Annotated in this window: 42 protein-coding genes and 8 pseudogenes; 23 read left to right on the top strand and 27 right to left on the bottom strand. The window is 70.6% G+C overall.

Features of this window, described 5'->3' with window-relative positions; genetic code table 11:
- Both ABZ934_RS31310 and ABZ934_RS31305 read right to left on the bottom strand, forming a co-directional pair.
- On the bottom strand, positions 1–442 hold a 442-nt coding region (locus ABZ934_RS31310), incomplete at its 3' end, for a DIP1984 family protein (protein WP_361319575.1).
- Between the two features lie 346 nt (positions 443–788).
- Complete coding sequence (locus ABZ934_RS31305) at positions 789–1,235, bottom strand: hypothetical protein (protein WP_361319573.1); 447 nt, start codon at positions 1,233–1,235, stop codon at positions 789–791.
- Between the two features lie 191 nt (positions 1,236–1,426).
- Here ABZ934_RS31305 and ABZ934_RS31300 point away from each other — a divergent pair.
- Positions 1,427–1,588 (top strand): annotated as a pseudogene (locus ABZ934_RS31300) (hypothetical protein); the annotation flags it as partial.
- Positions 1,589–2,258: 670 nt separating this feature from the next.
- On the opposite strand, the gene ABZ934_RS31295 reads toward ABZ934_RS31300, so the two are convergent.
- On the bottom strand, positions 2,259–2,381 hold the full coding sequence (locus tag ABZ934_RS31295; RefSeq protein ID WP_361319571.1) for a hypothetical protein: 123 nt from the start codon (positions 2,379–2,381) through the stop codon (positions 2,259–2,261).
- Positions 2,382–2,431: 50 nt separating this feature from the next.
- Here ABZ934_RS31295 and ABZ934_RS31290 point away from each other — a divergent pair, with 50 nt between their 5' ends.
- Positions 2,432–4,282, top strand: coding sequence for an alpha/beta fold hydrolase (locus tag ABZ934_RS31290; protein WP_361319569.1), 1,851 nt, complete (start codon positions 2,432–2,434; stop codon positions 4,280–4,282).
- A 196-nt stretch (positions 4,283–4,478) separates the two neighbouring features.
- Here ABZ934_RS31290 and ABZ934_RS31285 read toward each other — a convergent pair whose 3' ends face one another.
- Complete coding sequence (locus ABZ934_RS31285) at positions 4,479–4,655, bottom strand: hypothetical protein (protein ID WP_361319567.1); 177 nt, start codon at positions 4,653–4,655, stop codon at positions 4,479–4,481.
- Positions 4,656–4,714: 59 nt separating this feature from the next.
- On the opposite strand from ABZ934_RS31285, the pseudogene ABZ934_RS31280 reads away from it, so the two are divergent.
- Together ABZ934_RS31280 and ABZ934_RS31275 are read left to right on the top strand one after the other, a co-directional pair.
- Positions 4,715–5,049, top strand: a pseudogene (locus tag ABZ934_RS31280) (hypothetical protein); the annotation flags it as partial.
- Between the two features lie 25 nt (positions 5,050–5,074).
- Positions 5,075–5,671: a hypothetical protein gene (locus ABZ934_RS31275; RefSeq protein ID WP_361319565.1), complete on the top strand. Its 597-nt coding sequence runs from the start codon at positions 5,075–5,077 to the stop codon at positions 5,669–5,671.
- Between the two features lie 119 nt (positions 5,672–5,790).
- Here the strand turns inward: ABZ934_RS31275 and ABZ934_RS31270 are convergent, their stop codons facing one another.
- Positions 5,791–6,342 (bottom strand): hypothetical protein, encoded by a 552-nt coding sequence (locus tag ABZ934_RS31270; RefSeq protein WP_361319563.1) that lies wholly within the window; start codon positions 6,340–6,342, stop codon positions 5,791–5,793.
- On the bottom strand, positions 6,339–7,142 hold the full coding sequence (locus ABZ934_RS31265) for a ferritin-like protein (RefSeq protein ID WP_361319561.1): 804 nt from the start codon (positions 7,140–7,142) through the stop codon (positions 6,339–6,341). The genes ABZ934_RS31270 and ABZ934_RS31265 overlap by 4 nt, the downstream gene beginning before the upstream one ends.
- 351 nt (positions 7,143–7,493) lie before the next feature.
- On the opposite strand from ABZ934_RS31265, the gene ABZ934_RS31260 reads away from it, so the two are divergent.
- Entirely contained in the window at positions 7,494–8,075 is a 582-nt protein-coding gene (locus ABZ934_RS31260; protein ID WP_361319559.1) for a hypothetical protein, read from the top strand.
- Positions 8,076–8,506: 431 nt separating this feature from the next.
- On the opposite strand, the pseudogene ABZ934_RS31255 reads toward ABZ934_RS31260, so the two are convergent.
- A pseudogene (locus ABZ934_RS31255) lies at positions 8,507–10,064 on the bottom strand (FAD-dependent monooxygenase).
- A gap of 247 nt (positions 10,065–10,311) precedes the next feature.
- Between ABZ934_RS31255 and ABZ934_RS31250 the strand changes: the two are divergent.
- Positions 10,312–10,458, top strand: a pseudogene (locus ABZ934_RS31250) (IS5/IS1182 family transposase); the annotation flags it as partial.
- A gap of 156 nt (positions 10,459–10,614) precedes the next feature.
- Here the strand turns inward: ABZ934_RS31250 and ABZ934_RS31245 are convergent.
- Both ABZ934_RS31245 and ABZ934_RS31240 read right to left on the bottom strand, forming a co-directional pair.
- Positions 10,615–11,094 (bottom strand): hypothetical protein, encoded by a 480-nt coding sequence (locus ABZ934_RS31245; RefSeq protein WP_361319557.1) that lies wholly within the window; start codon positions 11,092–11,094, stop codon positions 10,615–10,617.
- A 101-nt stretch (positions 11,095–11,195) separates the two neighbouring features.
- Positions 11,196–12,002 carry a nucleotidyltransferase domain-containing protein gene (locus ABZ934_RS31240; RefSeq protein WP_361319555.1) on the bottom strand — a complete coding sequence of 269 codons (807 nt, stop codon included), beginning with the start codon at positions 12,000–12,002 and terminating at the stop codon, positions 11,196–11,198.
- A gap of 908 nt (positions 12,003–12,910) precedes the next feature.
- Here ABZ934_RS31240 and ABZ934_RS31235 point away from each other — a divergent pair.
- Both ABZ934_RS31235 and ABZ934_RS31230 read left to right on the top strand, forming a co-directional pair.
- Positions 12,911–14,107 (top strand): hypothetical protein, encoded by a 1,197-nt coding sequence (locus ABZ934_RS31235; RefSeq protein WP_361319553.1) that lies wholly within the window; start codon positions 12,911–12,913, stop codon positions 14,105–14,107.
- Between the two features lie 100 nt (positions 14,108–14,207).
- Complete coding sequence (locus ABZ934_RS31230) at positions 14,208–14,714, top strand: hypothetical protein (RefSeq protein ID WP_361319551.1); 507 nt, start codon at positions 14,208–14,210, stop codon at positions 14,712–14,714.
- A gap of 357 nt (positions 14,715–15,071) precedes the next feature.
- Here the strand turns inward: ABZ934_RS31230 and ABZ934_RS31225 are convergent, their stop codons facing one another.
- Positions 15,072–15,491, bottom strand: coding sequence for a DUF1398 family protein (locus tag ABZ934_RS31225; protein ID WP_361319549.1), 420 nt, complete (start codon positions 15,489–15,491; stop codon positions 15,072–15,074).
- 117 nt (positions 15,492–15,608) lie between these two features.
- Between ABZ934_RS31225 and ABZ934_RS31220 the strand changes: the two genes are divergently transcribed.
- The gene (locus ABZ934_RS31220) at positions 15,609–16,067 is read left to right on the top strand and encodes a MarR family transcriptional regulator (protein ID WP_361319547.1); all 459 of its coding nucleotides are present in this window, start codon (positions 15,609–15,611) and stop codon (positions 16,065–16,067) included.
- Positions 16,064–16,801, top strand: coding sequence for a DNA alkylation repair protein (locus ABZ934_RS31215; RefSeq protein ID WP_361319545.1), 738 nt, complete (start codon positions 16,064–16,066; stop codon positions 16,799–16,801). The genes ABZ934_RS31220 and ABZ934_RS31215 overlap by 4 nt, the downstream gene beginning before the upstream one ends.
- Before the next feature lie 50 nt (positions 16,802–16,851).
- On the opposite strand, the pseudogene ABZ934_RS31210 reads toward ABZ934_RS31215, so the two are convergent.
- Both ABZ934_RS31210 and ABZ934_RS31205 read right to left on the bottom strand, forming a co-directional pair.
- Positions 16,852–17,149: pseudogene (locus tag ABZ934_RS31210) on the bottom strand (IS110 family transposase); the annotation flags it as partial.
- Positions 17,122–17,340 (bottom strand): hypothetical protein, encoded by a 219-nt coding sequence (locus ABZ934_RS31205; protein ID WP_361319543.1) that lies wholly within the window; start codon positions 17,338–17,340, stop codon positions 17,122–17,124. The pseudogene ABZ934_RS31210 and the gene ABZ934_RS31205, both read right to left, overlap by 28 nt.
- 756 nt (positions 17,341–18,096) lie before the next feature.
- Between ABZ934_RS31205 and ABZ934_RS31200 the strand changes: the two genes are divergently transcribed.
- The 5 genes and pseudogenes from ABZ934_RS31200 to ABZ934_RS31180 form a co-directional block, all read left to right on the top strand.
- Positions 18,097–18,411 carry a hypothetical protein gene (locus ABZ934_RS31200; protein ID WP_361319541.1) on the top strand — a complete coding sequence of 105 codons (315 nt, stop codon included), beginning with the start codon at positions 18,097–18,099 and terminating at the stop codon, positions 18,409–18,411.
- Positions 18,412–18,515: 104 nt separating this feature from the next.
- Positions 18,516–19,013, top strand: coding sequence for a DUF5709 domain-containing protein (locus ABZ934_RS31195; RefSeq protein WP_361319539.1), 498 nt, complete (start codon positions 18,516–18,518; stop codon positions 19,011–19,013).
- A 205-nt stretch (positions 19,014–19,218) separates the two neighbouring features.
- On the top strand, positions 19,219–19,416 hold the full coding sequence (locus tag ABZ934_RS31190) for a hypothetical protein (protein ID WP_361319537.1): 198 nt from the start codon (positions 19,219–19,221) through the stop codon (positions 19,414–19,416).
- Positions 19,417–19,699: 283 nt separating this feature from the next.
- The gene (locus ABZ934_RS31185) at positions 19,700–20,140 is read left to right on the top strand and encodes a DUF6098 family protein (RefSeq protein ID WP_361319535.1); all 441 of its coding nucleotides are present in this window, start codon (positions 19,700–19,702) and stop codon (positions 20,138–20,140) included.
- 114 nt (positions 20,141–20,254) lie between these two features.
- Positions 20,255–20,442 (top strand): annotated as a pseudogene (locus tag ABZ934_RS31180) (hypothetical protein); the annotation flags it as partial.
- A 31-nt stretch (positions 20,443–20,473) separates the two neighbouring features.
- On the opposite strand, the pseudogene ABZ934_RS31175 reads toward ABZ934_RS31180, so the two are convergent.
- A pseudogene (locus ABZ934_RS31175) lies at positions 20,474–21,127 on the bottom strand (sulfatase-like hydrolase/transferase); the annotation flags it as partial.
- 436 nt (positions 21,128–21,563) lie between these two features.
- On the opposite strand from ABZ934_RS31175, the pseudogene ABZ934_RS31170 reads away from it, so the two are divergent.
- Positions 21,564–21,810: pseudogene (locus ABZ934_RS31170) on the top strand (glycosyltransferase); the annotation flags it as partial.
- Between the two features lie 186 nt (positions 21,811–21,996).
- The gene (locus ABZ934_RS31165) at positions 21,997–22,428 is read left to right on the top strand and encodes a cupin domain-containing protein (protein ID WP_361319533.1); all 432 of its coding nucleotides are present in this window, start codon (positions 21,997–21,999) and stop codon (positions 22,426–22,428) included.
- A 47-nt stretch (positions 22,429–22,475) separates the two neighbouring features.
- Here ABZ934_RS31165 and ABZ934_RS31160 read toward each other — a convergent pair whose 3' ends face one another.
- The 4 genes from ABZ934_RS31160 to ABZ934_RS31145 form a co-directional block, all read right to left on the bottom strand.
- Positions 22,476–23,354: an isocitrate lyase/PEP mutase family protein gene (locus tag ABZ934_RS31160; RefSeq protein WP_361319531.1), complete on the bottom strand. Its 879-nt coding sequence runs from the start codon at positions 23,352–23,354 to the stop codon at positions 22,476–22,478.
- 308 nt (positions 23,355–23,662) lie between these two features.
- Positions 23,663–24,931, bottom strand: coding sequence for a DUF3533 domain-containing protein (locus tag ABZ934_RS31155; RefSeq protein WP_361319529.1), 1,269 nt, complete (start codon positions 24,929–24,931; stop codon positions 23,663–23,665).
- A 275-nt stretch (positions 24,932–25,206) separates the two neighbouring features.
- A complete protein-coding gene (locus ABZ934_RS31150) occupies positions 25,207–26,214 on the bottom strand; it encodes an ATP-binding SpoIIE family protein phosphatase (RefSeq protein ID WP_361319527.1) in 1,008 nt (335 codons plus the stop codon).
- 1,401 nt (positions 26,215–27,615) lie between these two features.
- Entirely contained in the window at positions 27,616–28,290 is a 675-nt protein-coding gene (locus tag ABZ934_RS31145; protein WP_361319525.1) for a DedA family protein, read from the bottom strand.
- Between the two features lie 159 nt (positions 28,291–28,449).
- On the opposite strand from ABZ934_RS31145, the gene ABZ934_RS31140 reads away from it, so the two are divergent.
- The 4 genes from ABZ934_RS31140 (at position 28,450) to efeU (ending at position 31,900) form a co-directional block, all read left to right on the top strand.
- Positions 28,450–28,821 carry a BlaI/MecI/CopY family transcriptional regulator gene (locus ABZ934_RS31140; protein ID WP_361319523.1) on the top strand — a complete coding sequence of 124 codons (372 nt, stop codon included), beginning with the start codon at positions 28,450–28,452 and terminating at the stop codon, positions 28,819–28,821.
- A complete protein-coding gene (locus ABZ934_RS31135; RefSeq protein WP_361319521.1) occupies positions 28,818–29,756 on the top strand; it encodes a M56 family metallopeptidase in 939 nt (312 codons plus the stop codon). Before ABZ934_RS31140 ends, ABZ934_RS31135 begins: the two co-directional genes overlap by 4 nt.
- A 128-nt stretch (positions 29,757–29,884) precedes the next feature.
- Positions 29,885–31,033, top strand: a complete 1,149-nt coding sequence (efeO, locus tag ABZ934_RS31130) for an iron uptake system protein EfeO (RefSeq protein WP_361319519.1) — start codon at positions 29,885–29,887, stop codon at positions 31,031–31,033.
- A gap of 21 nt (positions 31,034–31,054) precedes the next feature.
- Complete coding sequence (gene efeU / locus ABZ934_RS31125) at positions 31,055–31,900, top strand: iron uptake transporter permease EfeU (protein ID WP_361319517.1); 846 nt, start codon at positions 31,055–31,057, stop codon at positions 31,898–31,900.
- 475 nt (positions 31,901–32,375) lie between these two features.
- Here efeU and ABZ934_RS31120 read toward each other — a convergent pair whose 3' ends face one another.
- The 5 genes from ABZ934_RS31120 to ABZ934_RS31100 all read right to left on the bottom strand — a co-directional run bounded on the left by ABZ934_RS31120 (position 32,376) and on the right by ABZ934_RS31100 (position 34,832).
- Positions 32,376–32,957, bottom strand: coding sequence for a hypothetical protein (locus tag ABZ934_RS31120; protein WP_361319515.1), 582 nt, complete (start codon positions 32,955–32,957; stop codon positions 32,376–32,378).
- Positions 32,958–33,089: 132 nt separating this feature from the next.
- The gene (locus ABZ934_RS31115; RefSeq protein WP_361319513.1) at positions 33,090–33,497 is read right to left on the bottom strand and encodes an ATP-binding cassette domain-containing protein; all 408 of its coding nucleotides are present in this window, start codon (positions 33,495–33,497) and stop codon (positions 33,090–33,092) included.
- Positions 33,494–33,625, bottom strand: a complete 132-nt coding sequence (locus tag ABZ934_RS31110) for a hypothetical protein (RefSeq protein ID WP_361319511.1) — start codon at positions 33,623–33,625, stop codon at positions 33,494–33,496. The genes ABZ934_RS31115 and ABZ934_RS31110 overlap by 4 nt, the downstream gene beginning before the upstream one ends.
- 164 nt (positions 33,626–33,789) lie before the next feature.
- Entirely contained in the window at positions 33,790–34,527 is a 738-nt protein-coding gene (locus tag ABZ934_RS31105; RefSeq protein WP_361319577.1) for a response regulator transcription factor, read from the bottom strand.
- Between the two features lie 23 nt (positions 34,528–34,550).
- The gene (locus tag ABZ934_RS31100; RefSeq protein ID WP_361319509.1) at positions 34,551–34,832 is read right to left on the bottom strand and encodes an FtsX-like permease family protein; all 282 of its coding nucleotides are present in this window, start codon (positions 34,830–34,832) and stop codon (positions 34,551–34,553) included.
- 24 nt (positions 34,833–34,856) lie between these two features.
- Here ABZ934_RS31100 and ABZ934_RS31095 point away from each other — a divergent pair, with 24 nt between their 5' ends.
- Positions 34,857–36,143, top strand: coding sequence for a HAMP domain-containing sensor histidine kinase (locus ABZ934_RS31095; RefSeq protein WP_361319507.1), 1,287 nt, complete (start codon positions 34,857–34,859; stop codon positions 36,141–36,143).
- On the opposite strand, the gene ABZ934_RS31090 is transcribed toward ABZ934_RS31095, so the two are convergent.
- Positions 36,109–37,170: a sodium-dependent transporter gene (locus ABZ934_RS31090; RefSeq protein WP_361319505.1), complete on the bottom strand. Its 1,062-nt coding sequence runs from the start codon at positions 37,168–37,170 to the stop codon at positions 36,109–36,111. The genes ABZ934_RS31095 and ABZ934_RS31090 overlap by 35 nt on opposite strands.
- A 104-nt stretch (positions 37,171–37,274) precedes the next feature.
- Between ABZ934_RS31090 and ABZ934_RS31085 the strand changes: the two genes are divergently transcribed.
- Entirely contained in the window at positions 37,275–38,090 is an 816-nt protein-coding gene (locus ABZ934_RS31085) for a hypothetical protein (RefSeq protein ID WP_361319503.1), read from the top strand.
- Here ABZ934_RS31085 and ABZ934_RS31080 read toward each other — a convergent pair.
- From ABZ934_RS31080 to ABZ934_RS31065, 4 genes are all read right to left on the bottom strand, one after another.
- A complete protein-coding gene (locus tag ABZ934_RS31080; protein WP_361319501.1) occupies positions 38,071–39,432 on the bottom strand; it encodes a HAMP domain-containing sensor histidine kinase in 1,362 nt (453 codons plus the stop codon). The two genes, ABZ934_RS31085 and ABZ934_RS31080, sit on opposite strands and share 20 nt — an antisense overlap.
- Positions 39,429–40,091 carry a response regulator transcription factor gene (locus ABZ934_RS31075; protein ID WP_361319499.1) on the bottom strand — a complete coding sequence of 221 codons (663 nt, stop codon included), beginning with the start codon at positions 40,089–40,091 and terminating at the stop codon, positions 39,429–39,431. Before ABZ934_RS31075 ends, ABZ934_RS31080 begins: the two co-directional genes overlap by 4 nt.
- Entirely contained in the window at positions 40,088–40,768 is a 681-nt protein-coding gene (locus ABZ934_RS31070; protein WP_361319497.1) for a phosphatase PAP2 family protein, read from the bottom strand. The genes ABZ934_RS31075 and ABZ934_RS31070 overlap by 4 nt, the downstream gene beginning before the upstream one ends.
- The coding region (locus ABZ934_RS31065) for a phosphatase PAP2 family protein (RefSeq protein ID WP_361319495.1) at positions 40,765–41,048 on the bottom strand (284 nt) is incomplete at its 5' end. The genes ABZ934_RS31070 and ABZ934_RS31065, both read right to left, overlap by 4 nt.

The following is a 41,048-nucleotide window of genomic DNA, read 5'->3' as shown; positions in this document are numbered from 1 at the left end:
TGCGCTGGATGTGTACGTCGAGCTCGCGGATCTCGCGGGCGGTGTCGTCGGCGCGTGAGCGCAGCTCGGCGACGGGCAATGCGGGAAGCACCATGAGCTCGGAGCGCAGTTGGCGGCCGTAGCCGCGCTCCGAGCTGCCGGAAGCGGCGTCGGCGGCCGAGGTGAGCACGGAGTGGCGCAGGCGCAGGGTGTCGCGGCGGGCGAGGGCGTCGGTGAGGGTGCCGTGGGCGCCCGTGTCGGCGGCGGCGTTGGTGCGGTTGATGCGTCGGATCAGGGATTCCAGGGTGTTGAGGGTCTCGGTGACCTCGGCGAGCAGTCCGGCCGGGTCTTCCGCGGGGGTCTCGCCTTCCTGGTGGCGGGCGTTGGCGACGATGCGGACCCGTAGCTGTTCGACGCGGCGAGCCGCCTCGGCGCGTTCCGCCAGTGCTTCGCCGAGCTTCATCGTGGTGGGTTCCTTCCCTGGTGTGGTTCGTCGTGCGTCACCGCCGCGCTGATCACCCTACGTCAGGTTGCGGTCGGCCCGGCAAAGCCGGCTCGATCACCTTGCCGCTGTCCTGCGCCGCCGCCGTACCGAGGTGCTGACGCTCTTGGACGGCGCCGCCCCGCGAGGCGCGCGACTGCTGGTGGGACGGCGAGCCCCGGGACGGTCTCGGGGGGCGCACGCACTCCGCCGAGGTGCGCGGCGAGCGGCCATGGTTCTCGGGCACAGCAACCAGTCGCCCGCCGAACACCACTTCGCTGGCTGCACCGCAAGCGCTACCTGGGTGCCTGATGACTTGAAGGGGGTCTCAGATGCTCGACGGCAGAGCTTCGGCCAACGTCCGGCCCTCCGCTCGACACGGTGTGGGGAAAGCCAACTTGAGACCCCGGTCGTGGCCGGCCACAACCAACTCGGTGACGACGGTGAGCCCGAACATGCCTTTTCTCGGCACGCCGGCCGAAACATGCGGGCGGGGGAAGTCCATCAGCAACCGGCCCGGCTTGCCAGTGCTGGTCGAGGCGTCAAAGAACAGCAGACGTCGGTCAGTGAGGACGACGTACATCTGCCGCGGCCGGACCGTCGCCATCATGGTGCCGGCAGAGACCAGGCCGACTACCACTGCGGTTGCGACCTGTCGGCGCACTGAGACGCTGCCGACGTTTGCACAGGTTATGAGCTCGACCGTTTCGCCTTGGAAGAGCAGCGGGGACGCGGCTTCGAACGTTTGTCTCTTCCGGGCAGAGTTGAGCGGCACGGGGGCTCCTCGAAGGATGAGTGACAGGGGGATGAACGGTATGGCATGCAACGAGGGCCTCGTGCTCCGGGCCGTCCTCCGGCAGCTTCCCTTTCACGCCGGGCCGCACCGCGGCTCTGCGAGGTGCCGCGAATCGCCCGGCAGGAGTGGGCGCCGCGAGTCCGGCCTCACCGCCGACCATCGGGGGGCCTCTGAGCCCCGTGCCCTCCTCGGCGGCCGGTTGCGTTCAGATCAAGACCGGCTCGCTCTCCCGCTCCGACCGCATGGTGAAGTACAACCAACTGATTCGTATCGAGGAAGAGTTGGGCGACTCGGCACGGTTCGCCGGCCGCTCCGCACTGCGTCGGGCGTGAACGGCACGCGGAGGTAGAGACCGGGCGGGCTCCCCGATCACGACCGGGGGCGCCCGCCTGCCGGCCCACATCCGGCGTCGGCGAGGGCCGCCGTCATGGGTCGTCCCGCAATGCCGCTACCGTCGGTGGTCCGGTGCATGGTCAGGCAGAGCGCCCAGACGTCGGGGTAGGTGTCGGGTGAGGGTGCCCCCCGGCGTGGCCCCCCGCTGCCCAGTACGCCGCCGCCCTGGTGAAACCGTTGCCGACCGGGTTGCCGACCGGGTTGCCGTCGGAGTCGCTGGGGAAGCCTCCGTTGAGGTGCGTTCCGCCCGAGCCCGGCTTGGCGTAGCCGTTCGGGGTCACGTCGCCCGCGCTGGTGGCGGCGCCGCCGCCGCTGATCAGGATGGCCGTCTCGCCGCGGTCGTTCCCTTCTTCGTTGTGGTGGCCCGGCGTGTCGAGGTCCCGTCCGCTCTGTCGTCGGAGCAGGCCACCGTCACCGTGCGGCCGGTGCGGCCGGTGCGGCCGGTGCGGCCGGTGCCGCCGTCCGTCGGACCGGCCACCTCGCGGAAGTGGACCTTCATGGGCAGCCGGTGCGGCAGCCGGTGCCGCGACCACGCCCGCCGGCAGGCTGCCGTCGACACGCTGCTGACCGCCGGCGCCACGTGGACCAGCCGTAGGGCGCGCGTGGTGTTCAGAGAGCGCGCGGGTCGCGCTGCGTGGTGGCCGTGCTTCTGCACACCGTGTGCCGCGTGTGGTGGGTGTACGGGAAGACCGAAAGGATCTGGACCATGCCGGGGTCTCCGGCAGACGGCATATGCCGACGGTGTCTCAGGCGCGGTCGGTGATCGCGAGAGGACGGGCTTCGTGAGCCACCCGCACAACGATGGGGTCAACGCCGATGGGGTCAACGCCTTCACGGCAGCGCAGCTGAGCCGGATCGCCCAGCACGGTATCTACACCTCGCCCACCTCGCTGGACCCGGCCGCCGCCCACGTCGCCGAGGCGCTGGTCGCGACCCTCGACGGCACGGCCGAGCAGCCGGTGCTGCCCCCCGACCTCCAGAAGCTGACGGAGCAGGTGCGGCAGAAGGCGATCATCGGGTTTCCCCGCATCACTGCCGAGGACGGGGTCCGGCTGTCGGCGCACACCATCAAGCTCAAAGGCGACGAGCCCCGTCCCGTGGTGATCGTGCCCTCCGGCTGGACGCCTTTCGGCTGGGCCCTGTTCGAGTACACGTACCTCCAACTGGCGATCCGCGGCTACCACGTGCTCGCCTACACCCCGCGGGGCATCGGCCTCACGATGCGCGTGCCCGGCAAGGGCTACGTCGACGGCCCCTTCACCTCCGAAGGCACGATCGACGTGGCCGGACCTCACGACTGGACCGATGGCTCGACCGTCATCGACTACGCCGAGCAGCACTTCGAGCCCAGCCGGATCGCCTTCCTGGGCGAATCGTACGGTTCGGGTATCAGTCAGTTGGTCGCGGCGCACGATGAGAAGGGCCGCGTGGACGCGGTCGTGGCCCTGAGTACCTGGGGGGACCTGGCGGCGAGTCTCTACCAGCACGAGACCCGGCACCTGGCGGCGGTGACCGCCCTGATCAACTTCACCGGTGGTCCGGTCGAGCGGAAGTTCGACGAGGAGACCCAGCGGATCCTGACGGACTTCCAGGCCGGCCGGAACCTCGACACGGTAGTGAAATGGGGCAAGAGGCGAGCGCCCTCCTCGTACGCGGACAAGACCAACGCCCGCGCCGTCCCCACCTTCTTCTCCAACACCTGGCACGAGACCCTGTTCCCAGCCAACCAGGTCATCGAGCACTTCAACGCCCTGACCGTACCCAAGCACCTGAACCTGTGGATCGGTGACCACGCCGCGCCCGAAGGGGCCGGTCTGACCATCCCGTTCAGCGGGCCGAACCAGCCGGTCGAGGAAGCGTTCGCCTGGCTGGACCACCACGTGCTCGGGATCGACAACGCCGTACCCACCTGGTCTGCCGTCAGCAGCCAGATCATGTTCACGTACGAGACCAGGACCGATCCGCAGACCGGAAACATCGAGATCGTCACACCGGCTGCCCGCGAGTCCAGCCGTTCCTGGGAGGACGTCACCACTTCCACCGAGCGCTGGTACCTGACGGCTACCGCATCGGACGACCGTGACGGCGGTCTGGGCACCGCACCGGAAACGGGCTGGCAGAGGGAGTTCACCGCCGGGCAGCCGACCGAGGCCATCGCGGCGGACGCCGTCATCACGAGCGGCCAGGCCGAGTGGAACGGCAACCCGAAGGCATATGTCACGGAGAAGTTCGACCGACAAAACCTCGCCGTCTGGACGAGCGACCCGATCCCGACGGACGGCCGGGGAGGAGCGGCACGCCGGATCCGAGGCATCTGCGAACTCACCCTGACCGTGCGCAACACGGCCCCTTCCACCACGCTGGTGGCCTACCTCTTCGACCTCGGCCCCGACAGCATGGCCCGCATCATCACCCACGAGCCCCTCACCCTCACCGACCTGACCCCCGACCGTGACCACCGCGCCACCTGGAAGCTGCAGGCCGCCGGCTACGACCTGCCCCAGGACCACCGACTGATGCTGGTCGTCACCAGCAAGGACCCGCTCTACTCGGACGCGAGCGTCGACGGAAGCACCACGAGGATCAGCTCCCCCGACGGCAGTGCCGCATTCCTGACACTGCCCCTGGGCTGACCCGGTCCTCCGGACGGACCATGCGCCGGCGCCCGGGCCCGCCTGCCACCAGGCCGGGCCCGGACGCCGGAGTGTCCGTCCTGGCGTTCCGTGGGACCGTCCGGTGCTCGTCCTGGCAGCGCGGCTGCGTTCTCGGGGGCCGGCGCGGTGGCCACGGGACCCGACGCAGTGTCCGGCGGGGTCCGGGCCGACCGGATCAGGCGTCGTCGGGCACCGTATCGGCCGTGAGGTCCGCCGCGGCGATGCCGGCCTCAACGCCCGGCGGCGTAGCGACGTGTCCGCCGGGGCATCCCGTGGCGGCCGGCGCGTAGTGCTCGGCGGCGGTGCGGTGGTCGCCGACGGTCTCATGGACTTTGGCGGTCCGGGAGAACACGTAAGCGGCCGGAGGTCACCAAGTCAGCGCCCGACGGTGATCGGGACGGTGCGGGGCCGTCGGGCACCGAGGACACGATCGTCTTCGAGATGAACGTGGTGATGGCCAAGACCGTGGTCCGCCGGGCGATCGACCACCCGGTTGACGACCTGTTCGCCGGTCTGCCGTGCCAGAAGTGGAAACGCCGTTCCTGCAGGAACGGAGTCCACGGTCCGCCGGTCCACGACTGGTCTCGCGTCGAGGTCCGTCCCTGGCACTGCGAAGAGCGCCGGCACTGGATGATCGCCCGGCGAAGCGGCCGCAGGCCCGAGGAGATCTCGTACTACTCGCCTACTGCCTCGCAGAATCCCCCCTCGATGAACTGATCCAGGTCGCCGGCAGCCCGTTGGCTGTTCGAGCCGGTCTTCTAGAGTGGCGGGATGCCACTGCGCGAGGACCATCCCTGGAACGCGGCGGCTCGGCGCCTGCTCGACGACGTCTACGCCTTCGTTGCGACGGGCCCGCGAAGCGACGGGGACTGGGCCTCGGACGCCCTTGCCGTGATGCACCGTACGGTCCGCGATCCCCGAGGATGGGCCGCACTCGACTGGGACCGCGACAACGAGGTCCGGCAGACCCTGCCCGCCTATCCGTTCGATCCCCCGACCGCCTCCGAATTCGCCCGCCGCCTGCATCCCCTCACGCTCGAGCGAGCGGTGGGCCTGCTGGCAGTCATGACCGAGGAGTGGCAGTCGGAACCCGCCCCCGTACGCTCCCGCCCGCACCGCGAGGTGGTGCTGACCGACGCCCGCACCTTGCTCGCTCGCTACGGGCCGCACGCCCGCTTCTGGACCAATGCGGAAGCGGCGGCCGGCGACGCGGGGGCGGACTTTGTCACTGCGGGCTTGGCACGTACCCGCAGTCATGGCTTCGCCACCTCGGCGTACTACCGCGGAGTCGACATCGTGGAGGACGTGGGGCTGATCGTCGTATCGGACGACGAGGTCGGTCTGTTCTGGTCCTTCGGCGCGTGTTGACCGTGGCTCTGTCGGCAGCGGACCGCGGTGGGCGCCCACGTTCGTCGTCCCGAGTCCGGTTCGCGGGCCGGGGTCTGGGTCCCTTTTGACCAGTGCCGCGCTAGCAGTCGTAGGGGTGGTCACGCAGTCGAGGGTGGTCCGGCCTCAGGCGGCTCGGTTCGCGGTCCGGCGGTCCGGGGGAGGCGGAACGCCGGTCCGAGTACGGTCGAGGCGCCGGGCGCGCTGGGGATCTGGGACAGTTCCTCGGCGTGGCCCTCGAAGGCACGCATGCGGGCGACGGCTTCGCGGAGCTCGTCCGGGTGGCCGTCGAAGACGCGTTGGAGGGCTTGTAGGACCTCGTCGTAGGCGGCGTCACAGGCTTCGGACGCCTGACGCTGTCGGCTTCCGGGGGGAAGTTTCTCGGTGTCGGGGTTGTCGACGAGAGGCAGCACCCCGGCGGTATGGAGGGTGAGCGGGGGACCGGTGAGCTGCCAGCTTCCGCGGTCCCGGACGAGCCGGCGTCCTTCGGCGATCTCCAGGAAACGGTAGTAGTGCGCGAGCTCCTCGGGCCCGGCCCCAGCGGTGGACTGCGCCGCGGCGACCCCGTTCGGCAGTGGCAGGGGCAGGAGGCCGCTCAGGGAGAGCCCCGCGGCGGCCTGCAGGGTGCCGCGACGGCTGATCTCCGGTCTCATCGGGGGCTCCTCATCGGTGGTGGTTCGGTGGGGTCGGCCGGCAGGGCGCCGACAGTGGGGTCTTCGACGGTGCCCTCGCCCTGCCGGATGATCTCGACCAGTGCCCACAGGGCGCTGGGCAGGTCGGTCACCCGGTACAGCCGGCCGGGCGCGCCGGGCCAGACGACCTGACGGCCGGGATCACCGGTGAACAGGTCCTCCTTGCGGTCCAGTTGGATCATTGCGGTGGCGATGCGCTGGTAGAGCCAGCCGATGGTGTGGTCCTCGTAGCGGACCGTCTCGAAGAACCGCTGGGGCGCGGAGAGGACATCGGGTGTCGCTCCGATGATGTCGCCCTGGGCGGAGAGGGTCACCTCATGGCCTTCCAGGACCCGCAGGGCCCGTCGGCCGGAGTGGTCGACCGGCGAGTGCGGGCGCTCGATCGCCAAGAAGACGTTCTTGACGTGCTCGGCCGAACAGCGGCGCAGGGAGACCGTCAGGTCGGGCAGGACGCCACCAGGCAGGCGGGCCGGGTAGCGCGGCACGAATCCCGGGCCGCCGATGGCAGGTGTCGCACCCACCGAGTTCAGGACATTGCCGACCAGGGCCATGTGCAGCATCTCTTCTATGACGACGCTGCGCACGGTGGCCGCCACCTCCCGGTTACGCTCGCGGTCCAGGGAGAGCAACGAGTACAGGTAGACCGGAATGATCGCGTGCTCCAGCGCCAGCGCTTCCTGGAGCGCCGCCACCAGACCCTCGCGGTCGGTGATCGGTACGGTCTCGTCTGTGCGGGCCCTCAGGTGCTTTCGGGTCTCCACCGGCAAATTCAACAGCTCCCTTGCGGTGTAGGGACGTGGTTCATCACCCGTAACCGGGATTCTCGTGCGTCCGCGCGCCGTTCGGGGGCAACCCACCCGTGTGAGGCAGCTTGTCAGCCGTGCGGAGCAGTGGGGATACCGTCCTGGCGGGGCGACCCGGGGGCTCCGCCCGGAGCGGCAGCTTGCCGAGATCCTCTCCACGGGCTGCCGGCGCTGCCGGGCCCACATGGCCGTCTGGTGCCGGAACCGTCGAGTCGTCCGGGACGTCGAAGTTCTCTCCGGTGAAGGGCGGTTGGCATGCTGTGTGCGAAGCGGCGTGGTCTGAGTCTGCCACGGCCGAGGCTGATGCCATTGCTGGCCGTACTGGCCGTACTGGCCGTACTGGCCGCGCTGGCGGTCGTGACGACCGCCTGTGTGAATGGCGACGGTGTCCACGGAGGTGCCGCGCCGCAGCGCCCGTCGCCCCTCGTCTCCACCGTGCCCGCGACCGGCTCCGGTCCGCCCGACGCCCAAGCCGCTCCGTCGGGCGCCTCGCCGTCCATCAGTGTGCCTCCGGCACGGACCGGCATGGCCTCCTCCTCTTCCTCTTCCGCCTCCTCCACGAGCGAGGTGACCCCCAGTCCTGATGGTTGCGTCTCGGCTTCGGTGACGATCACCATGCGGCCCGGGGAGCTCGCCGCCCAGCGGCTGTGCGTGAAGGTCGGTACCGCCGTCACGGTCATCGTTCCGCCCGGCCCGAGCGGTGCCTGGCCAGGGCCGCGCACGAGCGGTCCGATGTCGGCCACGATCACCGCGACCACGACCGATCCGGACGGCACGGGCCGGGTCACCCTTCGTGCGGCCCGGCCGGGCGTGGTCGTGTTGACGTGGGGGACAGAGGGCTCGAACACGCTCAGCCTGCGACTCGACGTGGCTGCCTTTCAGATCCCCTGACGCCTCGGGGTGAGTGACACGCGGAACGGCCGGTGTGGCCCCCGAGAGGGGCCGCCCCGGCCGTTGGCCATGCGACTCGGTCAGTTGTTCGTGTGGCCTTCCACTCGGAAAACCAGCTTCCCGCTCTCCGAACTACCGGGCGCTGTGCGCCTGTTGCGCGACCTGACGCGGCCGAAGAGGTGTGACCCCGGTGCGGCTGACCGTCACCGCCGGGGCTGTCCCGGCGGTGACGTTCGCACTGGTCATCGGTTCGTAGGGGGCCGGGAGCCGTAACACCGGCGGAGGGGCGTGGCGGCGGGTGCGGTAGGCGGCCGGCGGGAGCTCCGGGCTGCTCCTGGGCCAGGACTGGGGTGGGGCCGGCCGCCACACCGGGTGGGTGCGGCCGTGGAGGGGATCGGCTCGTGGTTCGAGTCAGTCAGCAGAGCGGCGGATCAGCCCGGCGTCACCGCACCCTCCGGCACTCCGAACCACTCCTCCAGCGCCTCAGCCAGCCCGGCCGTCGACGTCGGCGCCTGCGCCCCCGCGTCGGCCGCCCAGGCCGTGAAGCCGTCCGGACGGACGAGGACCGCCGCCAGTTCCGGGCGGGACGGGCAGCCGGCGGTCAGGGTGTCGACGCGGCCGGCATACCCGGCGGCGAGGGCCCGGAGCTCCGGGTCGTCGGTGAGGTCGAGCAGGAGCGCCCGGCCGCCGTGGAGGTGGTCCGCGAGGCGGCCGCCGTCGGTGAGTTCGAGGTCCGGGGTGCTGCGGCCGGTCAGCGGGTGCTCGCCCGGCAGCCCGTACCGCACTCCGGCACCGTTGAGCCGCGCGGTGAGGTACGTGGTGCCCACGGCCGTCCCCGCCAAGTCGCTGACGATCTCGCGCAGGGCCCGGGACTGCGGGTCCGGGCGCATGGCCGCGACCTGGGACCGGGTCCAGTCCAGGACCCGCGCACCGACCGGGTGCCGCTCGGAGGTGTACGTGTCCAGCAGCCCTTCCGGCGCCCGGCCGCCGATCACCGCGGCGAGCTTCCAGCCGAGGTTCATCGCGTCCCCGATTCCCAGGCTCAGCCCCTGGCTCCCGAACGCGGAGTGCACGTGCGCCGCGTCGCCCGCCAGCAGCACCCGGCCCTTGCGGTACTCGGTGGCCTGTCGGGCGTGGTCGGTGAAGCGGGTCGCGGTACGCACCTCGGTGATCGTGACGTCCACGCCGGATACGCGGCGCAGCCGCGCCTGGAGGTCCTCGGCGGTGACCGGCGCGTCCCGGTCGGCCGGCGGGCCGTCGAACTCCACGGTGACGACGCGGCCCGGCATCGGCCCGTGGGCGTACACCCCGGTGTCCGTGGCGGTCCAGCCGACCTTCAGGTCCTCGGCGCCGGTCATCTCCACGACCGCCTGGTGACAGGTGATCTCCGGGTCCGTACCGGGGAATTCGAACCCCGCGAGCTTGCGGACCGCGCTGCGGCCGCCGTCGCAGCCCACGAGCCAGCCGGCGCGTATGGGCCCGTGGCTGGTCCGCACGGTGACGGCCTCCTCGTCCGCGTCGAAGCCGGTCAGCTCCACTCCCCGGCGCACGTCGACGCCGAGCTCGTTCGCCCGCCCTCCGAGCGGCCGCTCGATGTCCTGTTGCGCCACGAAAGCGATCTCGGCGGCGGGTCCGGCGTCGCCGAGGCCCGGCTCCGTACGATCGACCAGGTCGGCGCGCAGCATGATCCCGGCGAAGTGCCCGACGAACCCGAGCCCTTGGCCTGCAGCCCCGCCTCCGCCCCCGCCGTTCTGTTCGCGAATGAACGCCTGGAAGCGGTCCATCGCCTGCCGCTGCACCTCGGCCAGCGCGGGCAGCATGCCCCGGCGGTAGAGAGCCTCGGCGCTGGGCGTGGTGATCGCCCTTGATCGTCGGGTCCACTTCGGTGAGGCGCTCCAGGACGGCCACCCGCGCGCCTCCGAGCCGGAGCTCGCAGGCCAGCATCAGTCCGACCGGGCCGCCTCCGGCCACTACCACGTCATAGTCCATGGCGCCCACTATGACCGAGGGTCAAAGAGGCCCTTTCACCGCCCTGACCAGCCACAACAGGTGCCGCGATGTCAAGGGACCGGCCCCGCGGGTATGGACGGGAAGTGGGCCGTCCGCGCTCCTCCTCGGCTACCTCACCCGCCTGCCGCCGGTGTCCCGGCCGGTCCTCGATCCGCTCGATCGGGTGGTCGGGCGTTCGGGCGGTCAGCGCCGCAAGCTCCGCGCCGGCGCGGTCGATGACCAGGGCCTGCCCCGCCGCTGGGTCGTCGAAGGCAGCCTGTCGTGGATCACGCAGGCCCGACGCCACACGAGAGACTACGAACGACTCGTCCAGCACAGCGAAGCCCTCATCACCTGGGCCGCCATCACCCTCATGACCCGCCGCATTACCCAGGAGAAGAACCCCAGCCCAGCTACCCTCACCAAGGCCGCCTGAACCCGGCACATCCAACAGAGCCGACAACTCGGTTCCTCGATGGGCGCCCTCAGTCGGCAGGCATCACCACGTGAAGCACCCAGGCTCCGCAGGCGATGGGCGGTGCTGCTTACGTCATCCTGGCAGCGCGGAGCACTCGCCGAACGCGGCGAGCAATTGAATCGGCCACTCAGGATCAGCCTGGCCGATGGCCAGGGCAATCCAGCGATCGGATGCGTGGGGCCGCCACACCTGCATGCTGCCGGCCAGATTGCACAGGAAGCCCATCGGCTCAGGCGCCTGAATGTCCGGATCCGGGTTGTCGAATCCGAGATAGGGCCCAAGATCGACTGCCTCGGGCGCACCACAGCGTTCTGTGAGGAGCACGGCCAGACCGCCAAGATCGGCTGAGATCCCCTCCTCGGCCTCCTCCACCATCTGGGAGCTTCGGTCCTCCCAGAAGTCCTGGCTCTCCGCGAGCACCACTACGTGATACCCGGGACCGCCCCACCGATCGACAGCCTTTTCCTTCTGATGGGGAAACGGCATCGCGTGAAGGGTCTCTACGACGTGCAGCAGTTCCTGGGCGGAGCGCGTCAGGTGCTGGGGTGGCATGCGCGCAGCTTAGTCCGTCGGTCATACCGCTCGACCGGCAACGGCGGGGCCCCGCCACAGGCCGGGCATCAGGGTGGTTCCATCATGGCGTGGGCAGCATGTCAGGGACGCGGGGCCTTCTCGCCGTGCACGGCTGTGTATTCGGCTGCGAGCCAAGGGCCGAGGTCGTTGATGAGCATCCCCAGTACCGCCGGGTCGGGTGAGGGCGCACGTCCGATGGACGCGGCGACACGCATGTGGTCGACGCGATCGGGATAGTAGCTGCCGAAGAGCTCGGTGGACTGGTTGAGGTCGCTGGTCCAGCCGCCCCATCGGGGCATGATCAGAGTGAATCCTGTGCGGACGATACGACGGCCGACGAGACGGTTGAGGGTTCGGCGATCGGCGTCCGTGGTGGCTTCGGCTGCCTTGGCACGCCAGTGTGGAAGCACGCGGGCGAGGTCGCCGTTGGTCTCCCGCGCGAGTAGGGCTGTGGGGCGGTAACGGGGCAGTTCTTTTGCGAGGTCAGGGCCCAGCAACGGGGTGCAGAGGCAGGCGATGAAGAATCCGCCGTCGTGGCGTTCGACGTCGCTCAGCAGAACCCGCGTGCTGGTCACCAGGATCCCGACGCCATCGATCTGCGGGAATGCGCGGTCGAGTACGGCCTCGATCGTTTTGGCGTCAGCGCGGTCGACTTCGGTGGGCTCGTCGTGGAGGGCCAACTGGAGGTCGAGGTCGGAGACCCCAGGGGTGGCGGTGCCGCGGGGGACACTGCCGTAGAGGTAGGCGCTGTGCAGGCGCGTTCTGCCGAACGCCCCCGTGATGTGAGCGCGGGCGGCATCGACGACGGGGACGAATATCGCCGGCACTCGGTCCAGTGCCCCTTCGCGTGCGATCGTTCCGTCGCGGTCCAGCCCTCGTTCGTCCATGGGGCCACTGTGCCGTGTGCTGCCGTGTGCTGCCGAGCGGATTTCCCAGGCGGTGGGCGCCCGCGAATCGCACTGCCCAGGCAGCCGCCGGCGGGCGGTGCAGCAGGGACCTGCACCCTGACAACTGCCGGCCTGGCCGGGTGTGGGAGCCGCCTCTTGTCTGCGGTGGCGGCGTTGATGTGGCTGGGTGATGGTGGTGGGTGTGCGTCGTGCTCGGAGCACGACTTCCCGGAAAGCGTGCGGCGCGGGCCGTTCGGCGGCTGTCTCTGTGCCGTTGTCGCCTCCCAGGGCACCCCGGGCAACTGGAGCGGCACTTGGGCCGCTGAGATGACGTTCGACCGAGCACACGAAGTCCTGTACGACGACATCACCGGCTATCTGTGGGCCGTCGGTAGCCACGCCCTGATCAAGTTCAGCGGGGCAGGGGCCGGTTCGACGTGAGGGAAACCTTCTACCTGCCTCGGCAGACCGACGGCCGGCCCGAGTTTGAGATCAAGGGCGCCCCGGCCTATGGGCACGATCTGTCGCCGGTACGCACTTCACGGCCCGTACCGGCCTGGGGGCCGTTCCCCGGTGGACCGCCCAGGTGCTTGCCGGCCTTCGCGCCGCTCGTCGCGGGTCCAGGGTCAGGCACTTGCCCGTCCCCGCGACACGAGCGACCGGGGAATGCGTCCGGCGCGGGCCATCCGTCTCCGAGCCACGGCCACAGGCCCTGACGCTCCTGCCCTCGACACCATCCTCAGCCCGAGTCCCGGACCGGGCCGCAGCTCGCCCGGACCTCCGGCCTCGGTAGGCCGTGTCTCTTCGATCAGGCCGAGCTCTTCAGGATCGGCTGGGCTGCCGAACGGTCGAGGAGGATCTGTTCGTTCCCCGTGTTCCTGAGCCCTGCCAACTGTCATGGTTGGTGCATGGCCTTACAGATCTCGTACAGGGGCGTTCGGCTCGGCGAAGACCTCGACATCACCGTGTACTGGTTCCCCCGGGACCCCGACCGGCCGGCGAACTACCTCTCGGACACCCTGGGCGCATGGCGAGTGTCGATGCCGAGGGATGTGGACGTGAGCGGTACACCGGAGGAGGTCGCCTCCTGGAACGACGCTGCTGCCTCGTTCGTGCAGCGGATCACCGCGGAGGACCTGAAACTCGCCAAAGCGGAGCGGCACATCGGGCGGTGGGACTCGTTGGTGACGCGTCGACGCGCACGGCTGAGGTACGACGACGTCCGAGCATCGTTCTTGGAGGCCGTGCGATCCGCAGCGGCCGTCTACCAGCCGGTCCGGGACGTCATCGAAGCGCGCCTGGCAGAGCAGGAGTCACATACGCGCGAACTGAGGAGGCGTGCGTATCAGGAGAAGGAGCGCCAGTGGATGGAGGAGGCGGCCCGGTTCAGGGAGTGGGAGCGCAGGCAGGAAGTGGCTGAGCGCCCGCTGTCCGGTGGGCTCAGCCCACGCCAGATGGCGGCGAGGGGAGACGGCCCCGTCAACTGGCCGCCGGAAGTGCGGTCGGCGGTGGGTGACCCTTCCTTGTGGTGGGCGGGTGTGCGCGCGTCGGTACGCAACAGGCAGGCGAGCGCGCTGGCCGTACGGAGAGTCGTCGTGGCGATCACCGAAACGGCAGCGGCACTGGAGGAGGCCGGCCGACCGGACATAGACACCATCAAGGGCCGTCCCCAGGAGGTGCTCCGGGGGTGGTGGATCCACTTCGACTGGTCGGACATGCCCGACACCACCCGGCTCCGAACACCTCCGAACGTGCCCGCCGGGTGCGTGGAGGACAAGGACTGGCACTACCAGCTGTACCTGCCTTCTGACCACATCTTCACCGTGTACCGGTCCGGCGAGTTCGGGTTCGCCAGGGAGCACGGGTCAAAGATCCCCTCGGGGGGCTACGGCACTACGTACACCTGGATCAAACGGAACATCGAACAGTTCGCGGAAGAGTTGATCCACAACGAGATCATCGCCTTCCGGGCCCCCGGCCACCAGGGTCATCAGGCCTACCCGATGACCGACCACGCAGACCCGGACGCGTACGTGCCGTACGTCGAAGCCGTGGCCGAGCGCGCGGCGGCCAACTTCCACGCCCTGCTCCCGGATCGGTCATAGGGCATCCGGCTACCGGCCTCGGACGGCTACCCGGGGGCGTCAAGACCAGTGTGCGCCGGGTTATGTAGGGTCGGCTGTCTCAACGACCACGGGGGAAAACATGTACAAGTCCTCAGCGCGGCGCGCAGCCGTCGTCGCCGTGGCGCTCGCCGCGCTCGGTGTCTCCTGCGGTACGTCACCGAAAGCCGACGAACCGGCCGGCAGCGAACATCCGGTCAGTGCGACGCCGAGCACGCCGGCCTCGCCGTCCCGCGAAGCCGACGCCGTCCCCGTAACGCCCTCCGCGCCGGTTGCGACGTCGGCCGAGAAGGTCCGCGACGCATTCGCCGGGCTCCAGGCGACCCTGGGCGACTCGTGCACCCCGGGCAACTGTGCCTACTTCCTCGGCAGGGTCTACGACGAACTGCACCGCATGGACCGAGCCATGAAGGCGGACCCGAAGGGGCCCGGCCACTTCCCCCAGCCGATCGACTCGATCAGGAAGCTCGACGCGGAGCTGGGCGGGGACCGGTCCCTTGAGAACCTGAAGAAGCATCAGACGTCACTGATCGGGACCCGTGACAAGATCAACACTTGGATGCAGGGCCACCCCGACGACTACCGCTGACACGGTCCGGGTCAGGGCGACCCGGACCGCGCCCGGCGGAGACGAAGGCGCAGCATGGCTGCTTCGCCGAGGGAAAGTGCTGGACGCCACGTATCAGACGTCTATCGCGCGCCGCGTTGGCGGCCGGGCAGCCCCCCGGCGTGCCGGGCGCTGGTCCATTTGGTCTGGGCCGACATCACTCCGAGCCGCGTTACCTCCGGGTACCGAGACATCACCCGGTTCCACGCGATGGCTCTGTCCGGCTACAGCGTTGCGGAGGCGTCGAAGCTCGTCCGGCGCTCGCCATGTCCGCGCCGGTGATCGTAAGCCGGCGAACGGGGGCCGGTGCTGATCGCGTGCCCACCCCCTGTCCGCACCTCAGGGGAGCGTGACGGAGGGGTAGTCCTCGGTGTAGGAGTCGCCGTTGGCGCCGTAGTAGGTGCAGGTGCGGGTGGCGGTATCGACGTCGTACCAGACGATTCCCGCATCCCAGCAGCCGCGGACGAACTCGTGGAACGTCGTCTCACCGGCTTGATCCGCACGCAGCGCTGCGATCAGGGCCGCCTCATCGAACTGCGGTGCGAGCGTGAAACCGGTGACCAGCGGCTCGCCCTGGACCACGATGTCGCCATGCCGGGTCAGGTACAGGAAGGCGTTGGACGGGACGGCCATGCGGCAATGGGTCACGCCGGCCTGGCGCAGGCTTTCGGCGAGATGGGGAAAACCGCCGACCTTGGGGCGGGCGGCCGCCCCGCGTTCCATGGCGGCTTGCAGGCGGCTGATCGCATCGCTGGTCATGGTGTCTCCCTGATGGTTTCCGTGAGGGGTGCGTCTCCTTGTGGGTGACTCATTGAATATGACATCATGATGTCATATTGACAACCTATTGTCTGAATGCGAAGGTGAAAGCACAGAATGGCGGAGGAACTGGCACTCCTCGTGGCTGACATCTACGAGGCCGCAGGTGCACTGCGCCGGGCCGGTGAGGCCCTGGCGGGAGCGGAAGGTCAGACGCAGGCCCGCTGGCAGTTGATGAGCGTGGTCAGTGAGGAGCCCCTGTCCGTGGCGCGAGCCGCGCGCCGTCTCGGGGTCGCCCGCCAGGGCGTGCAGCGCATCGCCAACGAGCTCGTCCGCGACGGCCTCGCGCAGTTCCGGGACAACCCGGATCACCGCACCTCATCTCTGCTCGCGCTGACGGGCGCCGGACAGCGGGTGCTGAACGCAATCACCGCCCGGGCAGCCGCCGCGCACCAGGCGATGGGCGAGGGCATGACGGAGTACGACCTGGCAGCCGTACGTGCCCTGCTGCGACGGCTGACCCGGCAGACCGACGCCTGGACGGATGCCGCGAGCGCGCACGAGGACGACGCGTGAAAGAGGGCGACACCGCATCGGGCAGCCCGGTCGATGACCTCCGCGCCGCGTTGCGCGCGCTGGCCGATCCCGTCCGGGCCGACAAGCAGCGCGCGTACCTGCACAGCGAGCTGAACCACCTCGGGGTCCGGATACCGGACCTGCGCCGGCGCGTCACCGAAACCCGCCGGAGGATGGGTGCCCGGGCCGGCCCGGACGTACTGGCCCTCGCGCAGGATCTCTGGTCCGCTGAGGAGGACCCCACCAAACCCGTGTACGACTACCGCCGGGCAGCGGTCGAGATGCTGGTGCAGTACGCGGGAGTGCTGGATGCCGCAGACCTCAAGGACGTAGAATCACTCCTGAGGCAGTGTCACACCTGGGCCCTGGTGGATCCGCTGGCAGTCCACTGCGTCGGCATCGTCGCCCGGCACGATCCGGCTGCAGGTGCGGTGCTGGATCGGTGGATCACGGACCCCGACTTCTGGCTCCGCCGTTCGGCGCTCCTCGCGCTGCTGCCCGCAATCCGCGCCGGCCGACCCGACACCGCCCAACTCATGCGCTACGCCGACGCCCTTGTCGGCGAGCGGGAGTTCTTTCTGCGCAAGGCACTGGGCTGGGTTCTGCGCGAGATGTCCACCCGCGACCCGCAACTCGTCGTGGACTGGCTGGGCCGTTACGGCTCCCGCGTGGCCCCGCTCACCCGCAAAGAGGCGCTGCGCCGCCTGACCGGAGGTGGCACCGCGCGAGCCTAACCGGGCGGCTGCGGGTCATGGATGACAGTGGAGGTCTTAGGACTCCACGGCTTGCGCTGGTCCAGCACCGCCGTCAGTGAAGTGGCCAGGCTCGGGACGATCAACGCGCCCGCTCGGTCCCGGTCCCGGGATCATCACGGTCTGCTCGTCCAACGCGGCGAATATCCCCTCGATCAGCCGCTGGGCCATCCTCGGCGCCTTCGACCGCGGCAGCGGGACCAACCGTCGACGGACGGCCTTGCGGATCTGGGCCGGTGACCCGAACCGTTCCAGCAGTGTGAGGACGGCAGGGTGCTGCAACCGCGGCCCCAGCGCTCGTTTCAGCGAGGGATGGCTATGGGTGAGCAAGTGGACCGTCCTGCGGAGGAGTCGGAGCGGATCTCGCGGCGGCGGATCAGGTGGATGACCGCGGTGCGGATCGCGTTGAAGCCGGGCAGCGGCTGCATGACAGGCATCGTGCCAGGTGTGGTGGGGTCGGTGGCCACGCAGTCGCCGGCGGTCTTCTCCCAGTCGTGGTGGAGCGACGGTCCGGCGCTCACCAAGTCCGGGCGGGTGATCGGTAGGCCGCTTGCCGGTGGCCATTGCCGGTCACGTTCATGCGGTCGCAGTGCAGGGGTGGACGCGTGGGCGTTCGACAGCCGTCTCCCCGGGCTGCGGTGAAATGCGCCCCTATGTACGGGACGAATGTGCGTGGAACGGGACACGGGCGGTCGCAGTGACCCTGCATGCATGGACGTGGACCACCTGATCCGGCTCGGGTGGCTGCGCCCGGCGAGCAACCGATCTCATCTCTCAGGTGCCCGCCGCGCGGCGTTGCCGAGGGCGTGCAGACACGGAGGGCAGGCTTGCGCGGTGACTTCTGGGCTGAGGGGCAAGACGGTCGTCTGGGCGGCGCGGCGTATGTACGCGCCCACTGCCCATGTGATCCACACGAAACCCGGCTGCGGCACCGGTCTTGCCCAGGACGGCGTGCGCCCATGATCGGCTCAGGGGCCCAGGAGCCGGACCCCTCCTCTCCCGCGGAATCGGACGGAGCTCGAGCTACTTCGGCGCGGGAGCCCGCTGTAGACGGCCGGCCCCCACCACTGCCCTACAGATCAGCCGGACAGGGGCCGGTCACCCGGCGGGCATGCGCGGGGAGACGGTGCGGTAGCGCTGCCATCGGTCGCCGTCGACGCACGGCCCGGCGCGGCTGGGCACCTCCGCGTGGAGTTGCCGAGGCGGACGGTCCACACCATTTCCGCTGCACCGCCGCGCGTCCGCATGCTCGGCCGCCGGCGTGGTAGCCGCACGGCATGGCAACAACGCGCAAGAGGTACGCGGTCGCCGCCACGGGCCAGTGGATCGAGGACGAGGGGCAAGGCCGGCGCAGACTTCCCGCCGGCGAGGTCCACGCATGGGAGCCGGGCCGGAACGAGACCGTGTGCGGCCTCTCCCTCAGTCGCTCCCAGCTGACTCGCTTCCCCCACGTCTCCTGGACGGATGCGATCCCCGAATCCGGAGGCTCGGCGGACCAGGTGCGGCGGCTGTGCCGCCGCTGCGCGGTGGTCGCCGGGCGCCGTGGCGAGGACTCGCGCCCCCGATGGCAGCGCACCGATCCTCGCCCGTGAACGGGCTCGACGTTCGGTGTGCTTAAAACCGTGAAGGCGGGAAAGGCGCATACCGCGCCGTTACGGCAGACAATCCATGACGACGGATAGCGAGGGGGAATCCCGTGAGTGACGACCAGATGGCAGATGACGTATATCAGCCCACTGGTGGGAACGAGGAGCAGGAGGACGCGGCGGCGCTGGACCTCCAGAACGCCGTGGACGAGCGAACGTACGACGACATGCTGGATGAGGGCTACTCGCCTCCGGAAAAGCCACTCGGTGTGACGAAGTACGGGACGACGGCCGCCGAACAGCACGAGGGAGAGCCCCTCGACGAACGGTTGGCCCAAGAGGTCCCCGAGTTCGGTGAAGACACGGGCGACGGTCTGGGAGACCTGCCCGGGGGCGAAGGCGAGCCCCTGGACCTCGAAACCGGCACGGCTCGCGCAGGACGTTTGACCGCTCCTGACGAGGGCGTGCACACCGACACGACCAAGGAACTGGTCGCTGAGGACCACGGCATCGACGCCGGCGCCGCGAGTGCGGAGGAGGCCGCGGTGCACGTCGTGGAGGGAGAACCGGATGAGCCGGGCGACCCGGCTGGGTCCCGGTTCCACTAGGAGGACCTCGGCCCCGGTCAGCGCTGTGCCCGAACGTGAAAGCGCCCACCTCGGCGCCCGTCCCCCTGGCGGCCCCACGGCCGCGGCGGGCACGGCGGCGCGGCGCTGACGGCAGGCGGCGGCCGAGCGGGCCGCGGATGGGAACGCCGGCGCGGGGGTAGGCGCAGCGCACGGACCTACGTGAAACCGGTAGGAGGACGAAACGATGGCGAACCCACAGCAGCCGGAGATGCGGCGCAGCGGCAAGGGCGGTTCGACACCCGAGAACGCCGGATCGCTCAAGGCATCGCAAGTGCCGAAGAAGGGCGCCAAGAGCGCCCACCCACACGGCACCGACAAGGGAGCCAAGGGGGGCGGAGCGGGCGGCGCCGTACCGCCTGAGCAGCAGCCCGACCACCCGTAGCACGCCACCCGTACACGCAAGTGCGCCGCTGGACGACGTCATGGTGCGCGGATGAGCTGATGCGAACCCTCCGATCCCGCCCCGCTCATGCAGCGGGGCGGGATCTCGGTTGGTGGTCCGCGCCGGGCAGGCGCTCCGCGCCCGCGCATGTACCCCTCCGCACGCCGGCGCGGGACCGAACGGCGTCGTCCATCGCCGCCTCGGCGCCGTCACCGTTTGCCGGCCCTCGACGCAGGGAAGGCGACGTAGGCTCCACGCGTTCGACGGGTTCCCGGAGGTTTGCGTGAGTGAGGACCTTCCCGTTCTGTACGACCTCGATGATGTCGTCGGGTGGATCAGGCAGGGGCCGGACTTGTACGTACGTTGGTCGCGCGGGCCTGCGGTCGACCTGGTGGAGTCGTCCAGTACGGATGATCTGACCGGGGTGCCTTTGCCGGGGCTGTCCGCGAGCCCGTTGGACGTGGCGTCGTGGTGGGAGGACCGGCCGTTGCGGACGTGGGCGGCCCGCCGGTTGTACGACTACTGCCACCTACCGCACCTGCGTGGCCCGGATGTCCGCCCCTGGCTGTTGCGTGGGAGCGAGTGCGACCGTGGCCCGGACAACGAACCGTTGGTGTGCTCGGTACAACCGCTGGCGTGGATCGACAAGAAGGTGATCGATCAGGCGGTCCGGGAGATCGAGGAACAACCGGGCGAGTGGGGGCCGGTGCGGCGCACCCCGTGACGAGGCACGGCGGAGCCGGACGGATGGTCGTGGGGTTCACGGACGCGGCTCTGGGCACCCGCCCGGTGTGACGCCGTGTTTCGCGTGCGCGCCCTGAACCGCGAGGGAGGAACGATGGACCACTCACGAGTACCCGTTCTGGAGGCCCTGCAGGAGTTCCGTCGCCGGGGGGACGTCTCGTACGGGGCACCGGCAGGGCGATCTGGGTGCACCCGAAGTTCGACGAGAAGCGGCACTTGGCCCATCCGCCGGAGCCCGACGACGTGAAGCGCCGCCTTCGCGAGCATCCCGATGCCAAGGGCAGAAGAACACTTCGCCCGGGCGGTCCGCCTCGGAGCCGCCCCCGACCAGCGGCAGTAGCGACCTTCCCTGCATGGACGCGGGCACACTCAGACCCGCCGCCTCGATGAGGGTCGGTGCCAGGTCCACGGTGCTCACCGGCCGGTGCACCCGCCCGCCGCCCGTGAAACCGGGCCCGATCACGGCCAGGGGTACTCGCACGGAGGCGTCGTGCGCCGACCGCTTGTCCGACGTGAATTCGAGCAGATCGCTCGCCAACCACCGCCGGTACCCACCCCGCCGGCCGGGTGGCACCCGTCCTGCCTCGGCAGCATCCGCCCCACCGAGGTGCCACTTGCCGATGTACCCCGTGACATATCCGGCTTCCTCGAACACCGATGCCAGCGTGGGCACACCGGCCGGAAGGGCGATCCCGTTGCGGAACACCCCCGTCTTGCTAGGCCAACACCTGGTTTGCAGAGTCGCCCGAGCCGGCGCGCACACCGGTTGCGGCGTGAACGCCAATGAGAAATGGGTCCCGGCACGGGCGATCCCGTCGAACTCGGGCGTCACGTCCGCGGGATTGCCGTGGACCCCTGTGGTGTCCCAGCGCTGCTGATCGGTCAGGATGACACTGGGCGGCCTCGCCAAGTGGTTCCCCTCTCCTCGGCACCGGCCCCTGTCCGGACCGTCACTTGGCGGGTTCATGCCCACGTTCGTGCGCCGGCACGCCGGGTGCGAGCGCGGGCGTCAACAGCCGGTACCGGCCGACAGGCCCTCCCACCGGCGCGGCACGCACCCGCCCGGTTGTCCGGCGCTCGTACGGGCGAGCAGCACGCCGGCGGCGCGCGTGCCGGAGTAGGGGCTGCCCGCGCCGGTCCACGACGGTGCCTCGTGCCGTGCCGGTCGGAACCCAACGTGGCCACTGCCGGCCCCCGGCCCCCTTACCGGCTCCCGACCGCCGGCCTCGCCTCGGCAGGCTGCCCAGGGTCGCTGAAGGAGCCGCTGTGCGTGTGGAAGCCGTGAGTGCTGATCCGCGCACCACCGTCGTCCTGATTCGGCACCCTCAGGCAGTGGCCGAGCGCCATCCGCAGGCGACCGTGCTCACACCCGCCGCAACCTCGGAGCGACCGGCCGCAACCTGGGCGTACGCCGTGCCCGGACCCCGTACGTGGCCTTCAGCGACGACGACTCCTGGTGGTCGCCGGGCTCACTGCGCCGGGCAGCGGACCTCCTGGACCGGCACGACCGGCTCCGACTGCTCGCGGCCGGCGTCCTCGTCGGCCCCGCAGGGCGAGCCGGACCCGCTGAACGGCATGCTCGCCGCATCCCCCCTCGGTCTCGCCGCCGACCTCCTGGGGCCGCAAGTGCTCGGGTTCCTGGCCTGCGCGGAGTAGTCGCACACCTCGGCCGGTAGATCCTGCGGCCGGCGGCCCCTGTCGGTGGTGTGGAACGCCGGCTTCGCCATGCCCTGCGACGGTTCGCCTGCGACCACGCCCGCCCGCCGGCGAACCGTGCCGAAGACACGCCGCCGATCCGGGCGGCGGTTCTGGCGCGGTGCGCCAGGATGTACGGCCATGGGTGAGATCTCCGAGTTGGTCGGACGTCTGGGACTTGAGCCGCACGTCGAGGGCGGATGGTTTCGCCGTACCTGGCGGACCCGTGCTGAGGCGGTACCGGACGGGTACGCGGGGAGGCGCCCCTTCGCGACCGGCATCTACTTCCTCCTTCACCCGGGCGAGGTCTCACGCTGGCACCGCGTGCGCTCCGACGAGTTGTGGTTGTGGCACTGCGGCGGACCGCTGACGATCCGGCTCGGCGGGAGGGGGAACGCGCCGGCGGAAACGACCGCATCGGTCCTCGGACCCGGTGTCCAGCAGGGGGAGCGACCGCAGGTCCTGGTGCCGGCGGGCGTCTGGCAGACCGCCGAGCCGGCCTGCGACCAGCCTGTCCTGGTGTCGTGCGTCGTCGCTCCGGGGTTCGACTTCGACGATTTCGAGATGCTCTGACGAGCAGGGCCACCGCAAGCAGGCGGCGGCCCGCAGCCGGGCCCTGGTCATACGTTCACGCCAGTGCTGTCGCGTGCGGCGGGGAGAGCGCGATGGCGGGCGATGTTCTCGGCCAACAACCTCATCGATTCGGCGACGCCGATCTCTTCGCCCGTCTCGGCGGCGGGCAGGCGCCCGTCGGCGAGACGGAGTTCGGCGAGGGCGGTGTCCATCGCCCGGTGCGCGGCGAACAGGCACGGGGTGCTGTAGATCGCCACGTCGATGCCGAGGTCGCCCAGCTCGCTGAGGGACAGGCGTGGGGACTTGCCGCCCGCGATCTGGTTGAACAGCAGCGGTTTGCCGCCCACCACCCCTCGGATCCGCTCGATCCACTCCACGCTGCGGACGCCGTCGACCAGGACGACGTCGGCGCCGGTGGCGGCCAGGGCTTCCGCACGGTAGAGGATGTCGCTCTCCTCGGTGGCGTCGGTGCGGGCGACGACGACCAGGTCCTTGCGCGTGGCGAGCACCATGTCGAGTTTCTCAAGGTACTCGGGCAGCGGCAGCACCTGCTTGCCGTCGGTGTGCCCGCACCGGCGGGGACGCTTTTGGTCCTCCAGGATGACGCCTGAGGCACCGAGCCGCTCAAGCCCTGCCACGACGTGGCAGGCCACTTCGGGGTCGGCGTACCCATCGTCGATGTCGACCAGGAGGTGATGGCGGGGGAACGCGCCGCGCAGCCGCTGGACGAAGGCCATGATGTCGGGCCAGGCGATGAAACCGATGTCGGGCAGCCCGTAGTAGGAGGCTGCGAAGCCGAACCCGGACACGAACATCCCGTCGAAGTGTCCGGCGGCGACCGAAGCCGAGTACATGTCGTACACGCCGATCAGCGGTGTGGTGCCGGGCTTGGCGATCTGCTCTCGCAGCTCGTTTCCGTAACTCATCGTCAGGATCCTCCGAAGGTGCGTTCTGCGTCGAGGACTCGGAATGGCGCTGCGACGCAGCAGTGCTTTACCAAGAACAGATCATTTCCTGACCATCTCCGGGGAATGGTCCTTACGGCGGTTCACTCACGCCGACGGCGTAGCGCATTCATCGCAGAAACGTGCCTCCTACCACCCTGACGCCGAGGCTTCACCGACGGCGGGACCAGCCCCGGCGCCGGCCGGCCCGCCGACCGGTCGGCGGACTGATGCCGGACGCCGGTGACGGGAGAGTGGGCGATCGAATCGCCCACTGCCGGGGAGCAGGGTCAGGTGGGTTGGGGTGTGAGGCGCTTGTGACCCTTGTGGTCGTAGTAGACGGTCATGGCGAAACCGAAGAGCAGGGCCAGGACGGTGCCGACCGCGATCATGATCCATGAGCGGGTGAGTCCGGCATCACCGCGGGCGTCGAAGTAGAGGATCGCGCGTACGCCATCGCTGAGCTGGCGCATCGGTTCGAAGTGGGACAGGAAGCGATAGAAGCCGGGGACCGCCTGCAGCGGAACGGTGGCACCCGACGACGGCAGGCCGAGCACGATGAACACGAACATCGACACCAGCTGGCCGACCCCGCCGAACGCGGCGTTGATGGCCTGCACACCCAGGCCGACGGCGAGGGCCGCGCAGTAGGAGTAGATCCACAGCAGTGGCAGGTGGGACGCGTCCATACCGAGGACGGCGACGCAGGCCAGCATCACCAGCGCGGTGCTGATGAGGGTGATGCCCGCGGTCATCACCATCTTGAGGAGAAGCGTCTGTGTGCGGTTGATCGGCACGGTCGGGCGGCGGGCGTGCCAGGGACCGATCTCGTTGTCGGCGTAGCCGAGAGCGGTGTCGACGCCGTTGCTGATCACGTTGCCGCCCATGAACCCGGCCAGTACCAGCAGCAGGGTGTAGTAGAAGGCCGTCAGACCGAGCCCGCTGTGGGTGCCGATGGGGTGGCCGACCTGGGTGACGACGTGCACGGGGTCGGCGAGGAGGAGCTTCGCGGTCGGGCCGGCCTGGGCGCCGACGGCTGCGGTGAGCTGTTGGCCGACGGACTGGGATGCGCGGTGGGCGGCCTGGGTCGTGATCTGACTGGCAAGGGAGGAGCCAAGGCTTCCCTTGCCGGGGTTGGTGAGCACGGTGATCGTGGGCAGTCGCGTGGCCCCGGACGTGGTGAGGGCCGTGACGGAGTCCGTGAAGCCGGCCGGGATCACCAGTGCGCCGTACACCTTGCCGGAGTCGAGCTGGTCCTGGGCCTGAGCGCGGGTCAACGGGCGCCAGTCGGCCTTGCCGCCTGCGGGGTCGGCGGCGATGGCGGCTGTGACTTGTGCCCCCAGGTTCTGCTGCTGCCCGGTCGGTGCTTGGCCGATGTCATCGTCGACGAGGGCGATGGGCAGGTCACGAAGGTCTGCGTTCGGGTTGACGATGCCGCCCATGTAGAGCAGGGACAGCAGCAGGGCGAGCAGCCCCGTGAGGATCGTGGGGATCAGCCACAGCTGGGGACGGCGCGACAGGGCCAAGGCAGTGGTTTCGGTGACGGCGGGTACGGACATGGGTCTCCGTAGCTTTCCGGCGGGCGGCGGGCGGCGGGCGGCGGGCGGCGGGCGGCGGGCGGCGGTTCGGGCGGCCGGGCGAGCGCTCCTCCGCCGACCTCGCGAACATTCGCGAGAGCTCAGGATGGGCCCCGCGCACGAGAAGGCCGCCGTCCGCCTCGCACTCCTCCCCCCGTTGCAGTAGGTGGCTTCTTCGGATCGTCTCGCTCGGCCGGATGGGGACGGAAGGAGGTGGGAGTCGGCGCGAGGTGATGGTGTCGGCTTCGAGGCACGGGTTACGGTTCGTGCGGGTGAGGAGTCTGCGGATGCGCGCCGGGGGAGTCGGCACTGTTGCTGTCGGGGAGGGGTTGTTCAGCCCAGATGGTTTTACCGCGGGCGTGGTAGCGGGTGCCCCACAGCTGGGAGAGTTGGGCGACCATGAAGAGTCCGCGTCCCCCCTCGTCGGTTTCCAGCGCGCGCCGGATGTGGGGCGAGGTGCTGCTGGCGTCGGTGACCTCGCAGATCAGGGTGTGGCCGCGGATCAATCTGAGCTGGATAGGTGGAGTCCCGTATCGGATGGCGTTCGTGACGAGTTCGCTGACCAGGAGTTCCGTGGTGAAGCCGAGTTCCGCCAACCCCCACTCCGCCAGCTTGCCCGTCGCGAGCGCACGAGCACGGCCGACGTTCTCTGGTACGGCTTCCAGGTCCCAGGTGACGTAGCAGTCCCGTGGGAGTCCGCGTACGCGTACCACCAGCAGCGCCACATCGTCGTCGGGCCGGTCCCCCACGACTCGACGGACCAGGTGGTCACAGATGTCGTCGAGCCCGGGTGCGCGGCGGGAGGGATGGGGAGCCACCACTGCTTCCGCCAGGGCCTCGCGCAGCCGACCGGCGAGCGGAGCGGTGTTCGGCCGGCTCCCCGCTTCCGTGCCGCCGGGTTGCAGCAGCCCGGCGGTGTACAGAACGAGGATGTCCCCGTCAGCGAGGGCAAGTTCGCCGCTCTCGAACGGTGCGCCGCCCGGACCGAGTGGAGGACCGCCCGGCACGTCGAGCAGGTCGATCCTGCCGTCGGCCGAGACCCTCGCGGGTGGTGGATGGCCGGCTCGCGCCACCGCGCAGGACCGTGAGATCGCGTCGAACACGGCGTATACGCACGTCGTGCCGGTCGCCATGCCGGCGAGGTCCTCGCCGTGCTGGTCGTGGCACCGGTTGACCTGACCATTGAGGTGAGTGAGCAGTTCCTCGGGAGCCAGGTCCAGATCGGCCAGGGTCCGTACCGCGGTGCGCAGGCGCCCCATCGTCATGAGGCGGCGCGATGCCGTGGCCTGCTGATGAACTCGCTTGATGGCCGACCGCCGGGTCGGAGCCGAGCCAGGGACGTCCTGAGCAGGCCCGCAGCCGGCGGCAAGGTACAGCCCGTCCAGCCAAGTCCCTCGCCCTTGGCACCATCAGGTCCAACCACGGCCACCCGCGTCGCGACCTCGGGTTCGCGGCCTTCGAGGAGCCACACCTCCACAGCCGGCTCAACACCACGGAAGAGCAGGCCATGCTCGGCCAACTCGGGAGCCGCGAATCCCGCATCTTCGACCAGGAAGGAGAACGCGGGTTCAGCCTCGGAGCGGCACCCGTCCGCCAGATCCAACGCAGGGCCCACCGCCCCATGATCTGCCCACCCCGACCACCCGCGGAAGCCCTGAACCGGTGAACCTGGTCTGCCGTGCCTTGGCCCGAAGCTGCTGAAGGGCCAAGCATAAGCAGAATTCGAGGAGAAGCTCTCGGGCGACCGAAACTCGCCGAAAGCGCGCCGGCACAACTGACAGGACCACCTCGCCGAGGCCCTCGCCCGGATCGACACCTGACGTGGCGGCCGCGTGGTCCCGCAGCAGCCGGTCGAGGACGCTTCGCCGGATGTTGTAAGCGTGTGCAAGAGGCTCGCCTCCGACACTGCCTTGGGCTCGTGGGCACAGATGACCTCGCAGGGAATCCCACTCACTGCCGGATACGGGACGTCGTGTCCACCTGGTCTTCGCGGAGCTGGACTACAGACCTTTCATACGCACATGCATCTCTGGAGGGACCCGCAAATGGAGGATGTGGATCCTGTCTACGCAAGGGGCTTCAAGAGTCCATGGTGAAAGGGCAGTTGACCGATAAGAGGTGGTCACGCAGGCATCGGTGCGGGAAAATGGGAGTATGGACGACGACTTCTGTGAAGTGATGTTCCTGCCCGCTTCCCAGTGCGACCACTGTCTAACACTGCGATCGGACCTTCCCCGGAGGGTTTACATCACCAAAGGCGGGAGCGTCTACCATCGGACGCCCAACTGTGAAGGAATCAAAGACGGGCAGCGATACGCTCGGTGGAGAGGAGACGAGATCCATGACGTCCGGTCCGTCCCTCGAAGCGAGGTGCAGGCCCAGCGAGGCGCATGTGAAATCTGTCGTCCCGACCTGATTCCAAAACGACACTGAGAGCTCGTCACACCGTGACCACTTCCGCTTCTTGAGGCGCCGCCGGCACATGAGACTGCATGCGAGGGGGACGAAGACGTCGTGGAGTGGGGGCGGCGTTCCCAGCGGACGGCGAGGCGTTTGAACCCGGCGCCCCGGGCTGCTGCCGGGCGGCCTGCGGCAGATGGCGATGACTTGTTCCGCCGCGCTTGACCGACTTGGTCGTTACCGGCGCCACGGTACCGGGCGGGGCGTCAAATGCCGCCGTCGGTGCTGCCCGCGCGGCGGGCGCGGAGGACCTCCAGGGCGACCGGGATGAGGGATACGGCGACGATGACCGCGATGATCGGCAGGAGGTAGTGGTCGACGTTTGGCACGGACGCGCCGAGTGCGTAACCGGCTAGGACCAGTCCGGTGGTCCACAGCAGGCCGCCCAGAACCTGCCACAGGGCGAACGCGCGGGCCGGGACGTTCAAGATTCCGGCGAGGGGGTTCAGCACGGTCCGCACGATGGGCATGAAGCGCGCCAGGACGATGGCCTTCGCGTACCCGTAGCGATGCAGGATCTCCGCCGCCCGGGCGGCGCCTTCGCCGATCTTGCGGGACTTCGTCCGGGTCAGGAAGGCGGGCCCCGCCTTTCGACCCAGCAGGTAGCCGGTCTGTGCGCCGGCCAGGGCGCCGATGGCAGAGGCGAGGAGGACCCAGGGCAGCGACAGGTGCCCCGGAGAGGCGGCTGAGCCCGTGCACAGAAGTCCGGCGGTGAACAGAAGCGAGTCGCCGGGCAGGAAGAACCCGACGAGCAGCCCGGTCTCGGCGAACAGGATGACCGCGATGCCGATGGTTCCGAACGCGGCGAGCAGGGACTGGGCGTCGAGGAGGTTCACGGCCAGCTGTACCGGCGGTGCTGAGGCGAGGTGTGCAAGGGGCATGGGCGCGGTCCCGTCGATAATGGTGGCGGGGGTGGGGCGCACCGCCGCAGACGAAGAGGTTCCCGGACCCGCCGCCGGCGCGGTTCACCCACCTCGGTGTCTACAAAACAGTAGTCGGTCTACCTCACTGTAGACGATCTCGTGGGAGGCAGGTTTTCCATGACGGGCAGCGCGAGCGAACGTCGGCCGGCGGGCGAGCTGGAGGCCAGCGTTTTGGCGGCCTTGTGGGCAGCGGGGAGGCCGCAGTCCGCGGCGCAGGTCAGGGCTGCGATACCGCAACCTCTGGCCCGGACCACGGTGGCGACGTTGCTCGCCCGGTTGCATGAGAAGGGCATCATCGACCGGAGGCCGGGCGGGCGGAGTTTCGTGTACTTTCCGGTCGCCGATGCCCATGGCCTCGCGGCTCGCCGGATGCACCGTGAGCTCGATCAGGACGGCGACCGCAGCGTCGTCCTGGCCCGGTTCGTCGAGGGGCTCAGCGTCGACGACGAGGCAGAGCTCAGGCGGCTCCTGGAGGGAGACGGTCAATGATCGCCCTGCTGCTGGTCCCCCTGCTCCTGCCCTGGATCCTGCCGCCGCTTGCCCGGCGCGCCGCGGGCCGGGTGAGGCCCGCGGCTGCCCTGTGGGCGATCACCGCCGCCGCCGGTGTGCTCGCCGTCGGGGTCGTGGCGTGCCTGGGAGTGCTGCTACTGCCGTTCGCCCTGACGATCCCGCCCGTGGCCGCGCTCGTACACCTGACCCAGCCGCTCCGTGCCGGGCCGGCGCACCTGACGCTGGGTGTCTCCGCCCTGGCCGCCGGGATCCTCGGGGTCACCGTCGTCATCGTGGTCCGGCGTGGCCTCTGCGAGGCGAGGTGTCTGCGCATTGCCCACGGCGCCGTCGCCCACCTTCCGCACGTCGCCGGGCTGTGCGTATTGGACGACCCCCGCCCGGATGCCTATGCACTGCCCGGTCTGACGGGCCCGGGCCGGGTCGTGGTGACCAGCGGCATGCTGCGCTCTCTGGACCCGCGCGAGGGTGAGGTTCTGCTGGCCCATGAACGCGCGCACCTCGCCGCGCGTCATCATCTCTTCCTTGCCGTTGCCCAGTTGGCCGGTTGGTGCCACCCTGCGCTGGCCGCCGTGGTCCCCCAGGTGTCTTTCGCCGCCGAGCGGGCGGCGGACGAATCGGCCGCTAGCGCCACCGGCAGCCGCACCCTCACCGCGCACGCCGTGGGGCGAGCGGCGCTGGCCACCAACCGCGGTGCCGATCGACCCGGGCGGTCCGTGCTCGTGGCGGGCGCGGTCACCGGACCGGTCCCGGCCCGGGTGCGGGCCCTGCTCGGCCAGGCACCCGTCAGGCGCATCGCACCCGCTGTGCTTGCCATGGCGCTGCTCTGTACGGCGGCGGGCGCCTCTTCCGTGGCCGGGGCCGTCTGGTTGCACCGCGGGGTCGAGATCGCCCAGGGTGAGCGCCCGTCCGATTGAGGTGGGGACCCGGGCGTGGGTGAGACTTACTAAGGGCAGGCTTCCCTCACTGTCTACGTTTGAGTAGACTCCGCGGCGGCCGGGCGTGATGCCCGGCTGCCCGCGTCTCCTGCGTGAAATGAGGCCCCATGTCCGCGAGCCGTCGCCGCCTGCTGCTCGGCGTGAGCAGCGTCGTTGCGGCCGTCGTCTCACTGCCGGGGTGTGCGCAGAAGCCCGCGGGCGGTGATGAAGCGATCAAGGTGACGGCCTCGGACTCGGCCTGCGACGTCTCCAAGGCCGAGTTCCCCGCCGGACGCCTCACCCTGGACGTGGAGAACACGGGCTCCAAAGTCACCGAGGTGTACGTGCTGTTCCCGGACGACCGGATCGCGGCGGAACGCGAGAACATCGGCCCCGGTACCAAGGCCACCGTCACCGCCGAAATCAAGGCGGGCGCCTACCAGATTGCCTGCAAGCCCGGTATGAAGGGCGACGGCATCCGCCGGAAGGTCACCGCTACCGGAGAGAACGCGGCCGCCAAGCGGAGCCCCGAGGCGGACGGCGCGCTCGCCGCCTACCGCTCCTACGTCCTCGAACAGGCACAGGAAACGCTCCCGCGGGCCCGGGCCTTCGCCGACGCCGTCAAAGCCGGCGACCTCGAAGCAGCGAAGCAGCTTTACGCCCCCTCGCGCATCGGTTGGGAGCGCACCGAGCCGGTCGCCGAGTCCTTCGGCGACATCGACCCCAAAGTCGATGTCCGCGAGGACGGCCTGGAGGCGGGCCAGGACCCGGCGAAAGACTGGACCGGCTGGCACCGCCTGGAGAAGGCGCTGTGGCAGGACGGCAAGATCGGTGACCGGGAGAAGGAACTGGCCGATCAACTCATGACCGACCTGAACGTCTGGGTGAAAAGGGTCGGCACCGCCGAAATCAGTCCCACGTCCATGGCCAACGGTGCCAAGGAACTCCTCGACGAGGTTTCCCGCAACAAGATCACCGGAGAGGAGGACCGCTACTCCCCCACCGACCTGGTGGACTTCAAGGGCAACCTCGAAGGTGCCCAGAAGGCGTATGAGCTCCTCAAGCCCGCCGCCGCGAAGAACGCCCCCCAACTCGTCAAGGATCTCGACGGGCAGTTCGCGTCCCTCACCACGCTGCTGGACAAGTACCGCAACGGCACGAGTGGCTATCAGTACGCCTCCTACGACACCGTCGCAGAACCGCAGCGCAAGGAACTCTCGGACGCGGTGAACGCACTCGCCGAACCCCTGTCCAAGCTCGCCGCCGTCGTCAAGTAGTCCGGAAGGACACAGCCACCCATGTTCGGCAACTACCTGATCGGACTACGCGAAGGTCTCGAAGCGAGCCTCGTCGTCTGTATCCTCGTCGCCTACCTCGTCAAGACCGGCAACCGCCGCCGGCTTCCGCCCCTGTGGGCCGGCGTCGGCACCGCCGTCGCCCTCAGCCTCGCCTTCGGCGCCCTCCTGCAGTTCGGCTCCTCCAGCCTCACGTTCCAGGCCAAGGAAGCCCTCGGCGGCACCCTGTCCGTGCTCTCCGTCGCCCTGGTCACATGGATGGTGTTCTGGATGCGGCGCACCGCCCGCCACCTGAAGAGCGAACTCCAGGACAAGCTCGACGCCGCACTCGCCGTCGGCACCGGCGCCCTCGTTGTGACATCCTTCTTCGCCGTCGGCCGCGAGGGCCTGGAAACCTCCCTGTTCATCTGGACCGCGGTCCAGGCCACCGGTGACGGCGTCCGCCCCCTCGTCGGGGCCCTCCTCGGGCTCGCGACCTCCGTCGTGCTGGGCTGGCTCTTCTACAAGGGCGCCCTGCGCATCAACCTGGCCAAGTTCTTCCGCTGGACCGGCGCCATGCTCGTCGTGGTCGCCGCCGGCGTCCTCGCCTACGGGATCCACGACCTCCAGGAAGCCGACATCCTGCCCGGCCTTCACAGCCTGGCCTTCGACATCAGCACCACCATCCCGCCGGACTCTTGGTACGGCACCCTCCTCAAGGGCGTCTTCAACTTCCAGCCCGACCCCACCGTGCTCCAGGTGAGCGTGTGGGGCCTCTACCTGCTCCCGGTCATGGCCTTCTTCCTTACTCCGGAACGGTCCCGGTCCGTCCCCCGGGCGCAGGCCGCCGGAGTGCCGGCAGCGGAATAGAAGCAGCTACAGCGCGGCAGAGTGCTGCCGGCTGCCCGAACGGAGCGGGCGGGGGAGTGGCTGGGCGCCCGCGAGCGTCGAGCGCACCTTCAACGACGCCTTGGGCGGCCTGCCGCGCGGGCCGGCCGACGCTGTGGCGCGGATGTCCGAGGTCCTGCAGGCCCAGGCCACGGCTCAGGGCCGCGGCCCGGAGGCGGTCCGCGGTGTGGGCGGGCTGCCGGAGCGGGTGCTGGGGAACTGGCTCGCCCAGGACCCTTGGCTCGGGCGGTCTTTCGGTGGGATTCATGGCTCTACCGCGATGGCTGCCCGGTTAGCCGGACGAGCATCAGGCGGATCAGCCACCCGAGAGGTTCTGAGCGTCGCCATCCGCTGACACCCGACTCCGCGGCACCAATGTGGCACCAACGCGGTCCAGCATGCGACGAGGTCTGGACAGGCGTCGCCATGACGCCCGTCCGGACCTCATGACGTGCTTTCAGGCAGCCACGGAACCGCCCCTGTGCCCATGGTGTTTGGCAGGGCGGCAGCGGCGCGTGTAGTAGGCGTAGGTCAGCACCAGTACGAGCGGACCCCACAGCATCCCGGGGGCGATGCAGAGGCGGGCCAGTGTCTGCCAGCCGCCACTGCTGAACCGGGCGGCGTCACCCACACCGAACCAGCTCAGCAGCACGGGTGCCCAGAACGCGGTCGCGCCCAGGCCGCCGAGGGTGGCGGGGATGATCGCCGCAGAGGGAGCGATCCGTTTCCCGCCGATGAACGGTAGCCATTCGGGGGCGACCTCGCCCCATCCCCGCACCAATCCGAAGGACAGCAGTGCCAACCCCTCCGTGATCAAGCTGAGCCCGAAGACGTAGGGGACGGACACCCACAACGACGACGGCATCGCCCCGTCCACGTCCAGGCCCATCTCGAAGCCGAAGGCGAACGGTAGCCGCCACAAGCACTGGGGCAGCAGCAGCAAAGGGATCGCATGGGCGGTGATGGAAGCCCATGGTGGGACCGGCCGTTCGGTGCCGTGCGCAGTCGTGGTCGGGAGAGGTCCGTCGATCGCTGTCATGGCATCAGCCTCTTCGGTCCTCGACGGCTGGTCGTCATCCCCGAGGTGGTACCGGCGTCTGCATGGGGGAGCCTTGAGTCAGCCTTCGCGATGATGCGTTGGCGGGAGGAGCCCCCGGTCCCCTTGCCGAATTCACTCCGGGCTAGGTCGGTGGCCGCCACCACGGAGAGGCAGTGCAGGGCCCTCAGCCGCGCCCGTTCCCTGGGAACGCCGGCCGGCTGCGAGGGGTAGCGCGGAGTTCTCCGCCACGTTCAGCGCGGGGACCAGGGTGAGGCCCTGGCCCACGACTCCGACCTGTCCGTGCGCCGGTACCCGGGGCAGCCCCGGCCAGCTGATCTCTCCGGCCGTGGGTTGTTCGACGTCTGCCATCAGGTGCAGCAGGGTCGACTTACCGGAGCCCGAAGGGCCCGTGATGGCAATCCGGTCACCCACGTGGACCTGGCAGGTCGCGCTGTCCACGGCGACCACGGCAGCCGGTCCGTGGCCGTAGGTGCGGGCTGCGTCCTGGCAGCGCAGGAGCAGGGTGCCCGCGGTGGTCACGGCAGGACCTCTCCGCGGCCCGGCCGGTCGACCCGGCGGTCGGACCCGAAGGCTTGGGGGGCATCGACGGCGAGGACGGCTCGCCGCTCTGCGGAGGGCGCGGGGGCCGGGACGGGGGTACGTCGCATGATCATGGCGCCTTTCGGGAGACGGAACGGAACCGCGGGTCTCCTCCGACGCTAGGCAGTGGCCGGTTAGCGCCCTGCCCGCTCATGGTGAGAGGACGGTAAAGCCCCGCCTCCGCACCGCCCGGTGCCTCGGAACCCCGGCGCAGTCCTGCGTGCGGGCCCGGTCAGCCGGGGTCCGCTTCGAGGCGGTATCCGTAGCCGCGCAGGGTGGAGACACTCGGCGGTTCCACGGGCGGTCCCGCCTCTCGGGCCGCCGCTTGGAGACGGCGGCGCAACGAGGCGAGGGTGACGTCCAGCGTCTTCGTCGGACCGAACCAGTTCTCGTCCCACACCCGTGCCATGAGGTCCTCGCGCGACACGGCGGTTCCCGAGTGCTGCGCCAGCACCGCGAGCAGGTCGAACTCCTTGGGGCGCAGGGGGACCTCGACGTGGCCGAGCGTGCACCGGCGGGCTCGCGTGTCCAGGAGGAGGCTGCCGATCCGGTACGTCGTCTCCCGGTCGTCCTGACCGGCGGGGAGCCGGCGCAGGTGGGCGCGGAGCCGGGCCAGCAGCACGGACAGGGTGAAAGGCTTGACGAGGTAGTCGTCGGCTCCCGCGTCGAGACCGGCGATGACGTCGATCTCGTCGGTGCGGGCGGTCAGGATGACGAGCAGCAGCTCCGGGTACCGGCTGCGGAGCTCGCGGGCGATGTCGATGCCGTCGGCGTCGGGCAGTCCGAGGTCGAGCAGGACGACGTCCGGGGGTGCGGCGTGGGCGGCGGTGAGGCCGCCGTTGCCGGTGCGGCACCAGGTGGTGGCGTACCCCTGGGCCCGCAGTCCGGTCTCTAGGTGCCGTCCGATGGTGTGGTCGTCCTCGATGACGAGGAGGACGGGGGCGGAGCTGCGGTCCTGGCGCGCGGGCATGGTCAGCAGCGTAGGCGTACGCGTCACAGTTCGCGCAGTTCCTCGACGGGCGGGCGGGTGGAGCGCCGGGCGGCGTTCACGGCGGCGACGGCGAGGGCCGTGACGGTGGCGGCGGCGGTGAGGAGGAGGTAGTGCCACGGGACGGCCGCGCCGACCGGGGGCGGGTCGAAGACACCGGTGAGGGCCTTGACCAGCAACCCGGACAGGGCCCAGCCGACAAGGGCGCCCCCGGCGAACGCCGCGGCCGTCAGCGCGGCCGCTTCCGCCAGGACGAGCCCGCGGGGCGTTGAAGCCGCCCTCGGCACCGCCGCCACCTCATGATGGGCGGCATGAGAGCGCGCGTGGTCCGTGTGGCCCTGGTGGCGGCGGCTGTGGCCCTTCTTCTGCTCGCCGTGCCGCTGGCCGTGGCGATCCGGTTCACGTTCTACGCCGATGAGGGCGGGGAACTGGAACGGGCCGCCATGGCGGCCGTCGTACGCGTCGGGCCCGAGTTCGGCTCCGGGGACCCGGTGGAACTGCCGGGCGGACAGGGCGAAGTGCGGCTGGGCCTCTACGACCCGGCCGGCCGGTTGCTCTCCGGGGCGGGGCCCGCGACCGGCGGAACCACCGTCCGCAAGGCATTGGACGGGGGCGTGGCCCAGCAGCAGTCCGACGGCGAGCTCGTCGTCGTCGTGCCCGTCTCCAGCGGTGAGCGGGTCATCGGGGCGGTCCGTGCCTCGACCGGTTCACGCGGCGTGTGGGCACGGGTGCTGTGGGGTTGGGCGGCCCTGCTGGGGGTCTGTCTGCTGGCGCTCGGTGCGGCGGTCGTCGTCGCCCGCCGGCAGGCGTCCGCACTCAGTTCCCCACTGGAGGTCCTCGCCCGGACGTCGCTCGCCATCGCCGACGGCGATCTGACGGCGCGCGCCGCACGCAGCACGATCACCGAGATCGACGAAGTGGCGCGCGCCCACAACGCGATGGTCGGACGTCTGGCACGGATGTTGGAACGCGAACGGCACTTCACCGCCAACGCCTCCCACCAACTGCGCACTCCCCTGACCGGACTCCAGCTCGGCCTGGAAGCGGCTCTGGCCGACCCGGAGGCGGACCTCCGCGCCGCGCTCGCCGAGGCGGCGGAGCGCTCACGTCACCTGGACCGCACCATCGACGAAGTGCTGCGTCTGGCGTCCTCCGGTACGGCCACGGCCGCACCCGCCTCCGCGCAGCGGGTCGGTGATCTGCTGGAGGGGGTGGAGCGCCGGTGGCACGGCGTGCTCGCCCGCGACGGCCGCCGTCTGAACGTGGTGTGGGAACCGGAGTCGGCGCACCTGCCCGCGCCCGGTCGCACCACCGACCAGATCCTCGACGTCCTCCTGGACAACGCCCACCGCCACGGCGACGGAAGCGTCTCGCTGACCCTGCGCGACCTGGGAACCGCGCTCGCGCTGGACGTCGCCGACGAGGGAACCGCCGTCCTCGACGCCCGGGCGATCTTCGAACGGGGAATCGGCGACGGATCCGGCATCGGGCTGGCGTTGGCGCGGGAGCTGGCCGAGGCAGCCGGAGCGCGCCTCTCCCTGTCCGGAACCGCCCCCACCCGCTTCACCCTGCTGCTGCCACTGGACGACGACAGGTGATCCGGTTCGCGGCGAGCTTCTGTAGGAGGCTGAACGCGAGGACGGGCAGCAGGATCTGCGGCCGGTCCGGCATCGCGGTGGTGATCAGCACGGCGCCCGCGCTGCTGTTGCTCATGCCGCAGGCCAGCGTGACGGACATGCCTGCGGGCGTGCCCAGACGCAGGGCGCGGGCGCACCAGCGGCCCCATCCGAAGGACAGGACACACACGGCGGCCGCGGTACCCACCGCCGCGAGGAGGAGCAGCGGGCGGGGGCGGCTGAGGAACTGTCCCAGCGCGCCGCTGGCATTGACGTAGGTGAGCAGGAGCGCGGCGAGCGCGGCCGTCAGCGCGGCCACCGGCAGTACGGTGCGCTCCGCGCGAGCGGACAGCAGGAGGCGGCAGCCGATGCCGGCGGCGCACGGCAGCAGGACCCCGGTGAGGGCGAAGCCGCCGCCCATGCCGCCCGCGGCGGCGGCCAGCGGCCGCGCGTACTCGGCGCTCAGCAGCGGCGCGAGGGCGCCGATCGTGACCGGTACGGTGAGGGGGCTGACGAGGGCGGACGCGAGGACCAGGCCCAGTATCGCCGGTTCGTCGCCCCGGCCACCGCTCGTCCACACCGTGGCCCCGGCGGCCACGGGCATCGCGAGCGTCAGGACCATGGCGGCCACCATCCCACTGCCGCCGTCGGAGTCGGGCGAGCAGCGCAGCGCCACGGCGATGACGGGGATGATCAGCAGTGGCGCGGCCAAATGGAGACCCAAGCCGGCCAGCAGGACACGGGGCCGGCGCAGCATCCGGGCCAGGGCGCGGGGACAGGCCCGCAGCCCGGCCGCGAGGAGGACGGCGGCCAGCAGTATCTCGGTGACGTTGAAGCCCGCGCACAGGTGTCCGCCCAGGGCCGCGCTGTGGCCGTGCCGCAGCCACAGCCCCGGGGCCGGAAGAAGGGCGGCCGCGCCATAGGCGGCGCAGGAAGCCCAGCCGAGTCGTCGGCGCAGGAACCCCAGCGGCCTGTCGAGGGGATGTCCGGACGCGGGAGCGGTCTCCATGACGGCGAGCGTAGGCGCGGGCCCGGCGGCGGAAAGCCCGGCCCGGGCGGGTCCGGCCCACGTGCTCAGGATGTGTTCAGGCTCGTGCCGGCAACGTCCACGCCATGACATACGAGACGCATCCCGCCACCGACTCCCGAGCGCCCGTCGCACCCCTGCGCAACAAGGTCCCCGAGATCACCGCGTACTTCTGGGTCATCAAGGTGCTGTGCACCACCGTGGGCGAGACCGCGGCGGACTACCTCAACGCCCAGCTGGGTCTGGGACTCACGGGGACCTCCCTTGTGATGACGGCCCTGCTGGTCATCGCGCTGGTGGCGCAGTTCCGCACGAAGGCGTACCGGCCCGGCATCTACTGGCTGGTCGTCGTCCTGGTCAGTGTCGTCGGCACGCTGATCAGCGACAACCTCACGGACAACCTGGGCGTGCCGTTGGAGGTCACGACGGCCGTGTTCGCCCTGGCGCTGGCGGCCACCTTCGCCCTCTGGTTCAAGCGGGAGGGAACGCTGTCGATCTACCGCGTCGACTCGGTCCCCCGGGAAGGGTTCTACTGGGCGGCGGTGCTGTTCACCTTCGCCCTGGGCACGGCGGCCGGAGACCTGGTGGCGGAGCGGATGTCCCTGGGCTACTGGGTCGCGGCCCTGCTGTTCGGCCTGGTCATCGCGGCGGTCGCCCTCACGCACTACACCATGGGGCTGGGCGCGGTACTGAGCTTCTGGACCGTGTACGTCCTCACCCGCCCGCTGGGGGCCTCCATCGGCGATTACCTGTCCCAGCCCGTCGAGGACGGCGGCCTGGGCTTCGGCACCGTGGTCACCAGCGCGCTGTTCCTCACGGTGATCCTCGGCCTCGTGGTGTTCCTGACGGTCTCCCGGCGCGACGTCACGGACGGGGAGCAAGTCAGCCGGCCGGCAGTGTGACCACGAACAGCGCGCCGTGACGATGCGCTTCGTCGTGGTGGACGTCGCCGTCCACGGAGCGGGCCAGGCGTCGCGCGAGCGGCAAACCGAGGCCCGCTCCGGCGTGTCCGTCGCAGGGGTTGGCCCGCCGTCCGGGGCGGAAGAGCTCCGGAGTGAAGTCCGTCGGGACTCCCGGCCCGTCGTCGGTGATCTCGATGCGGATGTACGCCTCCTGGCGGCGGGCGCTCAACCCGACCCGCGAGCGGGCGTGACGCAGGGCATTGTCGAGGACGGGACTGACCGCCCGTTCGAGGAGCGCCTGCGGGACGCCGGCGGTCAGGCCCTCGGTCCCGGTGGCGACATGGACCTCGACCCGCCCGCATGGGGGGAGCTGCGCGACAAGCCGGACCAGCGCGGACCGGACGTCCGTGGCGCCGCGCGTGGCGACGGTGCTGTGGCGGGCGTCGTCGAGGAGGGTGTCGCAGATGGTGTGCATGGAGCGCGCGGCGTCCTCGATGGCGGCGCAGGCGGCTCGTGACTCGGCCGCGGAGCGGGGCCGGCTCTGCCACCAGTCGAGTTCGGCGATGATCCGGGCGAGCGGGTTGCGCAGCTCGTGGGACAGCTCCCGGGTGAGCTGCTGTTCGTGGCGCAGCCCCGCGCGGATCCGGTCCAGGAGCGCGTCGAGCGAGCCGCCGAGCAGGGCAAGTTCCTCGGGCCGCCGGACGTCGCCGAACCGCTCGTCGGAGGCGAGGGCGCTCCAGCTCGTGGCCTGTTTCGTCATGGTGCGTACGGGACGCAGGGCGCGGCCCACCGCGAGCCGGGTCAGCGCGTACGTGCAGGCCAGCATCGCCGCGTCGAGCACGAGTGAGGCGTACAGCACCGTGTCCGCGGAACCGCGGTAGGGCGTGAGGCCGACGGCGGTGACCACGGCGGCCGACGCGCCCCCGGAACCGGTGACGGGCTGGACGCACAAGCGCACCGGCTCCCGCCCCCCGACGGTGGCGCACCGCCGCCCGCCCCCGGCCGCGAGGGCGTCCGCGGCCCGGTCGAGCGGGCCGCCCGCCGCCACGCCGGGCGGGGCCTCGAGCCGGACGGGTCCGGCGTAGATCCAGACATCGGCGTCGAGCGCGTCGTCATTGGGCACCTCCACGACGCGGGCCGTGGGCCCCGAGGTGTCGACGGTCGCGGCGACGGCGGCCGCCCGGGTGATCAGGTGATCGTCCGCCTGCTGCTGGAGCCGCTGGCGGACGACGGCGTTGAAGACGACGGTGAGTACGATCATCAGCAGGGCCGCGGCCGCCAGGGCCACCAGCGAGAGCCGGCCGCGCAGGGTGTACGGGAGCCGGCGGCGGGGGCGCTTCATGACAGGCGGTGTCCGATCCCGCGGCTGGTGGCGAGCGTACGGTCGCTTCCGGCGGTACGGAGCTTGCGGCGCAGCCGGCTCAGGTACTGGTCGAGGGTGTTGTCGCTCACCTGGGCCCCCTCGGGCCAGCCGGCCCGGACCAGGTCGCGGCGGGTGACCAGCCCGCCCGCTGCGGCGATGAGCACGGCCAGCAGCCGGAACTCGGTCGGCGTCAGGTCCACGCGCGCTCCTGCCACGGTGCATGTGTGGCGGGTCGGATCGAGCAGCAGGTCGCCCGCAGCGGCGGGTGCCGGCGGGCCTGCCCGCCTGAGCGCGGCGCGCAGGCGTGCGGCGAGCTCGGCGAGGTGGAAGGGCTTGGCGAGGTAGTCGTCGCCCCCTGCCGAGAACCCGGTCAGCCGGTCGGCCAGGTTGCGGTGCGCCGTCAGGAAGATGACGGGAGCCGTGAAACCGCGCGCCCTGAGGGCCTGGCAGACGTCCCGGCCGTCCGCGTCGGGCAGCCCGACGTCCAGGACGACGCCGTCGAAGCCCTCGTCGGCCAGCCGCAGCGCCCCGGCGCCGTCGGCCGCCGGGGCCGGGTCGAAGTCCTCGTCGCGCAGGCCGCGCAGCAGTACGTCCCGCAGGGCGTGGTCGTCCTCGACGACGAGGATGCGCTGCCTCACGTCAGTCGTCCGCCGGACGGCCGGTCACCCGTAGGCCGGTCACCCGTACGCCGCAGGTACGCGCAGGCCGGCAGGGAGAGCCAGGCGGTGGCGAAGAGCCACCCGCCGATCACGTCGGTGAACCAGTGGACCCCCAGGTAGACGCGGGTGAGGCCGACGACCGCGCCCCAGAGCCCGATCAGCACCACGAGCGTCCTGGGCGGGGTCCGGTCGCCGCGCAGCAGCAGTGCGGCGACCAGGAGCCCGGCGGTCATCGCTCCGGTGGTGCTGTGGCCGGAGGGGAAGGACCAGCCGGAGGCCTGGGCGGCCCAGTCCTCGACCGGGGGGCGTGCGCGGGCGATCAGGGTCATGGTCATGTAGCGCAGGGCCTGTCCCGCGCCGAGGCACAGCATCAGCGCGGCCGCCGTCCAGGCGCGCTGCCGGATGGTGCGCCCCGCGTACAGGCCGGCGAGCAGGAGCAGGGCGTAGGGAATCACGCCGGTGCCGGTGTCGGTCAGGGCGCGGGCCCCCGCCACCAAGGCGGCCGGGCGGTGCTCCACGGACCAGCGGTGCAGGAACGCGTCGGCGGGCAGCAGCTGGTTCGGGGCCCACACGATCCACACCGTCAGCATGGCGAAGAGCGCCGCAGTGGTAAGGGCCACCCACGCGATCCGGCGCGCGAGGCCGGCGCGGCTCATGCGCCGGCCAGGAGGGGACGCAGCACGCCTCGCTTCAGCCGTTCCGCCCAGGAGTCTTGGTTCCGTCGGACGATGGTGGCTGCCGAGGCCGCGACGAGGGCGCCGATGAGGAAGCCGGCGAGTGCGTCGTGCGGGTAGTGCACGCCCACCCAGACCCTGGAGGCGGCCATGAGGACGGCCGCGGTCAGGGCGGCGGCGCCGAGCCGCCGCGATACGTAGAGCAGCGCGACGGCGGCCGCGGCGGCGAGGGCGGAATGGTTGCTGGGGAACGACCAGTCGC

The sequence above is a fragment of the Streptomyces sp. NPDC046557 genome, assembly GCF_040645975.1.
In the GTDB taxonomy this organism is placed as follows: domain Bacteria; phylum Actinomycetota; class Actinomycetes; order Streptomycetales; family Streptomycetaceae; genus Streptomyces.
The sequence above is the reverse complement of the archived record's forward strand: the minus strand, read 5'-3'. Positions and strand labels throughout refer to the sequence as shown.

Excerpts from the sequence above, each read along its gene's own strand:
- ABZ934_RS31295 (WP_361319571.1), bottom strand. The coding sequence starts at position 2,381 with ATGCCGTCTGCCGGAGACCCCGGCATGGTCCAGATCCTTTCGGTCTTC.
- ABZ934_RS31275 (WP_361319565.1), top strand. The coding sequence starts at position 5,075 with ATGCCACTGCGCGAGGACCATCCCTGGAACGCGGCGGCTCGGCGCCTG.
- ABZ934_RS31270 (WP_361319563.1), bottom strand. The coding sequence starts at position 6,342 with ATGAGACCGGAGATCAGCCGTCGCGGCACCCTGCAGGCCGCCGCGGGG.
- ABZ934_RS31245 (WP_361319557.1), bottom strand. The coding sequence starts at position 11,094 with ATGCCACCCCAGCACCTGACGCGCTCCGCCCAGGAACTGCTGCACGTC.
- ABZ934_RS31240 (WP_361319555.1), bottom strand. The coding sequence starts at position 12,002 with ATGGACGAACGAGGGCTGGACCGCGACGGAACGATCGCACGCGAAGGG.
- ABZ934_RS31235 (WP_361319553.1), top strand. The coding sequence starts at position 12,911 with ATGGCCTTACAGATCTCGTACAGGGGCGTTCGGCTCGGCGAAGACCTC.
- ABZ934_RS31230 (WP_361319551.1), top strand. The coding sequence starts at position 14,208 with ATGTACAAGTCCTCAGCGCGGCGCGCAGCCGTCGTCGCCGTGGCGCTC.
- ABZ934_RS31225 (WP_361319549.1), bottom strand. The coding sequence starts at position 15,491 with ATGACCAGCGATGCGATCAGCCGCCTGCAAGCCGCCATGGAACGCGGG.
- ABZ934_RS31220 (WP_361319547.1), top strand. The coding sequence starts at position 15,609 with ATGGCGGAGGAACTGGCACTCCTCGTGGCTGACATCTACGAGGCCGCA.
- ABZ934_RS31200 (WP_361319541.1), top strand. The coding sequence starts at position 18,097 with ATGGCAACAACGCGCAAGAGGTACGCGGTCGCCGCCACGGGCCAGTGG.
- ABZ934_RS31190 (WP_361319537.1), top strand. The coding sequence starts at position 19,219 with ATGGCGAACCCACAGCAGCCGGAGATGCGGCGCAGCGGCAAGGGCGGT.
- ABZ934_RS31165 (WP_361319533.1), top strand. The coding sequence starts at position 21,997 with ATGGGTGAGATCTCCGAGTTGGTCGGACGTCTGGGACTTGAGCCGCAC.
- ABZ934_RS31160 (WP_361319531.1), bottom strand. The coding sequence starts at position 23,354 with ATGAGTTACGGAAACGAGCTGCGAGAGCAGATCGCCAAGCCCGGCACC.
- ABZ934_RS31155 (WP_361319529.1), bottom strand. The coding sequence starts at position 24,931 with ATGTCCGTACCCGCCGTCACCGAAACCACTGCCTTGGCCCTGTCGCGC.
- ABZ934_RS31150 (WP_361319527.1), bottom strand. The coding sequence starts at position 26,214 with ATGACGATGGGGCGCCTGCGCACCGCGGTACGGACCCTGGCCGATCTG.
- ABZ934_RS31145 (WP_361319525.1), bottom strand. The coding sequence starts at position 28,290 with ATGCCCCTTGCACACCTCGCCTCAGCACCGCCGGTACAGCTGGCCGTG.
- ABZ934_RS31140 (WP_361319523.1), top strand. The coding sequence starts at position 28,450 with ATGACGGGCAGCGCGAGCGAACGTCGGCCGGCGGGCGAGCTGGAGGCC.
- ABZ934_RS31135 (WP_361319521.1), top strand. The coding sequence starts at position 28,818 with ATGATCGCCCTGCTGCTGGTCCCCCTGCTCCTGCCCTGGATCCTGCCG.
- efeO (WP_361319519.1), top strand. The coding sequence starts at position 29,885 with ATGTCCGCGAGCCGTCGCCGCCTGCTGCTCGGCGTGAGCAGCGTCGTT.
- efeU (WP_361319517.1), top strand. The coding sequence starts at position 31,055 with ATGTTCGGCAACTACCTGATCGGACTACGCGAAGGTCTCGAAGCGAGC.
- ABZ934_RS31120 (WP_361319515.1), bottom strand. The coding sequence starts at position 32,957 with ATGACAGCGATCGACGGACCTCTCCCGACCACGACTGCGCACGGCACC.
- ABZ934_RS31110 (WP_361319511.1), bottom strand. The coding sequence starts at position 33,625 with ATGCGACGTACCCCCGTCCCGGCCCCCGCGCCCTCCGCAGAGCGGCGA.
- ABZ934_RS31105 (WP_361319577.1), bottom strand. The coding sequence starts at position 34,527 with ATGCCCGCGCGCCAGGACCGCAGCTCCGCCCCCGTCCTCCTCGTCATC.
- ABZ934_RS31095 (WP_361319507.1), top strand. The coding sequence starts at position 34,857 with ATGAGAGCGCGCGTGGTCCGTGTGGCCCTGGTGGCGGCGGCTGTGGCC.
- ABZ934_RS31090 (WP_361319505.1), bottom strand. The coding sequence starts at position 37,170 with ATGGAGACCGCTCCCGCGTCCGGACATCCCCTCGACAGGCCGCTGGGG.
- ABZ934_RS31085 (WP_361319503.1), top strand. The coding sequence starts at position 37,275 with ATGACATACGAGACGCATCCCGCCACCGACTCCCGAGCGCCCGTCGCA.
- ABZ934_RS31080 (WP_361319501.1), bottom strand. The coding sequence starts at position 39,432 with ATGAAGCGCCCCCGCCGCCGGCTCCCGTACACCCTGCGCGGCCGGCTC.
- ABZ934_RS31070 (WP_361319497.1), bottom strand. The coding sequence starts at position 40,768 with ATGAGCCGCGCCGGCCTCGCGCGCCGGATCGCGTGGGTGGCCCTTACC.